Here is a 57,671-nt window from a genome sequence, read left to right as displayed (position 1 = left end):
ACTGCTCCCGCGTGTACAGGCTCGGCGTCGCGGTGAGCTCGGGGACGCTCGTGGCCTCGTCCAGCCAGAGCGCGGCGACCTGGAACGCCTGGTCCGAGGCCTGGGCGGTCGCCGGGTCGACCGGGTGTCCGCCGTCACGCGCGATCGCGGTCGCACGCTCGGACGCGACCGAGAAGTCGATGCCGTCCCCGCCCGACTGCGCCGCGCGCTGGAGCTGGCTCATCAGGTTCGCCACGAACGCCGGGTCGTTCGGCAGTCCGGCCGCGCCCGCGAGCTGCGACGGGTCGATCTGCCCCTCTCCGGAGAGCAGCTTGCGCAGCATCTCCTGGAAGTCGTCGTCCGGCCCCGGCTGCGGTTGATCAGGCATGACGACTACGCTAACCGCTGCTCACGGGGCCGCGCCCGGGATGCTCCCGAGGGGACGCCCGGACCGCTGCGCCGAGGGCGAACAGCCTGCGAGCACGCGGGCGACCGACCCGCCAGCGCGCGGGTGCACCGCCCGCACCCGCGGGCGCCCCGCCCGTGGAAGGACGTCCGTGACCCTCTTCGCCCCCGCGCCCCGTCGCCGTTCCCGTGCACGCACCGTCGGCTGGGCGTTCGTCATCGGCGCGGTCGTGCTCGGACTCCTGGCGAGCTTCCTGCCGAGCCCCTACCTGATCGAGGTGCCCGGGCCGGTCTACAACACGATCGGCACGCAGCGGCAGGGGCAGGGCAAGGACGCGAAGGACGTCGAGCTCATCCAGATCGACGGGGCGGAGACGTACCCGACGGGTGGCGCGCTCGACATGCTCACCGTGGGCATCCAGGGTGACGCCACGAACCGCCCGTCGTGGACGAGCGTGATCCGCGCGCTGTTCTCGCGCTCCGAGGCGGTCATCCCCGCGAGCGCCGTCTACCCGGAGGGCACCACCACCGAGCAGGTGAACCAGCAGGACGAGGCCGACATGCGGTCGTCGCAGCAGTCCGCCGTCGCCGCCGCGCTCATCCACCAGGGCCACGACCTGCCGACCGAGCTCCGGGTCGGGACGGTGCAGGAGGGCTCCGCTGCGGACGGCAGCATCCGCGAGGGCGACGTCATCACGGCCTTCGACGGGGAGCAGCTGACCGAGAACGTCGACGCCGCGTCGCTCCGTGCGGCGGTCGCGGAGCACGGGACCTCGTCGCCGGCGACGGTGACGCTGCTGCGCGACGGGAAGCGCGAGCAGGTCGAGGTCACCCCCCGCGAGGAGCAGGGGACCCCGCTCCTCGGGGTCGGCGTCACCGAACGGTACGACTTCCCCTTCGACGTGAAGATCGCGCTGCAGGACGTCGGCGGCCCGTCCGCCGGCATGATGTTCGCGCTCGGGATCATCGACGAGCTGACGCCGGGCGAGCTCAACGGCGGGAAGCACGTCGCGGGCACCGGCACGATCACCGCGGACGGCGAGGTCGGCCCGATCGGTGGCATCCGGCAGAAGCTCTACGGCGCGAAGGACGCCGGTGCGACCGTGTTCCTGGCGCCGGCCGACAACTGCGACGAGGTCGTCGGCCACGTGCCGGACGGACTCGACGTCTACAAGGTCGCCACGCTCGACCAGGCGGTCACCGACCTCGAGACGATCGCCGCGGGGAAGAGCACCGCCGGGCTCGCACGCTGCGGCTCCTGACCCGGCCACCCGCACGGCGCGACGTGTGCGCTCGACGCGATCCGCGCCTCCCGGCCGACCGGCCTGGAGGCTCGGCTCGCCTTCCTGAGTCCCCGTACAGTTTCACTGTCGGTCCGGACCAATAGGATCGGAGCACTGACGGCCCGGCGCGCCGGGCCCGCCGGTCCGACACGTCTGGAGCACATCAAGTGACGACAACCTCGTCCACCTCGGGCACTGCTGGGCGGCGTTCGCCGCGGGTCCCGATCGTGGTCACGATCATCGTGCTGGCCGCACTGGTGATCGGCTTCTTCATCTTCGCCAGCCTGTACACCGACTACGCGTGGTTCGCGCAGCTCGGGTTCCAGCAGGTCCTCACCACGCGCTGGATCGCGGGCACGCTCATGTTCGTGGCCGGGTTCCTCGGCATGGCGGTCCCGGTCTACGTGAGCATCGCGCTCGCCTTCCGCTTCCGCCCGGTCTACGCCAAGCTCAACTCGCAGCTCGACCGCTACCAGCAGGTCATCGAGCCCCTGCGCCGCGCGGTCATGATCGGCATCCCGGTCGTCCTCGGCCTGTTCGCCGGGCTCGCGACCGCCGGTCGCTGGAGCATGGTGCTCGAGTACTTCAACCGGACCCCGTTCGGCCAGAAGGACCCGCAGTTCGGGCTGGACATCGGGTTCTACGTGTTCGAGCTGCCGTTCTGGCGCTCGATCGTGGCGTACTCGTCGGCCGTCGTCCTCATCGCCGGCATCGCCGCGCTCGCCGCGACCTACCTCTACGGCGCGCTGCGCTTCGGCGGGCGCGAGGTCCGCATCTCGAAGGCCGCACGCGTCCAGCTCGCCGTCACCGCAGCGGTCTACGTGGCGCTGCAGGCCGTCAGCCTGTGGCTCGACCAGTACGCCGCGCTGACGAAGGACAACCCGCTCATCACGGGTGCGCAGTACACCGACGTCAACGCCGTCATCCCGGGGCGTGAGATCATGGCGGGCATCGCGGCGATCGTCGCGATCCTCTTCATCGTCACCGCCGTCATCGGCCGCTGGCGCATCTCGATCGTCGGCACCGGGCTGCTGCTCGTCGCGGCGATCGTCATCGGCGGCATCTACCCCTGGATCGTCCAGCGCATCCAGGTGAAGCCGTCGGAGCGGACCTACGAGTCGGCCTTCATCGAGCGCAACATCAAGGCCACCCGCGACGCGTACGGCGTGAGCGGGGTGCAGGAGCAGAACTACGACGCCACGACCGAGGCGAGCTCCGGCGCGCTGGCGCAGGACGCCCAGACCACGGCGAACATCCGTCTGATCGACCCGAAGATCGTCTCGGACACGTTCAGCCAGCTGCAGCAGTACCGGCAGTACTACCAGTTCCCCGACCAGCTGGACGTCGACCGCTACGACATCGACGGCCAGACCGAGGACACCGTCATCGCGGTCCGCGACATCGACCTCGACGGGCTCAGCTCGCAGGCGAACACCCAGTACAACCGGACGTTCGTCTACACCCACGGCTTCGGTGTCACCGCGGCCTACGGCAACCAGCGCGCGAGCGACGGCAAGCCGGTGTTCCTCGAGTCCGGCATCCCGTCGAACGGGCAGCTCGGCAACTACCAGGAGCGTGTCTACTTCGGTGAGACCTCGCCGCCGTACTCCATCGTGGGCGGACCCGAGGGCTCGAAGAACATCGAGCTCGACTACCCGGCCGGCTCCGACGACAGCGACGGCGGCAACGCCACGACGACGTACCAGGGCGACGGCGGACCAAGCCTCGGCGGGTTCTTCAACCGCCTCGTCTACGCGGCGAAGTTCCAGTCGGAGCAGATCCTGCTGTCGGACGCGGTGAACCGCGACTCGCAGATCCTGTACGACCGCGACCCGATCCAGCGCGTGCAGAAGGTCGCTCCGTACCTGAAGCTCGACAGTGACGCGTACCCGGCGATCGTCGACCACCGCATCCAGTGGATCGTCGACGGCTACACGACGAGCGACGCCTACCCGTACTCCCAGAGCCAGAGCCTGTCGGACACGGTCGCCGGGACCGACTCGTCGGCGTTCCGCACGGACCAGGTGAACTACATCCGCAACTCGGTGAAGGCCACCGTCGACGCGTACACCGGCAAGGTGACGCTCTACGCGTGGGACACCGAGGACCCGGTGCTCAAGACGTGGCAGAAGATCTTCCCCACGTCGACGCAGCCGGTCTCGCAGATGAGCGCGGAACTCCTCGACCACGTGCGCTACCCGACCGACCTGTTCAAGGTGCAGCGCTCGATCCTCGGCACGTACCACGTGACGAACGCGAACTCGTTCTACTCGGGTGACGACGCGTGGAACACTCCGCAGGAGACCACCACGGGCACGACCGACTCCGAGGCCAACTCGGACACGGTGTCGCAGACGACGACGAACGCCCTCGGTACCAGGACCACGGCGTCGCAGGGCAACCTGCAGGACCCGTACTACCTGACGATGAAGGTGCCGGGGCAGGACACCGCCTACTCGCTGTACACGACCTACATCCCGCAGCAGTCGGCCGGAGCGAACAACCGCAACGTGCTGACCGGGTACCTGGCGGTGGACTCCGACGCGGGTGGTGCCGGCAAGGGCGAGAAGGCGTCGAACTACGGCAAGCTCACGCTGCTGACGATGCCGAAGACGGACAACATCCCGGGTCCGGCGCAGGTGCAGAGCCTCTTCAACGGTGACACCACCGTGTCGCAGGAGCTGAACATCCTGAAGCGGGGCAACTCGACCGTGAAGCAGGGCAACCTGCTGACGCTGCCGGTCGGCGGTGGGTTCCTCTACGTCCAGCCCGTCTACGTCCAGTCGACCTCGAGTGGCTCGTACCCGCTGCTGCAGAAGGTGCTCGTGGCCTTCGGCGACAAGATCGCGTTCGAGGACACCCTCGACCAGGCGCTCAACGAGCTGTTCGACGGTGACTCCGGTGCTGCCGCCGGTGACCAGGGCGCGGCGAACGGGTCGGGTTCGACCGGTTCGTCGGACTCGGGTTCGTCGGGCTCGGGCTCGTCGGGCTCGGGCTCGTCCGACTCGGGTTCGGGATCGTCCGACTCCTCGGGTGACTCCGGTTCGTCGTCCGGAGGGTCCTCCTCCGGCGGCTCGGGCAGCTCGTCGAGCAACACCGGCAACCAGGCGCTCGACCGGGCCCTGGCCGACGCGCGCAGCGCGCTGCAGGACCGCCAGAAGGCCTACGCCGACAACGACCTGGTCGCTGCGGCCGAGGCGGACAAGCGCCTGCAGGACGCCATCGAGGCCGCGACCGAAGCCGAGAACGGCAACTGACACGCCGTGGCGGGGCACTCGATTTGTGCCCCGCCACCGGGGTGTGTAGGCTATTGGATGTGCCGCGGGGTGGAGCAGTTCGGTAGCTCGCTGGGCTCATAACCCAGAGGTCGTAGGTTCAAATCCTGCCCCCGCAACCAAGCGTCACAAGAAGGCCCCGGTCCACTCGGACCGGGGCCTTCGTCGTTCCACCCGGACGTGCGAGGGCTGCTGGTCGTGCTGGTCGTGCTGGTCGTGCTGGTCGTGCTGGTCGTGCTGGTCGTGCTCGTCGCGCCGGTCGTCCTCGCCGCTGCGTTCAGCGAGGACGTGCCGCGGCTACGCTCGGGCCATGGCAACCCTCACCGTCGCCGCCGCGCAGTTCGCTCCCGTCGACGACACGGCAGCCAACCTCCGCACCGTGCAGGCCGCTGCCGAGGACGCCGCCGCGCGCGGGGTCGACCTGCTCGTGACGCCCGAGTACACGTCGTACTTCAGCGCGGAGATCGACGACCGGTTCGTCGCCGCCGCCGAGCCGCTCGACGGGCCCTTCGTGACCGGGCTCCGGGCGATCGCGCGACAGCACGCCATCGCGCTCGTCGTGGGTGTGGCCGAGACCGCGGGGACGCCGGGACGGTTCCGGAACACCCTGGTCGCGGTGCTGCCCGACGGATCGATCGCGGCGACGTACCGCAAGGTGCACCTGTACGACGCGTTCGGGTCGAAGGAGTCCGACCGCATCGAGTCGGGTGATGCCGACCAGCTGCCGGTGTTCGAGCTCGGCGGGGTCCGCATCGGCCTCGAGACCTGCTACGACCTGCGTTTCCCCGAGGTCACCCGGCGCCTGGCCGCACCCGAGGTCGGCGCAGCCGATGCGGTGGTCCTGCCGGCCGAGTGGGTGCGCGGCCCCGGGAAGGAACACCACTGGCGCACACTGCTGACCGCCCGTGCGATCGAGAACACGGTCTGGGTCGTCGGGGTCGGTCAGACCGGGCCGATCGGTATCGGCGACTCCGTGGTGATCGACCCCGCCGGTGTCGCGGTCGCCGCCGGCGGAGCCCAGCCCGGCACCGTCGTCGCGACGATCGACACCGCGACCACCGAGGCGGTCCGTGCGGTCAACCCCTCGCTCGCGCTCCGTCGGTTCGACGTGCACCCGCGCTGAGCGCACGCCCCGCACGGGCACGGACTGTGCCCGCGCCCGCGCCGCACAGGCTGCGCCCGCCCGGGCCTCTACCGCACGGTCTGTCTCCCCGAGCGGGCGGAACCGGCATCGCGGCGCGAGCTCCGCCCTCGATTCCGCCCGCTCGCGGGCCCTGGTGCGGTCGTGTTCGTCCTCTGCTGCAACCAGACGAGCCGCGCGGACCAGCGCACGACGGCGAACGGGCGGAACCGGGAGAGCCGCGTGCGGAGGGTGCAGGAACGACCCGCTCGCGGGGACAGCCGGCGTCGGCCGGTGTCGGCACGACGAGCTGCGCTCCCCGGACGGGCGGAAACGGCGGCTCAGTGCGGCGGGACGTGCAGAGAAGGCCCGCTCGCGGTGGCTGGGGGACCGGGGCTCCCCGAACGGGCGGAAACGGCGGCTGGGAGCGGCGAGACGTGCAGAGAAGGCCCGCTCGCGGTGGCTAAGGGACCGGGTGGCCGGGTGACCGGCGCTCGTCGAACGGGCGGAAACGGCGGCTGGGTGCGCCGAGATGTGCAGAAGAGGCCCGCTCGCGATGACCCGGTGATCGGAAGCCGGGAGACCGGGTGGCCGGGTGACCGGCGCTCGTCGAACGGGCGGAAACGGTGGCTCGGTGCGCCGAGACGTGCAGAAGAGGCCCGCTCGCGGTGGCTGGGGGACCGGGTGGCCGGCGCTCGCCGGACGGGCGGAAACGGCGGCTCTGTGCGGCGAGACGTGCAGAGAAGGCCCGCTCGCGGTGACCGGGCGATCAGCGCTCGCCGATCGGGCGGAAACGGCGGCTCGGTGCGGCGAGAAGTGCAGAAGAGGCCCGCTCGGCTGGTCCGCGCGGGACGGTGGCGGACGTGCACGTCGGGTGCGGCGCACCGGAGCACGGAGTGCGCCGTGGGGGCGGTTGCGGGCCCGACTCCCGGTCAGTGGGTCGGGGCGAGGGCTGCGAGGCGGCTGACCGCCTCGGACAGGACGTCGCGGCGCTTGCAGAACGCGAAGCGCACGAGCGACCGGTAGCCCGCCGCGCGCTCCGGTCGGACGAACGCCGACACGGGGACGCCGACGACCCCGGCGAGTCCGGGGAGCCGCAGGCAGAACTCCCGGGCGTCGTCGTACCCGAGCGGTGCGGTGTCCGCGAGGACGAAGTACCCACCGTCCGGGTGCATCACCTCGAAGCCCGACGCGCGGAGTCCGCCCGCGAGCAGTTCGTGCTTCTCGGACAGCTCGCGCGCGATCCCGTGGAACACCTCGTCGGGCAGACGGAGCCCGGCTGCGACCGCGGGCTGGAAGGGAGCCCCGTTCACGAACGTCAGGTACTGCTTGACCGAGACGACGGCCTCGACGAGTGCGGGTGCCGCCGTGAGCCAGCCGATCTTCCAGCCGGTGGTGCTGAAGGTCTTGCCAGCGCTGGAGATCGTGATCGTCCGGTCCGCTGCACCGGGCAGGGTCGCGACGGGGACGTGCGGTGCGCCGAAGGTGAGGTGCTCGTACACCTCGTCGGTGACGACCAGGGCGTCGTGCCGCTCGGCGAGCTCGAGGACGGTGGCCAGGACCTCGCGGGGGAGGACCCGCCCGGTCGGGTTGTGCGGTGTGTTCACCAGCACGACCCGCGTGCGGTCGGTGAACGCGGCACGCAGGGTGTCCTCGTCCGGCAGGAAGTCCGGTGCCGTCAGGGGAACCGTGACGTGGGTGCCGCCGGCGAGACGGATCAGCGCCCCGTACGCGTCGTAGAAGGGCTCGAAGGTGACGACCTCGTCGCCCGGCTCGACGAACGCGAGCAGCGTCGCGGCGAGGGCCTCGGTCGCGCCGGCGGTGACGAGGACCTCGCGGTCCGGGTCGACCGTCAGCCCGTACCAGTGCGCCTGGTGCTCGGCGATCGCTTCCCGGAGCTCCGGCACCCCGCGGCCGGGCGGGTACTGGTTCACACCGCGGCGGATCGCGTCGACCGCGGCGTCGAGCACCTCGACCGGGCCGTCCTGGTCGGGGAAGCCCTGGCCGAGGTTGACGGCGCCGGTGGCGGCAGCGAGCGCGCTCATCTCGGCGAAGACGGTCGGCGCAGGGACACCGTCGGGACCGAGCAGCATCGCTCCCTCGGCAGCTCGGAGCCAGGGTCCGTTGCGGTGCATGGTGGTCCCTCCGGTGCGCGCGGCGCGGGTCGACGGCCTGGAGGCCCCAACCTAGTCGGACGGATCGGCAGTGCGCGTCCTGCGGGTCACCCGGCGCCGCGAGACCGGGAACGCGTCCACAGCCCACGCATAAGATCGCCATAGGTCGCTTGCAGCGCCAGCAGGAGCACCGCTCAGGTGGGTCCGGAAGACTGCACGAGCTTGAAAGGAGCACGTCCAGCATGACCGACACCACGCCACACGGCCAGGGCGACGACAACCGCCCCGAGGAAACCGACCACCGGGCCGCAGCCGAGGACGCCTCGCGCGCCACCTCCGGCGAGGGCACGTCGACGCAGGACGTCTCCGGACAGCCCGCCGACCGCCGTACGGACCACGACCACACCGACGTCATCGACGACGCCCACGGGGCCGAGACCGACGTCATCGCTGCGGGGACCGACACCACGACGGACCGCTACACCGCGCCCTACCCGACCATCGACCGCGACCGCGACGGCAGCGATGCCGGGCAGCAGGCCAGCCCCTACGGCTCCGACAACGCTCACCACGGGCGGGGCGACGGACAGAGCGCGTCCGGCCAGAGCGCCCACGGCCAGGACGACGACCGGTACGGGCACAGCCAGTACGGCCAGGGTCAGAGCCAGTACGGCCAGGGCCAGTACGGCCAGGACCAGGGCCAGTACGGCCAGGGCCAGTACGGACAGAGCCAGTACGGCCAGGGCCAGTACGGCCAGGACCAGAGCCAGTACGGCCAGAGCCAGTACGGCCAGGACCAGAACCAGTACGGCCAGAGCCAGAACCAGTACGGCCAGAGCCAGAACCAGTACGGCCAGAGCCAGAACCAGTACGACCAGAGCCAGTACGGCCAGGACGGCCAGAGCCAGTACGGCCAGACCCAGAACCCGACCCCGTACGGTCAGGACCAGTACGGCCGGTCCCAGGGCCAGCCCCGCTACGGCGAGTACGCCCAGGGCACGCCGCAGGTCGGCTCGCAGTACGGCGCACCGCAGAGCGCCTCGTACCCCGGCTCCGCCCAGGCCCCCTCGTCCGCCAGCGCCTTCGGCGACGTGGACGGCTCGAACCAGCGCAACGGCCACTACTTCGGCGGCGCTGCCGCGGGTGCGGCGACCGGGACCGCCACGGGTGCCGCAGTGGGCACGACCGCGAACGGGAAGGGCGGCCGCAACAAGCTCGTCCTGCCGATCGTCGCGGGTCTGGTGCTCGCCGGCCTGGTCGGCGGCGGCGCCGGTTGGGCGGCCGGTGCAGCCCAGGGCGGCGGCACCACCGTGATCGGCTCCGGCTCGTCGCAGAACGGCGGCAACCTCACGGTCAACGACTACAACAACGCCACCGTCGTGACCGCGGTCGCCGCGCAGGCGACGCCGTCCGTCGTCACGATCAACGTCTCCTCGGGCTCCGCGGGCGGCACCGGCTCCGGTGTCTTCTTCACGAAGGACGGGTACATCGTCACGAACACCCACGTGGTGACCCTCGACGGTGACAGCTCGAACGGCACGATCACGGTCACGACGTCCGACGGCAGGATCTACCCGGCGAAGCTCGTCGGCACCGACCCGACGGTCGACCTCGCGGTCATCAAGATCGACGCGACCGGCACCAAGCCGATCTCCTTCGCGAACTCCTCCGAGCTCAACGTCGGTGACACCGCCGTCGCGATCGGCGCGCCGCTCGGCCTGTCGAACACCGTCACCGACGGCATCGTCTCGACCCTGAACCGCAGCATCCAGGTCGCCTCGAGCGCCCCCAGCCAGGGCGGCGACTCGAACGAGGGCGGCAACGGCGACAGCCCGTTCGAGTTCCCGGGCAACGGCGGATCCTCCACCAAGACGACCGTCTCGCTGCCGGTCATCCAGACCGACGCGTCGATCAACCCCGGCAACTCGGGCGGCGCCCTGCTCGACTCGAAGGGCAAGCTGATCGGCATCAACGTCGCGATCGCGAGCGCGGGCAGCTCCCAGTCCTCCGACGCGCAGTCGGGCAGCATCGGTGTCGGCTTCGCCATCCCGGCGAACCTGGTCCAGCGCGTCGCGAACGAGATCCGTGAGAACGGGTCGGCGACGCACGGTCTGCTCGGCGCGACGGTCGGCGACGCCTCCGAGGACGCGAACGCCACCCAGATGGGTGCGCTCATCAAGTCGGTGTCGTCCGGCGGAGCGGCGGCGGACGCCGGTCTGCAGAAGGGCGACGTCGTGACGAAGATCGGCTCGGCATCGGTGGCGGACGCCACCGACCTGACCGCGCAGGTCCGCTTCTTCGCCGGCGGTGCGAAGACGACGATCACCTACGTCCGCGACGGTCAGACGCGCGAGGCCGACGTCACGCTCGGGACCTACAAGAGCTGACGCGACCAGCGACGGACGGGAGGCGCGGTGCCGGCTGGCACCGCGCCTCCCGTCCGTCGTCCGGCCACGCCGCGGCTCGTGGTGCGGTCCGCCGGTCGGCGCCCTGGCGGGTCCGACGCAGGTGGGTGCTCCGGCCGCTTGATAGGCTCATGGCTGCTCTCCGGGGCGGTACCGGTCCACGGTGCGCTCCGCGCGTCAGCCACGACCCCGAGGACCGCATGCAGACAGACGGACAGCCCCTGCCGGGGGTCTCGTACGTGATGCCGGTGCTCAACGAGGTCACCGAGGTCCGTGCGGCGGTCGGGAGCCTGCTGGAGCAGGACTACGAGGGTCCGTTCGAGGTGATCCTCGCGCTCGGACCGTCAATCGACGGGACGAACGAACTCGTCGCCGAGATGAGCGCCGCCGATCCTCGTGTCCGGGCCATCGAGAACCCCGTCGGCTCCACACCCGCCGGGCTCAACGTCGCCATCCGAGCATCGGTGCACCCGATCGTGATCCGGGTCGACGCCCACTCGGTGCTGCCGTCGGACTACACCCGGATCGCGGTCCGCGTGCTGCTCGAGTCGGGTGCGGACAACGTCGGTGGCATCATGCACGCCGAGGGCCGCACGCCGTTCGAGCGTGCTGTCGCCCTCGCCTACGGCAGCCGGGTCGGCCTCGGTGGGACACCGCACCACGTCGGTGGCAAGGCCGGTCCGGCCGAGACCGCCTACCTCGGGGTGTTCCGACGCGACCGGCTGTTCGAGGTCGGACTCTTCGACGAGGGCATCAAGCGCGGCCAGGACTGGGAACTCAACCGGCGGTTGCGCCAGACCGGTGGCACGGTGTGGTTCACCCCGGAACTCGTGGTGACCTACCGGCCGCGGCCGAGCCTCCGACGACTGGTGCGCCAGTTCGTCGCGACGGGCCTGTGGCGCGGTGAGCTCGCCCGACGCTTCCCGGCGAACAACGGCCTGCGGTACTTCGCGCCCCCGGCGATGGTCGTGGCGATGGCGCTCGGGATCGTGGCCGGACTCGTCGGCATCGTCGGTGCCGTGCTCGGGTCGCCCGTCGCCTGGGCGGCGCTGGGCTTCGTCGTCCCCGCCGTCTACCTGCTCTTCGTCGTGCTCGGCGCCGTCCTCGTGGCGCGGCGTTCCGGGCTGCCCACGATGCTCTGGCTGATCGTCGTGCTGCCCTGCATCCACGTCGGTTGGGGCATCGGTTTCATCATCGGGTTCCTGACCCGGACCTCCGAGCTGACCACGCACACGGGACGGTGACCTGACCCCTTGACCGACGACACCACCGGCCGCGGCAGCGCCCGCCCGACCTCGATCGCCGAACTCCGTGCGGTCGCCCAACCCGACGAGGTCCGCTCGCGGGCGAACGCCGAGCACTGGACGGCGTCGCTCTACCTGCGCGACGTGTCGCCGTACCTGACCTGGGTGCTGCTCAGGACGCGGGTCTCGGCGAACCAGGTGACCGGCCTGATGATCCTGGTGGGGTGGAGCGTCGCCGCCGCGCTGCTGATCCCGGGCATCTGGGGTGCACTGCTCGCACTCGTGCTCGGTCAGCTGCAGATGCTCGTGGACTGCTGTGACGGTGAGGTCGCCCGGTGGCGCGGCACCCGGTCGCCCGCCGGGGTGTTCCTCGACAAGGTCGGGCACTACACGACCGAGGGACTCATCCCGATCGCGCTCGGCGTCCGCGCCGCGACCTGGCCGGTCCACGGCGCGGACTGGATGTGGACGACGATCGGGTGCGCGCTCGGCCTGGTGATCGTGCTCAACAAGGCGCTCAACGACATGGTCCACGTCGCCCGCGCGAACGCCGGGCTCGAGAAGCTCGTCGACCGCCGGGACGCCGGCACGGCCCCGTCCGGGCGGCGCTTGGCGACGCTGCGTCGCTTCGCACGCTTCCTGCCCTTCCACCGCCTGTACCACTCGGTCGAGCTGACCATCCTGGCGTTCGTGTTCGCACTGCTCGGGCTCGTCGTCGGCAGCCCGCTGGTCGACCGGGTCCTGGTCGGGGCGCTGTTGCCGCTCGCCGTCCTCGCCACGGCCGGTCACTTCGTCGCCATCATCTCGTCGAAGCGGGTGCGGGCATGACCTCGGGAGCGACGACGGGCGCCACACCGGAGGCGTTGCCCGGGACCCACCGTCGGAACGCCGTCCCGCACCGGCAGCGCCCGCGCATCGCCGTCGTGAGCCTGTCCCAGGGCACCCGTCCGGACGACCTCCGCCGTGGGCTGACGAGCGTGCTCGCGCAGCAGGACGTCGAGCTCGACGTCGTGTGCGTCGGCAACGGCTGGGAGCCGACGGGGTTGCCCGAGGGCGTCCGTGCGCTCGCGCTGCCCGAGAACGTCGGGATCCCCGCCGGTCGCAACGCCGGAGCAGCAGTCGTCGACGGCGACTACGTGTTCTTCCTCGACGACGACGCGTCGATCCCGTCGCCGACCTTCCTGCGTGACGCCGTGGCACTGCTCGAACGCGACCCGTCGCTCGGCCTGGTGCAGCCGCGGGTGGTCGATCCGACCGGATCGGCGAACCCCCGTCGCTGGGTGCCGCGCATCCGCAAGGGCGCTGCGACCGACTCGTCGCCGGTCTTCTCGGTGTGGGAGGGGGCCGTGCTCCTGCCGATGGACGTCCACCGCGCCGTCGGCGGGTGGGGTGCACCGTACTTCTACGCGCACGAGGGCATCGAGCTGGCGTGGCGTGTGTGGGACGCCGGTCGACGCGCCTGGTACGCCGGCGACCTGGTCGCGCACCACCCGGCGATCGACCCCGCCCGGCACGCCGAGTACGTCCGGCTGAACGCCCGCAACCGCGTGTTCCTGGCACGCCGCAACCTGCCGGTGGCACTGCGACCCGTCTACGTCGGGTCGTGGGCCGCGATCCAGATCGCTCGCTGGTGGCGACACCCGGTGCGCCTGCGGACGTGGTTCGCGGGGATCCGGGAGGGCTGGACGGCGGACTGCGGACCGTCGCGGCCCATGGGGTGGCTGACCATCGCCCGGATGACGCTGGCCGGTCGGCCACCCGTCGTCTGACTCCGCCGCCCGGACGTCCCGGCGCCCCGACCGGGCGTCCGCGGTCGAGCACCCCGTCGCTGCCCGCACCACACCCTTCGTCACTGCCGTCGTCGCCGAGCACACCGCCCAGCAACCGCCCGTAGCCTGAGGACCACCATGCCGATCACCAAGGACGTCCGGACCGCGATCCGTCTCGCCCGCCGCCTGCTGCGTGCCCGTCAGAACCGGCGGGAGCTCGACCGCCGGCTCCCGGAGGTCCCGGAGCTCGCACCGCGCTCGATCGAGGTCGCGGTCTACTTCGCCGACGGCAAGGTGAACATGTACCAGCTCCGGCAGTGGTACGCGCCGTTGGCGGAACTCGCCCGCGAGCACCCCGTCGCGATCATCTCCCGCAGCCCCGGCACGATGACGACCCTGCTCGACGAGTCGCCCGTCCCGGCGGTGTACGCCCGCCAGGTCGTCGACCTCGAACGGTTCGTCGAGGAGCAGGCACCGAAGATCGTCCTGTACGTCAACCAGAACGCCCGCAACTTCCAGATGATGCGGTACGGGCGCATGTGGCACGTCTTCGTCAACCACGGCGAGAGCGACAAGATGTACATGACCACCAACCAGTTCAAGGCGTACGACTACGCCCTGATCGCGGGAGACGCCGCCCGGGACCGCCTGCGTGCCGCCCTGTGGGACTACGACGTGGACCGCCGCACCATCGCCATCGGACGCCCGCAGGCCGACCACTTCGCCGGCGCGGTGCCGTACCCCCACGACGACCGGACCGTGGTGCTCTACGCGCCCACGTGGGAGGGCGACCGCGCCGCCGCCGCGTACGGCTCGATCGCGTCGCACGGGGTCGAGCTCGCCGAGCGCCTGCTCGCGACCGGTCGACACCGGCTGGTGTACCGGCCGCACCCGCGCAGCGGCGTGCTCGACCAGGACTACCGTGCTGCCCACGAGCGCATCGTCGCCGCGATCACCGCCGCGAACGCCGCCGACCCGTCTGCGCACCACGTGTACGACGACGGCCCGCAGCTCGGGTGGCAGCTCGCGGACGCGGACGTCGCCGTGACCGACATCAGCGCGATGATCTACGACCGACTGGCCGTCGGCAAGCCGCTGCTCGTGACGCGTCCTGCGGCACCCGAGGCCGACGTGGACGAGCGCGGGTACCTCGGCGCCGCGAACTGGCTGCTCGCCGAGGACGCCGCCGACGTGGTCGCGCGGGTGGACGCCGCCGCGAACGACGCCGAGGAGCTCGCGACGCTGCAGCACTGGGTCGAGCGGTACTTCGGCGACACCACACCCGGCGTCGCGACGCGCCGGCTGCACGCTGCCGTCGACCGTCTCGTGGCGCGCTGGCACGAGGTCGCCCGGGAGCGCGGCGAGGGCTGACCCTGCGGTCGTCACGACGCGAGGCCGACCAGACGGTCGCCCACGAGTGACATCCGCCACAGGTACTCGGAACGGTCCGGGCGCCGCCACCGGACGACCACGATGCCGGTCTGCTCGGGGTCGGCGCCGAACACCGCGATCGACAGGGATCGACCCGGGTCGAGACGGTTGACCGCCAGCGGCGGGCAGTACCCGCTGCCGAGGTGCGTGAGGGAGATCGCGTGGAGCGGCTCCGGCCCGGTGTTCACCAGGTCGTAGCGACGTGGTGCCCAGGATCGGTCGACGGTGAACGGGACTGCGTAGGCCGTGGGTGGGTGGTGCATGCGGGCCACGGTAGGGGGAGGGGCCGACGTCGGGAGCCCGGGGGAGTGCGCTGGTGCCTCGGCTTGTGGACGAGGGGACGGCGGGGCCCGGGTGTGGAGGAGCGGAGCTCAGGCCCCGTGGTCGGCCGCGTACCGCGCCAGGGCTGCCTCGATCGTGTCGTCGAGCTGCAGACGCCCCTTGTCGAGGTAGAGCCCCCGGTCGCAGAAGCGACGCAGGTCCTTGTCGTTGTGCGAGACGAAGAACAGCGTCCGGCCACCGGACAGCAGCTCCTCGATGCGCTTGTAGCACTTCTCGCGGAAGCTCTTGTCACCCACCGCCAGGACCTCGTCCACCAGGATCACCGGTTCGTCCAACCGCGAGATCACCGCGAACGCGATGCGCACCTTCATGCCGCTCGACAGGTGCTTGTAGGGGGTGTCGACGAAGTCGCCGATCTCGGCGAAGTCGATGATCTCGTCGAAGGCGTCGCGGATCTCGGCCCGGGACATCCCGTGCAGACCCGCTGTCAGGTACACGTTGTCCCGGACGGTGAGGTCGCCGACGAAGCCGCCGGTGATCTCGATGAGCGGAGCGACACCCGCATCGACACGGATCCGTCCCTCGTCCGGCAGCATGACCTGCGCGACGAGCTTGAGCAGGGTGGACTTCCCCTGACCGTTGCGTCCGACGACGCCGATGGCCTCGCCCGGTCGGACGTCGAACGACACGTTGCGGAGCGCCCAGAACTCGTCCGCGCGCTTGCGGCGGTTGCTCCCGGCGAACAGGTCCTTGAAGCTCCGGCTCGCGCGGCGGTTGCGCTTGAACCGGATCCCGGCGTCGCGCACGGAGATCACGGGCGCCACGCTCGTGGACGGCGCGGTCCGGTCGGTCGCGGTCATCACAGCTCCTTCAGGACGCGGTGCTCGCTCCGGCGGAACACGACGAGACCGACGGCGAGGACCACGGCTGTGACCACCACCGACACGCCGACCTCGAGCCAGTCGAGCTGGCCGGGGAAGAACGCGGAGCGGTACAGGCCGAAGATACCGCTGAGCGGGTTCAGTGCGGCGATGTCGTGCAGCCGGTCGGGCAGGGCCTGCGTGCCGTAGATGATCGGCGATGCGTAGAACAGGAACCGCAGGACGAGCTTCACGGCGCGTTCCAGGTCACGGAAGAAGACGACCAGGGGTGCGACGATCAGCCCGATCCCGTAGACCAGGGCGCACTGCAGCACGATGGCCAGCGGGTACAGCGCCAGTTCCCAGTGCAGGTGCGCACCGGCGGCGATCGCGAAGACCGCGAGCACCGGCAGGCTCAGCAGGAACTCGATGCCCTTCGAGGCGTTCACCCGGGCGACCCAGATGCTCCGGGGGATCGTCGTCGACCGGATCAGCTTCGCCTCCTTCGTGAAGGCCCGCGTCGAGTCCGACACCGCTCCGGTGAACCACATCCACGGCAGCAACGCCGACAGCAGGAAGACGATGTACGGTTCCTCGCCCACCGATCCCCGGTGGAAGACCTGGGTGAAGACGAACCAGTAGATCGCCGACATCACCAGCGGGTCGAGGATCGACCACAGGTACCCGAGCGCGGACGTCGAGTACCGGACGCGCAGGTCCCGCACGGTCAGCAGCCAGAGTGCCTGGCGGTACCGCCGACCGGCGCTCCGGGACGACGTCGATGCAGTCGTCGCGGGCGCGGTCGGCGCACTCGCTGTGGTCACGCGGCTTCCCTCCGGGCGGAACCGCCGAGGGGGTCCTGACGGTGGTTCAGGCGAACAGGTCGTTCGCGCGCTGGAGGTCCTCGGCGAAGTCGATCTCGACCGCGTACAGGTCGGAGATGTCGATCGGCGACCAGCGTAGCCCGTCCTCGGCGATGGCAGCCTCGATGCCGCCCTCGAAGTACTCCTGGTCGTCGACGCGGCCGAGCTGGCGGATGAGTGCCTGCTTGTCGCGCGAGGAGACGTAGTTGATGCCGACGGCCTCGCCCAGTCCGCCCACGACCCGCTTCGAGAGTTCCTTGATGCAGCCGTCGGCGTCGACCGTGTACTTGACCTCCTCGTCGGAGACCTTCTCGGTGTTGACGCTGACGAACGAGCGGTCCTGGTCCATCATGTCCGCGGCACGGACGAGGGCGCGCGGGTCGAAGACGACGTCGCCGTTCATCCACAGGACGCCGCTCTTGCCGGTCGCCTTGAGCGCGCGCAGCAGGCTCTTCGACGTGTTCGTCGAGTCGTAGGACTCGTTGTAGACGAAGTTCGCCTCGGGGAACGCCTCGACGATGTACTCGGACTTGTAGCCGACGACGATCGTGACGCGGGCGCTCGAGCCGAAGGCGGCTCGGATGTTGTCGAACTGCTGCTGCATGATGGTGCGGCCGTCGCTGAGTTCGGTCAGCGGCTTCGGCAGGCTCCGACCGAGTCGGCTGCCCATCCCCGCTGCGAGGATGACGATCTGCGTGGTCATGCTGGTCCCTTCTGGTGTCCGCCCGCGCGCCGCGTGGGGCACGGGCGGGCCTCGTCGAGTGTGCCCGCTCCGGGTCCGAGTTCGCCGTGAGCGTGCGCTTCCTGCACCTTCGTGCGGGGGACGAGCGGCCACGGGCGCCCGTCCGGGCAGGTTTCCATGTGGTGAACACTCCGTCGTGCCCTGGTGAATGATACGGAACGAGTGCGCTCCGGGGTACACCCCCGCGTGCTTCGTGCTCATTTCGTGATCCTGTGACCGGTTCGGTACCGAGGCCCTCGCGGACGCGCCGCCGGTCGGGGTCGGCCGCGTCCGGCGCGTTGGTACGGTGGGGCGGTGGCTGCAGCTGATGACGACGACGTGTACGCGACGTCCGACGCCGCCTGGCTGGCGGACGCGGACGGACCGTCCGGTGACGCGGCCGACGACGACACGGGGGACGAGGATGCGCGCGACGACGCCTCCGATGATGACGAGATGACCGACGACACGACGGGTGCGGCCGTCGCGGTCGGCCACGACGAAGGTGCACCCGACCAGGGCGCCGACCCGGAGACCGCCGTCGCCGCGCGACCGGCAGCTGCTGCGACGAGCGCACCCGCCACCGCTGCTGCGGCGACCGGCGCACCGACGGCCACGGCCGCCGCGTCGGACCGCACTCCCCGCAAGGGCAAGGGCAAGGGCAAGGGGCGTGCCGCACGACCCTCGGGCCCCGCGACGCCCGCACAGCCCACCGACACGACCGCCACCGGCTCCGGCGCGGCCGGGGACGACGCGTCGAGCACGGGGACGACCCAGCGTGCGGGCACGCCGAAGACCGCTGCGGCCGGCTCCACGGCGAAGGAGAAGCGCGCTCCCGGACGCCAGCCGACCGCCACCGCCGCCGCGACGCAGACCGCACAGGCGCAGCAGCCCGTCGTGCTCCGCGCGAGCGGCCTCGTGAAGCGGTACGGCCAGACCCTCGCCGCGGACGAGGTCGACCTCGAGATCCGCCAGGGTTCGATCTTCGGCGTCGTCGGACCGAACGGCGCCGGCAAGACCACCACGCTCTCGATGGTCACCGGTCTCCTCCGGCCCGACGCGGGCACCGTGACCGTCCTCGACCACGACGTCTGGTCCGACCCGACGGCGGCCAAGCGCGCCCTCGGTGTGCTGCCCGACCGGCTCCGGCTGTTCGACCGGCTCACCGGCGCGCAGCTGCTGCACTACTCGGCCACGCTCCGTGGGCTCGACGGTGCGACCGCACGGAAGCGCAGCACCGACCTGGCCGAGGCGTTCGGTCTCGGCGAGGCGCTCGGGCGCCAGGTCGCCGACTACTCGGTCGGCATGGCGAAGAAGATCGCGCTCGCCGCGACCCTGATCCACTCGCCGCGCGTCCTCGTGCTCGACGAGCCGTTCGAGTCGGTCGACCCGGTGAGCGCGGCGACGATCACGGACATCCTGCGGCGGTACACCCGCGGCGGCGGCACCGTGGTGCTCTCCAGCCACTCCATGGAGCTCGTGCAGCGCACGTGCGACTCCGTCGCGATCATCGTCGGCGGCAAGGTCCTCGCCTCCGGCACGATGGCGCAGGTCCGCGGGCGCAAGAGCCTCGAGGACAAGTTCGTCGAACTCGCGGGCGGCCGCGTCGTGGCAGAGAGCATGGAATGGTTGCACAGCTTCTCCGACTGAGGGTCGACCTGCTCGCGGGCGAGGTCCGTGGGGGAGCCCGACGGTCGGTCCTCGTGGTGCTCGGGTCCCTGCTCGGCCTGGTCGCCGCCGTGGTGGTGGCCGGCGAGCTCCTCGCGCTGCGGCAGGCACCCGTCGAGGTCGCGCGGTCGGTCGCGGTCCCCGTCGGCACGTTCGTCGCCCTCGCACTCACGCTGGTGCCGCTCGTCGTCGGTCGCAGCGACCAGTTCGACCCGCGCCGCTTCGCCGTGTACGGGATCGACCGCCGTCACCTCGCCGTCGGTCTCGGCGTCGCCGGACTCGTGGGCGTCCCGGTGCTCGCCGTCGCGGTCGTCGCGGTCGGGCAGGTCGGCGCGTGGTCGCGCAGCGGCGGCACCGCGGTGCTGGCCGTCGTCGCCGCACTGCTCGGCACCCTGACCTGCGCCCTGCTGCTGCGGGTCGGCAGCGCCGTCGGTGCGACCTTCGTCGGACCGCACCGGTCGCGCGACGCCGGCTGGCTCGCCGCCCTCGTGATCGTCGTGCTGGGACTGCCGGTGGCGTCGCTGCTGTTCCGCAGCGACTGGCTCGACCCCGCCAGCACCGAGCTCCAGCGGATCGCCGACGTCGCCGGGTGGACGCCGTGGGGTGCCGCCTGGGCGGTGCCGGCGGACGTGGCGAGCGGTCGCGTCGGCGAGGGGCTCCTGAAGCTGCTGGTCGCCCTGGTCACCGTCGCACTGCTCGCGTGGGCCTGGTGGGCGCTGGTCGGCGTCGCACTCGAGGCCGCGGACGGACGCGCCGGCACCCGCCGCTACCGCGGGCTCGGCTGGTTCGCCGGCCTGGGCTCGACGCCGGTCGGCGCGGTCGCCGCCCGGGCGCTGACGTACTGGGGCCGTGACCCGCGCTACCGGATGTCCTACCTGGTCATCCTGTTCGTGCCGCTCGTGGTGCTCCCGCTCGGGGTCGCCGGCGTGCCGTGGCACTGGACCGCGCTGGTCCCGCTGCCGCTCATGGCACTCATCGCCGGGTTCCTGCCCCACAACGACGTCTCCTACGACAACACCGCGGTCTGGCTGCACGTGGCGTCGGGCGCTCCCGGTTGGACCGACCGGCTCGGGCGACTCGTGCCCCTGCTCGTCGTCGGACTGCCGCTCGTCGTGGCGGGCGCCGCCGTGTCCGCCGCGCTCTTCGGGGACCCCACGGCCTTCCCGGTGCTCACCGGCATCGCAGTGGGTGCACTGCTCGCCGGGCTCGGGCTGTCGAGCGTCGTCTCCGTCCTGCTGCCGTACCCGACCGTCCGCCCCGGCGACCACCCGTTCCAGCAGCCGCAGGCCGCCGGGACGACGGCCGCGGTCGCGCAGACGACGATGATCGTCGGCATCCTGGCGTCGCTCGTCCCCGCGGGCTGGCTGGCGGTGCTCACCGCGGTCGAGGGTCCGGAACCCTGGGCACTCGCGACGCTCCTCGTCGGCATCGCCGTCGGTGTCGTCGTGCTCGTGACCGGCGTGGCCGTCGGCGGTCGGCTCTTCGACCGGCGCGGTCCCGACCTGCTCGCTGCGGCGCAGCGGAACTGAGCGACTGCCGGCCGGGAGGCACGCTGTGGCCCGACGCCGTGCCTCCCGTCGGCACGCACCGTCGGACGGGAGGCGCGTGGCGGGACCGTCCCGTGCCTCCCGTCCGTCCTCGGTGCAGGTGAGCCGCGTGGCGGGGCGGACCCGTGCCTCCGGTCCGTCGCGGCGTCGGCTGCATCGTCGTACCCTGGACCCATGAGCATGACGGAACCCGGCGGCGGCCTCGACGTGATGGACCGCGAGCTCGAGAAGCTCCTCGAGGAAGAGGCGATCGAGCCCGGCGACCACGAGCGGTTCTCGCACTACGTGAAGAAGGACAAGATCCTGCAGTCCGCACTCTCCGGCAAGCCGGTCAAGGCGCTCTGCGGCAAGAAGTGGGTGCCGGGCCGCGACCCGGAGAAGTTCCCGGTGTGCCCGGACTGCAAGGCCATCTACGAGAAGATGAAGTCCGAGTAGTCCGCTAGACCACCAGGGTGGGGATCGCCGGGTCGCCGCGTCCGATGCGGGACGCGTCCACCGGGAGCTCCGCCTTGGCGCGCTCGTGGTGCGCCCGAGCCGCCTCGACGCCGGCGACCCCGAGGAACGCCGGGTCGACCTCGCCGTGGTCCACCACGGGGACGAGCAGGGGTCGCTCGTCGGGGCCGAGGCGACCGGAGGTCAGGACGACCTCGGCGGTGGCGATGCCGTTGCGGAGGCGTCGGCCGGCCTCCTTGCGGCCACCGGTCGAGGCCTTGTCCGCGGACTTCTTCGCGACGGGGACCCACTCGTCGCCCGCCGGGGTCTGGTGCGCGACGAGCTTGAACACCATGCCGGCCGCCGGGTGGCCCGAACCGGACACGACGCTCGTGCCGACACCGTAGGAGTCGACCGGCGCGGCCCGGAGCGCGGCGATCGTGTACTCGTCCAGGTCGTTCGTCACGGTGATCTTCGTCGCCGGGGCACCGAGCCGGTCGAGCTGCGCGCGGACCGCGGCGACGACGCTCGGCAGGTCACCACTGTCGATGCGGACCGCGCCGAGCCGGCCGTCGGTGAGCCGGACGGCGGTCTCCACCGCTGCCTCGATGTCGTACGTGTCGACGAGCAGCGTGGTGCCGTCGCCGAGGGCGTCGAGCTGCGAGCGGAACGCGGCCTCCTCGGAGTCGTGCAGGAGCGTGAACGCGTGCGCGGCGGTGCCCATCGTCGGGATGCCCCAGGTGCGGCCGGCCTCGAGGTTGCTCGTCGCGCCGAAGCCCGCGATGTACGCGGCGCGGGCGGCGGCGACGGCGTTCCACTCGCCGGTGCGTCGCGAGCCCATCTCGGCGAGCGGACGGCCGTCGGCGGCGGACACCATGCGGGCGGCTGCGCCGGCGATGGCGGAGTCGGCGTTGAAGATGCTGAGCGCGAGGGTCTCGAGGACCACCGACTCGGCGAACGTCCCCTCGACCTGCAGCACGGGGGAGTCGGGGAAGAAGACCTCGCCCTCGCGGTAGGCGCGGACGTCCCCGGTGAACCGGTAGTCCGCGAGCCACCGAGCCGTCCCCTCGTCGATCACGCCGCGGTCGCGGAGGAAACCGATCTCCTCGTCGCCGAAACGGAACTCCGTGAGCGCCGTGAGGAAGCGCCCGAGACCGGCGGCGACACCGTAGCGGCGGCCGTCGGGGAGGCGGCGGGCGAACACCTCGAACACGCAGCGTCGATCGGCGGTGCCGTCCTTGAGGGCGGCGTCCACCATGGTGAGTTCGTACTGGTCCGTGAGGAGCGCGCTGGTCACGCGTCCGACACTAGTGACCTCCCGGTGCCGAGGTGACGTCGGTGTGCCACGGTGACGTCGCGGAGCCGGGGCGACGTCGCGGAGCCGGGGCGACGTCGCGGTGCCGAGGCGCGGGGCGCGCGTGGTCGGGCGCCGGGCGGGTGCGGCTCGGTACGCTGGGCGCGTGACGGATGCACCGATCGGAGTCTTCGACAGCGGGGTCGGTGGACTGACGGTCGCGCGGGCGATCATCGACCAGCTGCCGCGCGAGAGCATCCGCTACGTCGGGGACACCGTGCACTCGCCCTACGGCCCGAAGCCGATCGCCGACGTCCGGCGGTACGCGCTCGAGGTGATGGACGACCTCGTCGACCAGGGCGTGAAGGCGCTGGTGATCGCGTGCAACACCGCGTCCTCCGCCGTGCTCCGCGATGCTCGGGAACGCTACGAGCAGGCGTACGGCATCCCCGTCGTCGAGGTGATCCAGCCGGCCGCCCGTGCCGCCGTGAAGCAGACCCGGACCGGTCGGGTCGGGGTGATCGGGACGGTGGGGACCATCGCCTCGCGGGCGTACGAGGACGCGTTCGCCGTGGCTGCCGACGTCACCCTGTCCCTCGCGGCGTGCCCGCGCTTCGTCGAGTTCGTCGAGGCCGGGGACACCTCGTCGCCGGCGCTCCGTGAGGTGGCGGCGCAGTACCTCGCGCCGATCCGCGCCGCCGACGTCGACACGCTCGTGCTCGGGTGCACCCACTACCCGCTGATGTCCGCGGCGATCCAGTACGTGATGGGCCCGGACGTCACGCTCGTGTCGAGCGCCGAGGAGACCGCGAACGACGTCTACCGTCGGCTCGTCGAGCACGGGCTCGAACGCACCACCCCGGAACCGCCGACCTACGCGTTCGAGGCCACCGGCGACGACAAGAACGGCTTCATCCGGCTCGCCCGGCGCTTCCTCGGTCCCGAGGTCTCGAGCGTCGGACACCTCCAGACCGGGGCCATCACGCTGCCCCGAACCGAAAGGACCCCATGAGCACCCGCATCGACGGCCGCAGTGCCACCGACCACCGTCCGGTCAGCATCGAGCGGGGGTGGAGTTCGCAGGCCGAGGGCAGCGCACTCATCTCGTTCGGCAACACGAAGGTGCTGTGCACGGCGTCCTTCACGAACGGTGTGCCGCGCTGGATGGCCGGCAAGGGCACCGGCTGGGTCACCGCCGAGTACTCGATGCTGCCGCGGTCGACGAACGAGCGCATGCAGCGCGAGTCGATCAAGGGCAAGGTCGGTGGACGGACGCACGAGATCTCGCGGCTCATCGGGCGGTCGCTCCGAGCGGTCGTGGACATGAAGGGCCTCGGCGAGAACACCCTCGTCCTCGACTGCGACGTGCTCCAGGCCGACGGCGGGACCCGCACCGCGTCGATCACCGGCGCCTACGTGGCGATGGTGGACGCGATCGAGTGGGGCCGCGACAAGGGCTTCATCGCCAAGAAGGCGACGCCGCTGACCGACAGCGTGCAGGCGATCTCGGTCGGCATCGTCGGGGGGGAGCCGATGCTCGACCTCGCCTACACCGAGGACTCCGCAGCCGACACCGACATGAACATCGTGACGACCGGCTCCGGCAAGTTCATCGAGGTGCAGGGCACGGCGGAGCACGCGCCGTTCGACCGCGACGAGCTGGACACGCTGCTCGACCTCGGCCTCGCGGGCAACCGGTCGCTGGCGGCGATCCAGCGCGACGTGCTGGGCCTCGCGTGACCGGCCACACCGTCGTCCTGGCGACGCACAACCAGGGCAAGGTCGTCGAGCTGCGCGGGATCCTCGGCGAGGCCCTCGGCGCGGGCGTCGAGCTCGTCGGGTACGACGGTCCGGAGCCCGTCGAGGACGGCGACACGTACGCGGCGAACGCGCTCATCAAGGCGCGTGCGGCGGTGGCGCACACCGGGCTGCCGGCGCTCGCCGACGACTCCGGGATCGCCGTCGACGCGCTCGGCGGGGCACCCGGCATCCACTCCGCCCGGTACGCCGGGACGCGCGTGGACGCGGACAACATCGCGCTGTTGCTCCGGAACCTCGAGGGGGTCGTGGAGCGGACCGCTGCGTTCGTGTGTGCCGCCGCCTTCGTCACCCCGGACGGCACGGAGCACCTGTTCGAGGCGGTGTGGAACGGCGAGGTCCTGACCGAGCCGGTCGGGGACGGCGGACACGGGTACGACCCGGTGTTCCAGCCGGACGACGCCGACCGTTCGGCAGCACAGCTGACGCGCGACGAGAAGAACGCACTGTCGCACCGGTCGAAGGCGTTCCGGGGGATCGCACCGATCGTCCGCGAGTACTTCGGGGTCTGACCACACCGGTCGGAGGGCTCCGCGGGACGCCGGCGTCAGGGCGGCGTTCCGTGCCCAGGCACAACGAGCGACACCTCGCGCCACGGGTTCCCGTGGCGCGAGGTGTCTTCAGTTGTGCGACGCCGCCGCTGCAGCGCCGACGGCCCGCCGACTACTGCTCGGCCGGGCGACCCGCGCCGTCGGCGGTACCCCGCTCGGCGCCACCGCGCTGCGCTGCCTCCTCGGCCTCGGCGGCGTGCTTCGCCTTGCGCGCGGTCCGCCAGTAGTGCAGCCCCGCGGGGACGACCGTGACGAGCACCGCCAGGATGAGGATCACGTCGATGTAGTTCCGCACGACGTACGCGATCGGCGGGATGTACCCGAGGAAGTACCCGAGGAAGGTCACGCCGACACCCCAGACGACCGCACCGACGGCGTTGTACAACGAGTACTTCTTGTAGTTCATGCGCCCGACCCCGGCCGCGATCGGCAGGAAGGTCCGGACCACGGGGACGAAGCGGGCGAGGATGACCGCGAGCGGGCCGAAGCGGTGGAAGAACGCGTTCGTGCGGTCGACGTTCTCCTTCGAGAAGAGTCCGCTCTCCTTGCGCTCGAAGATCGGGGGCCCGGCCTTCTTGCCGATGTAGTACCCGAGCTCACCGCCCAGGAACGCCGCCGCGCCGATCATCAGCGCCGCCGCCCAGATGGGGATGCCGCCGATCTGGCCGCCGCGGTCGAAGGCGAAGAGCCCCGTGATGACGAGCAGGCTGTCGCCGGGGAAGACGAAGCCGATCAGCAGGCCCGTCTCGGCGAAGACGATGGCGCAGACGATGAGCACGGCGATGGCCCCGAAGTGGTCGAGGATGTACTGCGGGTCGAGCCACGGGATCAGGGCGAGTGCGACGGAGTGCATGGTTGTTCCGGTCGTGTCGGGGCGGGGCACGGGGAAGCTCCCGCCTGACGAGGGTACCGCCCGGCGGTGACCGCCCCATCCTCCTGTGGTGTGACTCCACCCGGCGAGCCGACCATCGTGCGGAAGGAGGGACTCGAACCCTCACGCCTGGGGCACAGGAACCTAAATCCTGCGTGTCTACCGATTCCACCACTCCCGCGAGCAGCGGCAGTCTACCGAGGCGTGGACGCGGGGCGGGCGGGAGCCGCGCCTCCAGGCCGTCCGCTCAGCGCAGCCGACGAGGCAGGTACCGCGGCACGTACCGCAGCAGCACCCCCGCACCGACCAGGCCGAGCACCCCCATCACCCCGCTCGCCAACGCCAGCGAGGCGACCGCGGTGACGCCCGAGATCAGCAGTGGCGCCGCAGCCGACCCGAAGTCCCCCGTGAAGCGCCACGCACCGAGGAACGGTGCCGGGTTCCCCCGCGGCGCGAGGTCCGCACCGAGCGTCATGAGGATGCCGCTGCCGACCCCGTTGGCGAGTGACATGCCGATCGCGATGCCGACGAACCACCCGACCCTCGCGTCGAGGTGCCCGCTCCAGGCGAGCAGGAAGTAGCTCACGGCGAGCCCGAGCATGCACGGCAGGGCGCTCGCGAGTCGGCCCCAGCGGTCCATGATCTGCCCGCTCGTGTAGAAGAGCGCGAAGTCGACGGCGCCGGCGATGCCGATGACGAGCGCGGCCGAGGCGTCGTCGAGACCGACGCTGACCGCCCAGAGCGGCAGGATCACCTGCCGTCCGGCGCGGAGCGCGCCGATGAGCGCCGCTCCGCTGCCGAGCCGTGCCAGGACGGCGCGGTTCTCGCGGATGGTGCGGAAGAGGCCGTGTGCCTCGCGTTCGACGAACTGCGCGCCCGTGTCGGTGGGCGGCTCGTCGGGGTGCCGCGCGGGTGCCGTGCGCCGTGCCGCGTCGGCCGCGTCCGGTCCGCGGGTCGCGTCCGTCCCGTCGGTCGCGCTCGTCGTGTCCGGCCTGGAGGCCCTGCTCGGCAACCGCAGACCGCGTGCGCCCGTCGCGGGGTCGCGCAGGACGAGGAGCACGACCGCCGCCGCGAGGCAGCACACCACGTGGATCCAGAAGGCGCTCTGCGTCGTGCCGGTCAGGTGGACGACGCCGGCCGAGAGGAAGGGACCGACGAAGTAGCCGAAGCGGAACACGCCGCCGAGGCTCGACAGGGCGCGGGCCCGGATCCGCAGGGGGATCGCGGTCGTCATGTAGGCGTGCCGGGCGAGGGCGAAGACGGCGGTCGAGACACCGACCAGGAACACCCCGACGGCGAGCACCCAGGGGCTCGGTGAGACGACGCAGACGAGCAGCCCGACGACGGACACCACCGCGGCGCCGATCATCGCGTTCCGTTCACCGATCCGCCCGACCACGACGCCGGAGGGCACGTCACCGATGAGCTCGCCGACCAGGATGAGCGCGGCGACGAACCCGGCGAACGCGAGGCTCGCGCCGAGGGAGTCGGCGGCGATCGGGATGATCGGGATGATCGCTCCCTCGCCGATCGCGAAGAGCGCCGCGGGCAGGAAGCCGGACAGCAGGACGCCGCGGCGGTCGAAGGCGTCGTTCGTGGTGCTGGTCATCGTCGAGCAACGGTACGCCTGGACTCGTCGGGAGATGCGCTTACCCTGGATGCATGCGTGTACTTGCGGCGATGAGCGGTGGGGTCGACTCGGCGGTGGCCGCGGCGCGGGCCGTCGACGCCGGGCACGACGTGGTCGGTGTGCACCTGGCGCTGAGCCGGATGCCGGGCACGCTCCGCACGGGGAGCCGTGGCTGCTGCACGATCGAGGACTCGATGGACGCGCAGCGGGCAGCCTCGGCGCTCGGGATCCCGTACTACGTGTGGGACTTCTCGGCGCGCTTCAAGGAGGACGTCGTCGACGACTTCGTCGCGGAGTACCAGGCCGGCCGCACCCCGAACCCCTGCATGCGGTGCAACGAGCGCATCAAGTTCGCCGCCCTGCTCGAGAAGGCGCTCGCCCTGGGCTTCGACGCCGTGTGCACCGGCCACTACGCCTCGGTCGTCACCGGGTCGGACGGCGCCCGTGAGCTCCACCGTTCGGCGGCGTGGGCGAAGGACCAGTCGTACGTGCTCGGCGTGCTGACGGCCGAGCAGCTGGAGCACGCGATGTTCCCGCTCGGTGCGACACCGTCGAAGGACGAGGTCCGTGCCGAGGCGGCGGCGCGCGGGCTGACCGTCGCGCAGAAGCCCGACTCCTACGACATCTGCTTCATCCCGGAGGGGGACACCCGCGGGTGGCTGGCCGACCGCGTGGGGACCGCGCCGGGCTCGGTCGTGGAGCGCGACGGCACCGTGGTCGGCGAGCACGAGGGTGCCACGGGCTACACCGTCGGGCAGCGCCGCGGACTGCACCTCGGACGACCGGCACCGGACGGCAAGCCACGCTTCGTGCTCGAGATCCGGCCGAAGGACAACACCGTCGTCGTCGGTCCGAAGGAGGCGCTCGACGTCCGGTCGATGGCCGGCTCGCGGTTCACCTGGGCCGGGACCGCTCCGGCCGACCCGGCGACGCCGTTCGCGTGCGACGTGCAGATCCGGGCGCACGCCGATCCGGTCCCGGCGACGGCGCGGGTGACGGACGGCGAGCTCGTGATCGACGTCGACGAGCCGCTGTCCGGTGTGGCTCCCGGTCAGACGGCCGTGGTCTACGTCGGCACCCGGGTGCTCGGGCAGTGCACGATCGACCGCACCGTCTCGGCGGTGCCCGCGACCGTCTGAGCTTGCCACCGGGGGTCGGGCAGCCGGCTGCGGCCTCGGGCGGCCGGGTGCTGCCGGGGGTCGGGCGGCTGGGGCCGGGGAGCCGGCTGCGGCCGGGGTCGGCGGTGCACGGTAGAACTGAGGCATGAGCGACACGACCCCCGACTCGGCCGACTCGACGTTCGAGACGCTGGCCCCGGCCGACCTCGACGCCGCGCAGGCCCAGCGGGAGGTCGACCGTCTCCGGGTGCGCATCGGCGAGCTGCGCGACCAGTACTACGAGGGCAACGGCTCGACGGTGTCGGACGGCGACTACGATGCGATGGTCCGTCGCCTCGATGCGATCGAGCAGCGCTTCCCGGACCTGCGCACCCCGGACAGCCCGACCCAGACCGTCGGCGGCCAGGCGCAGACGGTGCAGTTCGCGCCGGTCGAGCACGCCGAGCGCATGCTGAGCCTCGACAACGTGTTCAGCCCCGAGGAGCTGACCGAGTGGGCCGACAAGGTGCAGCGCGACGCCGGCTCCGAACGGGTCCGGTTCCTCACCGAGCTGAAGATCGACGGGCTCGCGATCAACCTGCGGTACGAGCACGGTCGCCTCGTGTCGGCGGCGACCCGTGGTGACGGCGTGGTGGGCGAGGACGTCACCGGCAACGTGCGCACCATGGGCACGATCCCCGACCGGTTGTCCGGCGAGGGACACCCGGCCATCGTCGAGGTCCGCGGCGAGATCTTCTTCCCCGTCGCGCAGTTCGACGAGCTGAACGCCCGGCAGCGCGAGGCGGGGGAGCGGGTGTTCGCGAACCCGCGCAACGCGGCTGCCGGATCGCTCCGCCAGAAGGAGGAGGGCAAGTCCGAGGCGAAGCGCGCGCTCATGGTCGACCGCCTGCGACGCCTCCGCATGCTCGTGCACGGCATCGGCGCGTGGCCGGTGCGCGAGCTCGAGCGCGACACCGAGGTGCACTCCCAGTCCGAGGTCTACGAGCTGCTGCAGACCTGGGGCCTGCCGACGAGTTCGCACTACCGGGTGTTCGACACCGTGGACGAGGTCATCGGCTTCGTGCGGACGACCGGCGAGCGTCGTGCGTCGGTCGAGCACCAGATCGACGGCGTCGTGGTGAAGGTCGACGACCTGGCCCTGCACGAGGAACTCGGCTCGACCTCCCGTGCACCGCGCTGGGCCATCGCGTACAAGTACCCGCCGGAGGAGGTCCACACGAAGCTCCTCGACGTCGTGGTCAGCGTCGGGCGGACCGGACGTGCGACGCCCTTCGCGGTGATGCAGCCGGCCGAGGTCGCGGGGTCCGTGGTGCGGCAGGCGACCCTGCACAACCAGGACGTCGTGAAGGCGAAGGGCGTCCTGATCGGCGACACCGTCGTGCTCCGCAAGGCCGGCGACGTCATCCCCGAGGTGCTCGGCCCGGTCGTCGAGCTGCGCGACGGCACCGAGCGCGAGTTCGTCATGCCCGCCGCCTGCCCGGAGTGCGGGACGCCCCTCGCACCGGCGAAGGAGGGCGACAAGGACCTCCGCTGCCCGAACGCCCGGAGCTGCCCCGCCCAGGTCCGTGGCCGGGTCGAGCACATCGCCTCGCGCGGCTCGCTCGACATCGAGGGCCTGGGCGAGGTCGCCGCCGCGGCGCTCACGCAGCCGCTGCACCCCGAGCAGCCGCCGCTCGTCACCGAGGCCGGCCTGTTCGACCTGACGATGGAGGACATCGTCCCCATCGAGGTGATCGTCCGCGACGCCGAGACCGGCATGGAGAAGTCCGACGACGACGGCACGCCGAAGCGCGTCACGCCGTTCAGCCGTGCCCGCAAGAAGACCGATCCGCCGTTCGACCCCGACGCGCGCGGAGCCGACCACACGGGCGAGCCGAGCCGCTACCCGTCGAAGAACGCCTTCGAGATGCTGGCGAACATCGAGGCCGCGAAGACCAAGCCGCTCTGGCGCATCATGGTCGGGCTCAGCATCCGGCACGTCGGCCCGGTCGCCGCACGGGCACTCGCGAACCACTTCGGGTCGCTCGACCGCATCCGGGAGGCGTCGCGCGAGGAGCTCGCGGCGGTCGACGGGGTCGGCGGGATCATCGCGGACGCCCTGCTCGACTGGTTCGCCGTGGACTGGCACCGCGAGATCATCGACCGCTGGACGGCCGCGGGGGTGCAGTTCACCACGCCGGACCACCCCGGTCCCGGCGCTGCCGTCGAGGGGGGCGTCCTCAGCGGGGTCACCGTCGTCGCGACGGGCTCGCTCGAGGGGTACACCCGTGAGGGCGCGCAGGAGGCCATCATCGCCGCCGGCGGCAAGGCTGCGTCGAGCGTCAGCAAGAAGACGGACTTCGTCGCCGCCGGTCCCGGTGCCGGGTCGAAGCTCACGAAGGCCGAGCAGCTCGGGCTCCGCATCATCGACGCGGAGCAGTTCCGCCTGCTCGTGACCGAGGGGCCCGGCGCCCTGGAGCCGGACCGGGCGGACGGACAGGAGCCGTCCGACGGCGCCGACGGCCAGGCGACCGACGACGCGGACGCAGGGAGCTGAGCAGCACGGCGGAGCGCGGCTCGCCGTGAGCGACGCGCCGTCGTCCGCGGGGGACCGTCGACGATCCGCACCCAGTTCGAGGGGCAAGTTGCACCGCGCACCCCCTCGTGAGCGCATTCTCCTTACACTCGAGAGGGCATCAATCGTCGGCTGAGGGGGTCGACGACACGGCCTTCCCGGGGAGACCTGATTGCTGCTCATCGCCGCGGCCCTGCTACTCACCGCCTCGATGCACTCGCTGGGAGTGGTCGAGGCTCCTGCCGTGCCCGTCCCGGGAGCGTCCGGCGTGGGCGTCCCGGCCGTGGCCGAGGCGCCCGTCGCGGAGGTGTCCGGGGTCCGGGACCCCGTGGCACGCGATGCTCCGCCCGGCGCCTCGACGACCGCTGCCGGCGGTCACGTCGGCCTCGAGCGGTTGGCGCGGGCGCGCGGCACGGCGTTCCTCGACGCACTCGTCGCGGTCGGTCCCGGCGACCTGGCACGCGCCGACGAGGACGATCGGGTGCTCGCGACCGCCCAGGACCGGCCACCCACCGCGGTCGCCGTCGCACGGTGGTGGGACGCGCTCGGCACCGGCGCACAGGAGCGCCTGGTCGCCCTCGCCCCCGCGGTCGTCGGCAACCTGGACGGGGTGCCGTACGATGTCCGTGACCGCGCCAACCGGACCACCCTCGCCGACGGGGTCGGCACCGACGACCAGGACTCCGACGACCAGGACTCCGATGCCCAGGACTCCGGCGCCGGGTCCGACCGTGCCGCCGCCCGCACCGCGCTGCTCGCGCAGGTCCGGGACTCCCTGCACCGCGAGTCTGGCCAGGCCCCCCGGCGCCTGATCGTCCTCGACACCCGGGGCTCGGGCCGCGCGGCGATCGCGGTGGGGGACCTCGCGACCGCCCGGGACGTGACGGTGGTCGTCCCGGGGATGTTCTTCACCGTGACCGGGCAGATGCACGACTTCACCGACACCGCGAGCGACCTGTACGACGAGCAGACCACCGTGTCGGCGCTCGCCACGACGCAGACCGCCCGAGGCGTCGCGGACCACGCGTCGAGCGGCACCGCCGTGCTCGCGTGGATGGGCTACCGGACGCCCGACATGTCCAACATCCTGTCGCTCGGACTCGCCCGCACCGGTGCCGAGCGGCTCGAACGGGTGGTCGACGGTCTCGACGCCGTCCGCGGCGACGACCGGCCCCGGTTGAACGTCGTCGCGCACTCCTACGGGTCGACGACGGCGCTGATGGCACTGTCGTCCGGCCGCATGCAGGCGGACTCGCTCACCGTGCTCGGCTCGCCGGGCAGTGCGGTGCAGACCGCCTCCGAGCTCGCGGTGGGACCCGGGCAGGTCTACGTCGGCGACGCGCACAGCGACCCGATCGCCGGCTCCGGGTACTTCGGGACCGACCCGGGTTCGGCGGGGTTCGGGTCGACGCTCCTCGACCTCTCCACGGACACCGTCGAACCGGACGCGGGCGTGTTCCGCCGACCTGTGGGTCACAACGACTACCTCAAGCCGGGGACGGCATCGCTGCACGACGTCGCCCTCATCGGGGTCGGCCGCGGTGACCTCGTCCGGCACCAGGCCCGGCGCGGCCAGGGTGGCGGCGGGACCGCGCAACCGGTGCCCGACATGTACCTCCTGCGACCCCAGGACCTGCAGCCCCGCGACTGAGCGGACCCGCCCCGTGGGCGATGCACGACCCTCCCTGTGGGTGATCCTGTGCGCCGCCGCAGCCCCTGACCTCAGCACGGCAGAAGCACCCCAGTCCGGGCCCGTACCGTGCCGCCATGCGTGCGATGCGGTGGTCCGGTGCCCTCACGACCTTCCTCGCCATGTCCGGCCTCGCAGGACTGCTGGTGGCGGTCGCGGTGACCCCGGCCGTGGCGGTGGCGGGCGAGGCGACGTCCGGAGCGGTGTCGTTCTTCGAGGACCTGCCGAGCTACCTCGACATCCAGACCCCGCAGCAGGTGTCGTCGGTCTACGCCACGAAGGACGGCCAGCAGGTCAAGATCGCGTCGTTCTACGCCGAGAACCGGACCGACGTCGCCTCGGACGCCATGGCGGAGTCGCTCAAGCGCGCGGCGATCGACACCGAGGACCCCCGCTTCGAGGACGAGGGCGGCATCGACGTGCTCGGGACCGTCCGCGGCGTCGCGGCGACCGTCGTCGGGGGCGACGTGCAGGGCGGTTCGAGCATCACGCAGCAGTACGTGAAGAACGTCCTCGTGCAGCAGTGCGAGCAGCTCACCGGCGCGACCGCGGCCGCCACCCAGGCCAAGGTCGCGGCGTGCTACCAGGACGCCGCCGGGGTGACACCGCAACGCAAGCTGCAGGAGATGCGCTACGCCATCGCGGTCGACAAGAAGTACACGAAGGACCAGATCCTCACCGGCTACCTGAACCTCGTCGGGCTCGGCGGCCGCGTCTACGGCGCCGAGGCGGGTGCCGAGTACTACTTCGGCGTGCACGCGAAGGACCTGTCGCTCCCGCAGTCCGCGACGCTCGTCGCCATCCTCAACAACCCGGCGAACCTGCGCATCGACGAGCCGGACGACGAGGACAACGGCGCGGCGAACGGCTACGCGGCGACGAAGACGCGGCGCGACTACGTCCTGCAGCGGATGTACGTGCACCACGACATCTCGAAGGCGCAGCTCGACCAGGCGGAGGCCACCCCGGTCACGCCGCGGATCACCGACACCGCGAACGGCTGCTCGGCCGCGGCGAGTGCGTACGACGCGGGGTACTTCTGCGACTACGTCCGCGACCAGGTGCTGCAGGACCCGGCGTTCGGCAAGACCGCCGCGGAGCGCATCGAGACCCTCGACACGAAGGGCCTCGAGATCCACACGTCGCTCGACCTCGACCTGCAGGCCCAGGCCCAGTCCGCACTCTCGTCCTACGTGCCCGCGACGATGACCGGTGTCGACCTCGGCGGCACGAACGTCACCGTCCAGCCCGGCACCGGACGCGTGCTGTCGATGGTGCAGAACACGACGTACACGCAGCGCGACAACGCCGGCCCCGGTGCGACGGCCATCGACTACAACGCGGACACGGCCTACGGCAACTCCGGGGGGTTCCAGACCGGCTCGACCTACAAGGTCTTCACCCTGGCCGAGTGGCTGGCGTCCGGGCACACGCTGTCGGAGTCGGTGCCGACTGGCGAGCACCTGTTCCAGCAGTCCGAGTTCACGAACTCGTGCGAGGCACTCGGCGGGTCCCCCTGGCCCGTCTCGAACGCCGAGACCGTCCCGGCGAGCATGAGCGTCCAGGCGGCGACCTCGGAGTCGATCAACACCGCGTTCGGCGCGATGGCGAAGCAGCTCGACCTCTGCAAGATCAAGGACCTCGCGCAGGCCATGGGCATCCACCAGGCGGACGGCTCGGCCCCGGCGTCGAACCCGGCGTCCGTGCTCGGCACGAACCCGCTCTCGCCGATCGACCTGGCCGAGGCGTACGCCGGCTTCGCGAACGGCGGCGTCGTGTGCACGCCGACCGTCATCGACTCGGTGCGCGAGGCCGACGGCACGACGGTCACGCCCACGCCGTCCAGCTGCACCCGGGGCGTCTCCGCCGAGGTCGCCGGGACGGTCGACCACGCACTGCAGGGCGTCCTGACCGGCAGCGGCACCGCGGCCTCGGCGAACCCCGGTGACAGCACCCCGAAGTTCGCCAAGACCGGCACGACCGACGCCGACACGCAGAACTGGCTCGTCACGTCGAGCACGAAGTACACCAACGCGACGTGGATCGGCAACGTCAGGGGGCTCGTCGGTCTCGCGAACACGTCCTTCCCGCAGGGCACGACCGGGTACAGCGCGAAGTTCGGCGTCGGCCGCTCGATGATGTCGTGGCTCGACCAGCGCTACGGCGGGGGAGCGCTGCCCGAGCCCGACCCGGCGATGATCGGCTCGACGCCGCGGTCCGTCGACGGTTCGGCCTCGGACGCGGCGACGGGCGGGGACCAGGCGACGCCGGGGACCAGCGCCCAGGCGCCCGCCGCGCCGGGATCGTCCACCGCGGACACGACCGGCGGCACGACGACGGGCGCGCCCGCACCGGGCGGGGCAGCCGGGGCCGGCTCGCAGCCGGGCGCGGGTGCCGACGCGACGTCGACCGGGACGGGCACCGGCGGCGGCGCGCAGGGCACCGGAACGGGCGAGGCGACCCAGCAGCCACCGTCGCACGGGTAGGCGGCGACGGCGAGCACGCGACGGTCTGGAGGCCCGGTGCCGGTCCGCCGGACCGGCACCGGGCCTGGCGTACCGGTTCTCCACAGCCCCGGTGACCGTGGTGCCGCCGCCGGACGCGGCCAATAGACTGGTGCGCATTCCACGAACCGATCGACGGAGCACCATGCCTGACATCACGAGCGAGCAGGTCGCCCACCTGGCGAACCTCGCACGTATCGCACTCACGCCCGACGAGATCGAGAAGCTGACCGGGGAGCTGTCGCACATCGTCGAGAGCGTCGCCAAGGTCGCCGAGGTCGCGACCGACGACGTCCCGGCGACGAGCCACCCGGTGCCGCTCGGGAACGTCACCCGACCCGACGTGGTGGGGCAGACGCTGACCCAGGAGCAGGCGCTCTCCGGCGCGCCCGACTCCGACGGCGAACGGTTCCGCGTGACGGCAATCCTGGGAGAAGAGCAGTGACCGACGACCTGACCCGCCTCAGCGCGGCCGCCCTCGCCGACGCCCTCGTGGCGCGCGACGTCTCGAGCGTCGAGGCCACGCAGGCCCACCTCGACCGGATCGCAGCGGTCGACGGCGACGTGCACGCGTTCCTGCACGTCAACGAGAACGCCCTGGCGGCAGCGCGGTCGATCGACTCGCGTCGCGCCGCGGGCGACGACCTCGGCGCGCTCGCCGGTGTGCCGATCGCGATCAAGGACGTCCTGTGCACGCAGGACATGCCGACCACCTCGGGGTCGAAGATCCTCGAGGGCTGGCGGCCGCCCTACGACGCCACCCCGGTCGCGAAGCTCCGCGGCGCCGGCCTCGTGCCGCTCGGCAAGACCAACATGGACGAGTTCGCGATGGGCTCGACGACCGAGTTCTCGGCGTACGGTCCCACGCACAACCCGTGGGACCTCGACCGGATCCCCGGCGGCTCCGGCGGGGGATCGGCGGCAGCGGTCGCCGCGCACGAGGCCCCCTTCGCCCTCGGCTCCGACACCGGTGGCTCGATCCGCCAGCCGGGTGCCGTCACGGGCACGGTCGGTGTGAAGCCGACCTACGGCGGGGTCAGCCGGTACGGCGCGATCGCACTCGCGTCGTCGCTCGACCAGATCGGTCCGGTGTCCCGCACGGTCCTCGACGCCGCGCTGCTGCACGACGTCATCGGCGGGCACGACCCGAAGGACTCGACGTCGATCCCTGACGCCTGGCCGTCCATGGCCGCCGCTGCGCGCGAGGGCCTGCAGGCCGACACGCTCCGCGGGCTCAAGGTCGGCGTCGTCAAGGAGCTCGCGGGGGGCGAGGGCTTCCAGGCCGGCGTCACGCAGCGCTTCCAGGAGACGGTCGCGATCCTCGAGCAGGCGGGCGCCGAGGTCGTCGAGATCGACGCGCCGTCGTTCGCGTACGCGATCAGCGCGTACTACCTGATCCTGCCGGCCGAGGCGTCGTCGAACCTCGCCAAGTTCGACTCGGTGCGCTTCGGCCTGCGCGTCACGCCCGAGAACGGTGCGACCGTCGAGGACGTCATGGCCGCGACGCGTGAAGCCGGCTTCGGCCCCGAGGTCAAGCGCCGCATCATCCTCGGCACCTACGCGCTCAGCGCCGGCTACTACGACGCCTACTACGGGTCCGCGCAGAAGGTCCGCACCCTGGTGCAGCGCGACTTCGCGGCGGCGTTCGACCAGGTCGACCTGCTCATCAGCCCGTCGGCGCCGACGACCGCCTTCCCGCTGGGGGAGCGCCTCGACGACCCGCTGTCGATGTACCTCAACGACCTCACAACGATCCCGGCGAACCTCGCCGGCGTGCCCGGCATGAGCATCCCGAACGGCCTCGCGCCCGAGGACTCGCTGCCGACCGGTGTGCAGCTCATGGCGCCGCAGCGCGAGGACGCCCGCCTCTACCGGTACGGCGCCGCGCTCGAGCGTCTGCTCGAGCAGCAGTGGGGTCGCCCGCTCATCGACAGCATCCCGGACCTCGACCAGTCTCAGCAGTCCGCTGCGCAGGAAGGTGTGATCTGATGGCGCAGAAGGACGCGCTGATGGACTTCGACGAGGCGCTCGAGCGCTTCGAGCCGGTGCTCGGCTTCGAGGTCCACGTCGAACTCGCGACGAAGACCAAGATGTTCTCGGACGCCCCGAACTTCTTCGGTGGCGAGCCCAACACGAACGTGACCCCGGTCGACCTCGGGCTGCCCGGGTCGCTGCCGGTCGTGAACGAGCAGGCCGTGCGCTACTCGATCCAGCTCGGGCTCGCGCTCGGCTGCTCGATCGCGGAGTCCTCGCGGTTCGCCCGGAAGAACTACTACTACCCGGACAACCCGAAGAACTACCAGATCTCGCAGTACGACGAGCCGATCGCGTTCGAGGGTGAGGTCGAGGTCGAGCTCGCCGACGGCACCATCTTCCAGGTGCCGATCGAGCGCGCCCACATGGAGGAGGACGCGGGCAAGCTGACGCACGTCGGTGGTGCCACCGGTCGCATCCAGGGCGCCGAGTACTCGCTCGTCGACTACAACCGCGCCGGCGTCCCGCTCGTCGAGATCGTCACCAAGCCGATCTTCGGCGCGAAGGACCGTGCTCCCGAGCTCGGCGCCGCGTACGTCCAGGTCATCCGTGACCTGGTCCGCGCGCTCGGCGTCTCCGAGGCCCGCATGGAGCGCGGCAACCTGCGCTGCGACGCGAACATCTCGCTGCGCCCCTGGGGTCAGGAGAAGCTGGGTACCCGCACCGAGACGAAGAACGTCAACTCGTTCCGCGCCGTCGAGCGCGCCATCCGCTACGAGATCCAGCGCCAGGCCGCGATCCTCGCCGCGGGTGGCACGATCACGCAGGAGACGCGGCACTGGCACGAGGACACCGGGCGCACCTCGGCCGGCCGCCCGAAGTCGGACGCCGACGACTACCGCTACTTCCCGGAGCCCGACCTGCTGCCGGTCGTGCCGGACCCCGCGGTCATCGAGGAACTCCGGGCATCCCTGCCCGAGGCGCCCGTCGCACGTCGCCGCCGTCTCAAGGGGGACTGGGGCTTCAGCGACCTCGAGTTCCAGGACGTCGTCAACGGCGGGCTGCTCGACGAGGTCGAGGCGACGGTCGCCGCCGGTGCCTCCCCGCAGGCCGCGCGCAAGTGGTGGACGGGCGAGATCAGCCGCGTCGCGAACGCGCAGGACGCCGCAGCGGGTGACCTCGTGTCGCCGCAGCACGTCGCCGAGACGATCGCGCTCGTCGAGTCCGGTGACCTGACCGACCGTCTGGCGCGCCAGGTGCTCGAGGGGGTCATCGCGGGCGAGGGGTCGCCGGCGCAGGTCGTCGAGGCCCGTGGGCTCAAGGTCGTCTCCGACGACTCGGCCCTCACCGCAGCGGTCGACCAGGCGCTCGCCGCCCAGCCGGACGTCCTCGCCAAGATCCAGGACGGCAAGGTCCAGGCAGCCGGCGCGATCATCGGCGCGGTCATGAAGGCGATGCAGGGACAGGCCGACGCGGCCCGCGTCCGCGAGCTGGTCCTGGAGCGCGCGCAGCAGTCGTAGCGTCCGGCCGCGACGGACGGGAGGCACGGGGCCGGCTGGCACCGTGCCTCCCGTCCGTCGCGGCACCGACCGGACCGGACCAACCTGGGGACGTGTCAGCGACCCGGTGACAGGATGGGTCGTGACCGCAACGATCCGCGCCATCGGGACCGCCGTCCCCGACACCACCCTCGACCAGGGTTCGGTGCGTGACCTGTTCGCCGGGCAGCCCGGCCTCGGCCGCCTCGGCGCACGGATCGTGCCCGCGGCGTTCGACGCATCCGCCGTGGAGCACCGGCACACGGTGATCGAGGAGCTCGACGCCTCGCGGCCCGGCGGCCTCTTCCGACAGGACTCCGGAACGCTCGTCTCACCGTCCACCGGCACACGCAACGACCGCTACCGGGACCTCGCTCCGGCGCTCTTCGTCGCGGCCGCCCGTGACGCCGTCGAGCGCGCCGGGGTGGCACCGGACCACGTCACCCACCTGGTGACCGTCTCGTGCACGGGGTTCACGCAGCCCGGACCGGACATCGACGTCGTCGACCAGCTCGGACTGCCCGCCGGGGTGTTCCGACACCACATCGGCTTCATGGGGTGCTGCGCCGCCTTCCCGGCGCTGCGGATCGCGGCGGCCTTCGCCGAGGCGGACCCCGACGCGGTCGTGCTCGTCGTCTGCGCGGAACTCTGCACCCTGCACGTCCGCGCGTCGGACGACCCGGACCAGATCGTCGCGAACAGCGTCTTCGGCGACGGCGCGGCGGCAGCGGTCGTCGCGGCGGGCGGGCCGGGCCTGCGCATCGAGCGGTTCGCGACGGCGACGGTGCCCGAGGGTGCGTCCGAGATGGCGTGGAACATCGGTGACGAGGGCTTCGAGATGGTGCTCTCCACCGCCGTCCCGAAGCTCGTCGGTGTGCACGTGCCGGCTGCCGTCACCGCGCTGCTCGGCGAGGGCGAGACCTTTGCCGACGTGCCGGTGTGGGCGGTGCACCCCGGTGGACGGGCGATCCTGGACCGGGCGCAGGACGCCCTCGAGCTGCCCGACGGCGCGGTCGCGTCGAGCCGCGCCGTGCTCCGCGACCACGGCAACATGTCGAGCGCGACGGTGCTGTTCGTGCTCCGCGACGCCGTCGAGCAGGGCCTCGCGCCCGGATCGCCGGTCGCGGCCGTCGCGTTCGGTCCCGGGCTGACGGTGGAGAGCGCGAGGCTCACGGCGGTCGAGGCGTGACGGACCGGCCACGGACCGTGCGCGGCACGGACGGCGGACGTGAGCCCGGCGCCCGAGCGGTCGACCTCCGACAGCGGGACACGGTCCTGCAGGAGCTGATGGACGACCCCGGGTGCGACCCGCGGGTGCTCGACCGGACGTTCCGGCGGTTCGCCGTGGTGAACGCGCTGGTCAGCGGGTGGCGGGCGGTCTGGCGGACGCACGTCGTCCCCGCGCTGCCACCGAGCGGTCGTGCGCGGGTGCTCGACCTCGGCTGCGGTGGCGGCGACCTGGCGCGCTCGCTCGTGCGGTGGGCGGGCAGTGACGGGCTCTCGCTCGAGGTCGTCGGGGTCGACCCGGACGACCGCGCCATCGCTGCAGCCCGACGGTCGACAGCGCGCGGGGTGACCTTCCGGCAGGCGTCGAGCACGGACCTCGTCGCCGCGGGGGAGCGGTTCGACGTCGTCGTGTCGAACCACGTGCTGCACCACCTGGACGACGACGCCCGAGCGGCCTTCCTGTCGGACTCCGAGCAGCTGGCCACCGGTCGGAGCCTCCACTCGGACATCCGTCGGTCGCGGCAGGCCTACCGCGCGTACGCGCTGGCATCCCCGCTCGTGTCCGCCGGGACGTTCGTCCGGGTGGACGGACTCCGCTCCATCCGCCGGTCGTTCACCGTGCCGGAGCTGCAGGAGGCGCTCCCCGCGGGGTGGAGGGCCGAGCGGGCGGCGCCGCACCGTGTGCTCGCGGTCCGCGACGCGTAACGCTCGCGAAACAGCCGCTGCGGGACGCTCGACCCGTGACTCCCTCGCTGTTCCGCCGCGCTGCGCGCGACGCCGTCCTGCTGACCTCGATCATCGCGGCGTCGGCCGCACTGACCGCGTGTGCGGGCACTGCCCCGCCGCCGGACGATCGCGCGACCGCCGGGGCCGGTGAACGGTGGTCCGCCTGCATGCGCGGGAAGGGCTACGACGTCGAGGACGTCACCGACCGTCAGGCCGAGTCCGGTCTGTCGAAGGTACCCTCGGGAGCCGACGAAGCGGCGTTCTCGGAGGCAGCGGGAGCCTGCTCGACGGCAGTGGGGATCCCGCGTGCGGACGAGGCGCAGCTGCGGGAGTGGGATCGCCAGTACGAGGCCGCGGACGCCTGCATCCGCGAGCGCGGCTACCCGGACTTCCCCGGACAGCACGGCAGCGGCCGGTTCGACCGTGAGGACGAGCCGGAGTTCACGGAGGTGGCATCGGCGTGCCTCCGGGAGTTCGCGCCGGACGTCCAGCAGATCACGGTCCCGCCGCCCGGCGACTGAGCACCGAGCGGCGGGACCGGACCTGCGACGCGGCCGGTGCTACGGACGCAGCAGCACCTTGATCGCGCGCCGCTCGTCCATCGCCGCGTACGCCTCGGCGGCCTGGTCGAGGGGCAGCTCGAGGTCGAACACCCGGCCCGGCTCGATCGTCCGCGAGAGCACGTCGGGCAGCAGCTCCTCGATGTACGCGCGGGCGGGGGCCATCCCGCCACCCACGGTGATGTTCTTCGCGAACAGGAAGGGCATCGGCAGCTCGGGTGCACCCGCGGGGACCCCGACGTAGCCGACGTTGCCGCCGGGGCGGACGACCCGCAGCGCCTGGTCCATGCTCTCCGCGGTACCGACGGCCTCGAGGGCGCAGTCGGCGAGCTCCCCGCCGAGCAGTTCGCGCACGGCGGCGATGCCCTCCTCGCCGCGGGTCTCGACGACGTCGGTCGCCCCGAACTCCCGCGCCAGTGCCTGGCGGTCCGCGTGCCGGCTCATCGCGATGATGCGCTCGGCGCCCAGGCGCGCGGCGGCGAGCACCGCGGACAGGCCGACCGCGCCGTCGCCGACGACCACGACGGTCTTCCCCGGGCCGACCTCGGCCGACACGGCGGCGTGGTGTCCCGTCGAGAAGACGTCGGAGAGCGTGAGGAGCGACGGCACGAGGTCGTCGTCCACCGGGCCCGGGACCTTCACGAGCGTCGCCGCGGCGTCGGGCACCCGGACGTACTCCGACTGGGCGCCGCCGATCGGGTGGCCGTAGGCGTCGGTCGTGCCGCCGAAGATCGAGCTGTGCTCGCAGCCGCTCGTCATGCCGTGCGTGCACGCCTGGCAGGTGCCGTCGTTCGTCGTGAACGGCGCGATGACGAAGTCGCCGGCGGACAGGCCCGTGACGTCGGCGCCGACGGACTCGACGACGCCCACGAACTCGTGCCCGATGGTGTGGGCCTGCTCGGTCCCGCGGACGCCGCGGTACGGCCAGAGGTCCGATCCGCAGACGCAGGACGCGGTCACCTTGACGACGGCGTCGGTGGGCTCGATGAGGACGGGGGTGTCGCGCTCCTCGACGCGGATGTCGCGAGGGGCGTGGATGACGGTTGCGCGCACGGTGTGGCCTTCCGATCGGGGGTGGACGCGGCGCGTACCGTGACGCGCCAGGGTGCCGGCGCCGTTGCGGGACCCGTCGACACTACGCTTCCCGGGTGGACGACGACCGGTACGGCAGTGACGTGCTCTCGGGCGACTGGCGCTCGAAGGGCGTCAAGAAGGTGCGGCAGGTGCCGCTCGAACGCGACATGGTGCTCGAGGACCCCGACTCCGGGTGGGCGGGCGCCGTCGTCGGGCTCGAGGCGGGCAACGTCGCCCTGGAGGACTGGAAGGGTCGCACCCGCGCCTTCCCCTTCACCGGGCAGTTCCTGCTCGAGGGCGAACTCGTCACCCTCGGTCGTCCGCAGGCGCCGGTCGGTCGTTCCGCCGCGGCTGCACCCCCGGCTCGCGCCGCCGGTGCGGACGGGAGGCCCGGGGCCGCGCCCGCCGTGCGGCACACGACCGACGGTGGTCGCCTCCGGACCGCGTCGGGTTCGTTCGCCGTCGAGCAGCAGCGGGCACGAGTGGCGCTGCCCTCGCGGATCATGGTCGAGGGCAGGCACGACGCCGAGCTCGTGGAGAAGGTCTGGGGCGCCGACCTCCGTGTCGAGGGCGTCGTCGTCGAGTACCTGGAGGGCGTCGACAACCTGGCCGACGTGCTCGACGAGTTCCGGCCCACCCGAGAGCGTCGCGTCGGGGTGCTCGTCGACCACCTCGTCCCGGGGTCGAAGGAGTCCCGGTTCGCCGACGCGGTGATGCGCGGGAAGTGGGGCGCGCACGTCCTCGTCGTCGGGCACCCGTTCGTCGACGTCTGGCAGTCGGTGAAGCCGGCGCGCCTCGGGCTCGAGGCGTGGCCGACGATCCCGCGCTCGATCGAGTGGAAGAAGGGCATCCTGCAGCACCTCGGGTGGCCCGCGGCGGAGCAGGCCGACGTCGCCCGTGCATGGCAGCGGATCCTCGGGCAGGTCCGGACCTTCAACGACCTGGAGCCACAGCTGCTCGGGCGCGTCGAGGAGCTCATCGACTTCGTGACCGAGCCGCGGGCCTGAGCACGGCACCACCCGGGGCCGGATCGACCGAGGCGGGGCCGACCCGTGCCTCCCGTCCGTCCCGTTCGCCGAGCGGGCGGAACCGGCGGGGGCGGACCACCTCTGCTGCCGTTCCTTCCCGCTCGCCGGCCCCCGCGTCCGGCGACCATCGCGAGCGGGCGGATCGCGTACTCCCGCGCCCGGCCCGGTCGCCGGTTCCGCCCGTTCGCCGGCCCCCGCGTCTGGCGGCCATCGCGAGCGGGCGGATCGCGTACTCCCGCGCCCGGTCCGGTCGCCGGTTCCGCCCGCTCGCCGGCCCCCGCGTCCGGCGACCATCGCGAGCGGGCGGAACGCGTACTCCCGCGCCCGGTCCGGTCGCCGGTTCCGCCCGCTCGCGCGACGTGTCCGCTCGCGCGTCCGGTACCGAGCGCGAGAGGGCGGAACGCGCAGGTCCGCGCAGGGCTGCTCGGCCGTTCCGCCCGCTCGCCGGGTGGTGCCGGACGCTCACCCGAGCGGGCGGAACTCGCACCTGCGCGACCGGTCCGGCAGGCGTTTCCGCCCGCTCGCGGCACACCTGGCCGCTCGCCGCACCGCGCCGGGCCGACGAGGGGGCGGAACGTGCGGGCCGCTCGGCGAGCGCGGCGCGTTTCCGCCCGCTCGGGCGCGCTCCGGGGGCAACCGCGCCGCGCGGCCTACTGTTGAGGGATGGACGGCATCGACGGTCGCGTGCGGAGCGCGGTCGACGTGTGGTTGCGCTGGCTGCCGCGCTGGCAGATCGGGACCGCCCGCCCGCGGACGCGGATCTGCCGGAAGTGCACCGGTTCTCCGATCGCCTCGGCAGCGGGCTTCGGCCCGGACGTGCCGCACGCCGTCCAGCACGCGTTGATCGGTCGGATCTCGACCATCGTCGAGGACGCCGTCGACGAGTACACCGCGAAGAACCTCCCGCTGCTGCACCGTGAGCTCGAACGGGCCGCCGCGCGGAAGCGGCACGCGGGCTACCAGCCGACCGAGGGCCTGTCGCCGGAGTTCCAGGGACTCGACGTGGACCCGGAGCCGTCGCCCGGGGAGCCGTTCCTGTTCACCCTCGACGAGATGACCGGCACGGGGGCGGGGGAACAGACGCCGCGCGAACCGCTGTCCGACGAGGCGAAGGCCGCACTGCGGCACGAGATCGCCCTGTCCGACGAGTGTGCGCGCGCCACGGGGACGGCCGTGTGCCTGGCCCTCGTCGAGCACCGTCCGCGGATCGCCGAGGCCGTCGAACGCCTGGTCGAACCGCAGATCGCGGCGCTCGTGTCCGACATGTTCCGCGGGTTCGACCTGCCGGAGGAGAACGGTCGCCCCGGGCTGTTCTGAGCGCGGGCCCCGGCAGGACTGGGTCACGACGGGCAGCGTCACGACGGACTGGGTCACGACGGGCAGGGCAACGACGGCGCAGGGTCACGACGGGGTGGGTGCGACGACCGGGCGGGGGTCACGAGCAGCGCTCCGACCGCGCGAGAATGGTCGGGTGACTCGCACCTGGGGCTGGCTCGCAGCCGTCGTCGACATCGTCCTCATCGTCGCCTTCGCGCTCATCGGGCGGTCCTCCCACGCCGAGGCCTCGTCGCTCACCGGACTGTGGACGACGGCGTACCCGTTCCTGGCCGGCTGGCTCGTCGGGTACCTGGTCGTGCGCGGTTGGCGGCGTCCGCTCAGGGTGTGGCCGACCGGTGTGGTGGTGTGGGTGGCGACGGTCGCGATCGGGATGCTGCTCCGCGTGCTGACCGGGCAGGGCGACGTCGCGGGGGATCCGCTGCCCCTGTCGTTCGTCATCGTCGCGACGATCTCGCTCGCGGTCTTCCTGCTGGGGTGGCGGCTGCTCGCCGGGCTCGTCCTCCGCACCGGGCGGCGGGGTCGCGGGCGCGCCTGAGCAGTCGCCGGCGCTCGTCGCCGTGGAGGGAGCCCCGTCCTCGTCGCCCGCCCGAGTCCCGCCGACGAACGCTCCAGTGCCGGGTCGACGGCACTCGGCGCGCGCCGACACCGCTCTCGGCCAGTTCTGTGCGGTCGCACAGTCAGCGGTCGCCGGCGCTCCCTAGGGTGGCACCGACGGACCCTCCCGACCGGGGCGGACCGCACCGAAGGAGCAACGACATGGGATTCCTCGACCGACTGCTCGGCCGTCCCGAGCGCGACCGCGACCAGCAGGGCGGGTGGGGCCAGCCGCAGCAGCAGCCGCAGCAGCAGCAGGGCTACCGGTACGGACAGCAGTCGTACCAGGTGCCGCCCGTCCAGCAGGGACAGCAGGACGGCGACCAGCAGTACGGAGCCCAGCAGTACGGGACCCAGCAGGGCCAGCAGTACGGCGGCCAGCAGTACGGGACCCCGCAGTGGGGCGGTCCCGCTCAGCCCAGCGGACAGCAGTACGGCGGCCAGCAGTACGGCGGACAGCAGCCGGGCGGACCGCAGGGTGCAGCGTCCACCGACGACGAGCGCGCCGTCGAGCGCTACCGCTACCTGCTCCGCACGGCGCCGCCGGAGCGCATCGAGGAGGTCCACGCCGAGGCCTTCGCGACCCTGACGCCCGAGCAGCGTCGGATGGTCTACGACGAGTTCACCCGCAGCGCCCCGGACGGCGAGGCCCCCCGCGGGGACGACCCGCGGTCCCTCGCCCAGGCGGCGACCCGCTCGGAGATCCGGCAGCCCGGCTTCATGGAGCGCTCGCTCGGTGGCATGAACGGCGGCGCGGGAGCGATGGGTCAGCGCGGTGGTCCGTCGTTCGGCCGGATGATCGGCGCCTCGATCCTCGGCACGGTCGCCGGGTACGTCATCGGCTCGGCGATCATGAGCGCCTTCCTGCCCGACGCCGGATCGTTCGACGGCGGTACCGATGCTGCGGGCGACGGCGGTTCGGAGGACACTGGTGCCGACTCCGGTGACGGCGGGGCGTCCGATGCGGGCGCGTTCGACGGCGGCGGGTACGAGAACGCGGGCTGGGACGACGGCGGCGGAGACTTCGGCGGCGGCGGCTTCGGCGACTTCGGTGGTGACTTCGACGTCTGAGTGACGTCGTCGCTCCCTCCGACCCCACACCACACCGACGTGGCCGACGAGGGAGCGACATGGCCATCATCGAAGCCTCCGGGCTGACCAAGACCTACCGATCGCGCTCGGGTCCGGTGCACGCACTGGCCGGGCTCGACCTGTCCGTCCCCGAGGGCACCGTCACGGCGCTGCTCGGACCGAACGGCGCGGGCAAGACCACCACCGTGAAGGTCCTCACGACGCTCGTCACCCCGGATTCCGGCCGGGCGACGATCGACGGCATCGACGTGGTCGCCGACCCGCAGGCCACCCGCCGGTCCATCGGTGTCTCGGGGCAGTACGCCGCTGTCGATGAGAACCTCACCGGGGCCGAGAACCTCGAGATGATCGGCCGGCTGTACCACCTCGGTCGACGGGCAGCGCGGCAGCGGGCGCGCGAACTCATCGAGGTGTTCGACCTGTCCGAGGCCGGAGACCGACCCGTGAAGGGCTTCTCCGGCGGCATGCGTCGGCGCATCGACCTCGCCGGTGCGCTCGTCACGAACCCGCGCGTGCTGTTCCTCGACGAGCCGACCACCGGACTGGATCCCCGGAGTCGCCTGGCCCTCTGGGCGATCATCGAGGGCCTGGTCGGCGACGGCGCCACCGTGCTGCTCACGACGCAGTACCTCGAGGAGGCCGACCAGCTCGCCGACGACATCGCCGTGATCGACGACGGACGGGTGATCGCCGAGGGCACCGCCGACCAGCTCAAGGCACAGGTCGGTGGACACCGCGTGGTGGTCACCCTGGTGGACGAGGACGACCGGGAGGCCGTGGTCACCGCCCTGCGCCGCCACGGCGTCGGGGACGTGGAGACGTCGGCCGACGGGCGCACCTCCGGCATCGCGGTCGAGGCCGGACCGCAGGCGCTCCAGCGGGTCCTCGCCGACCTGGGCGAGGCGGGCATCCGGCTGCACGACGCCGGCATGCGACGCCCGACGCTGGACGACGTCTTCCTGCGCCTCACGGGACACGCCGCCACGGCGGACGAGGAGGACGCGCCGGACGGTGGCGGCGGGGCGGGCGCGGGACGTTCCTCCCGGCCGGGGCGACGCGACACGGTGGGAGCCACGGGGGAGACGAACGACAGCACCCCGGAGCGTGTCCGGTGACCGCCGTCGGCGCGTCGCGGCAGCAGCTGCCGGTGGTCGTGACCTCGCCCGTCGCGATCTGGTTCGAGGACGGCTGGACCGTCACGCGACGGAACCTGACGAAGATCAAGCGGTCCCCGGACATGCTCGTCTTCGCGGTGCTGCAGCCGATCATGTTCGTGCTGCTCTTCAGCCAGGTCTACGGCGGGGCGATCCAGGTGCGGGGGACCGACTACACGCAGTTCCTGATGGCGGGGATCTTCGCGCAGACCGTCGTGTTCGGGGCGACCTTCTCGGGGTCGGCGATGGCGCAGGACCTCAAGGAGGGCCTGATCGACCGCTTCCGGACCCTGCCGATGTCGGCGTCGGCGGTGCTCGTCGGGCGCACGAACTCGGACCTGGTGCTCAACGCGATCTCGATGGTGATCATGATGCTGACCGGGCTGGCGGTCGGGTGGCGGGTCGGGTCCGCACCGCACGAGTTCCTCGCCGGGGTCGGGCTGCTCCTGCTCTTCAGCTACGCGTTCAGCTGGGTGATGGCGCTGCTCGGAATGAGCGTCCGGACGCCGGAGGTCATCAACAACGCGTCCTTCATGGTGCTGTTCCCGCTGACGTTCATCTCGAACGCCTTCGTGCCGAGCGAGACGATGCCGCTCGTGCTGCGGGTGTTCGCCGAGTGGAACCCCGTGTCGTCGCTCGTGCAGGCCGCACGGGAGCTGTTCGGCAACGTCGGCACGGCTCCCGTCCCCGACGTCTGGACGATGCAGCACCCGGTCGTGACGGTGCTGATCGGGATCGTGGTGCTGCTCGTGGTGTTCGTGCCGCTGTCGGTGCGGAAGTACACCAGGATCAGCGCGGGCTGAGGCGCCGTCCACAGACCCGGTCGTGGGGTGCCCGAGGGTCGTCGGGACCGCTTACCATCGACTCTCGTGACCGCGACCGAAGCCGAGCGTGCCGCCCAGGGCGGCGCCACCGGGCGACCCTCCGACCGCAGCGTGCGGCTGCGCCGCTGGATGCTGCACGGAGCCGACCAGGGTGCCTCGCACCAGGGCCCTCACCAGGTCGAGGTCGAGAAGACCCACTCGTGGTGGCGGGTCATGTGCCTGACCGGGGTCGACTACTTCTCGACGCTCGGATACCAGCCCGCCATCGCGGCGCTCGCCGCCGGGCTGCTGTCGCCCATCGCGACGATCGTGCTCGTGCTCGTGACCCTGTTCGGCGCCCTGCCCGTGTACCGACGGGTCGCGTCGGACAGCTTCAAGGGTGCCGGCTCGATCATGATGCTCGAGAAGCTGCTGCCGTGGTGGGCCGGGAAGCTCTTCGTGCTCGTGCTGCTCGGGTTCGCCGTGACCGACTTCATGATCACGATGACGCTCTCGGCCGCCGACGCCACCGCGCACATCGCCGAGAACCCCTTCACGCCGCACTGGTTCACCGAGATCCCGGTGCCGATCACGCTCGTGCTGCTGCTCCTGCTCGGCGTCGTGTTCCTCCGCGGGTTCAAGGAGGCCATCGGCATCGCCGTCGGGCTCGTCGCGGTGTTCCTCCTGCTCAACGCGGTCGTCGTCGTCGTGGCGCTGTGGCACGTGTTCGAGCGTCCCGTCGTCGCGAGCGACTGGTGGTCGAACCTCACCGCGCAGCACAGCAACCCGCTCGTGATGATCGGGATCGCGCTGGTCGTGTTCCCGAAGCTGGCGCTCGGCCTCTCCGGCTTCGAGACGGGCGTGGCGGTGATGCCGCAGGTGCGCGGCGGGGCCGGTGACGACCCGGACGGCCGCCCCGAGGGACGGATCCGCGGCACGAAGCGCCTGCTGACGACCGCCGCGATCATCATGAGCACGTTCCTCATCACGTCCTCGATCGCCACGACCTTCCTCATCCCGCAGCAGGAGTTCCAGCCGGGCGGCGGCGCGAACGGTCGCGCCCTGGCGTTCCTGGCGCACGAGTACCTCGGCAACGTCTTCGGGTCGGTCTACGACGTGTCGACGGTGGCGATCCTGTGGTTCGCGGGCGCGAGCGCGATGGCCGGTCTGCTCAACCTCGTGCCGCGCTTCCTGCCCCGCTACGGCATGGCGCCGCAGTGGGCGCGTGCGACCCGGCCGCTCGTGATCATCTTCACGCTCATCGCCTTCGCGATCACGATCATCTTCGAGGCGAACGTCGACGCGCAGGGCGGCGCCTACGCCACGGGTGTCCTCGTGCTCATCACCAGCGCGGCCGTCGCGGTGACGCTGTCGGCTCGGCGGCGGCAGCAGAAGAAGCGGACGATCGGCTTCGGGGTCATCGCGGTGGTGTTCGTCTACACCACGGTCGCGAACGTCATCGAACGTCCGGACGGTGTCCGCATCGCCGCGGTCTTCATCATCGCCATCGTCGTCGTGTCGCTGGTGTCCCGTGTGCGGCGGTCGTTCGAGCTCCGGGCGTCGTCGATCGAGCTGGACGCGACCGCCCGGCAGTTCATCGAGGCCGACGCCGACCAGTTCAGCTCCGTCTGCATCATCGCCAACGAGCCAGGCGCCGGGACCGCCGAGGCCTACCGGTCGAAGGGGCGCGAGGAACGCCGCGACTCGGGCATCCCCGCGCGCGTGCCGACGATGTTCCTCGAGGTGCTGCCAGCCGACTCGTCCGACTTCGAGGAGGACCTGGTCGTCGAGGGACACGTCGTGCAGGGCCACCGTGTCCTGCGCGTCCGGTCCGGCAACGTGCCGAACACCATCGCGTCGACGCTGCTCGCCGTGCGGGACATCGCCGGCGTCGTGCCGAGCATCTACTTCGAGTGGAACGAGGGCAGTCCGATCCAGAACGCCCTGCGCTTCGTGTTCACCGGGGTCGGCGACGTCGCCCCGGTGACGCGCGAGGTCCTGCGCGAGGCGGAGCCGGACGTGCACCGGCGGCCGACCGTCCACGTGTCGTGACCGACCCGGCGGCGGCCGACGGTCCACGTGTCGTGACCGACCCGGCGGCGGTGGGTCGTGCCTCCCGTCCGGTGGGCGGCCCCGTGGCGGTCCTCGTCGCCGCCGCCGTGTGGGGGACGACGGGGACCGCGACCCACTTCGCGCCCGGCGTTCCCGCGTTCGTCTTCGGTGCGGTCACGTTCGGTCTCGGCGGGCTCGTCCTCGCCGCGACGACGGGTCGCTCCGCGCTGCGCGCGGTCGTCCGACCCGGTGCACGGAGCTGGGTGCTGCTCGGCGCGGTCTCGCTCGTCGTGTACGCGGTCGCGTTCTACGCAGCGCTCGCGGACGCGGGGGTCGCGCTCGGCACGACGGTGGCCATCGGGTCGTCGCCGCTCTTCGCGGGCATCGTGGAGTGGGCGGCGGACGGGAGGCGCGTCACCGGTCGCTGGGTCGTCGCCACCCTGGTGAGCGTGGTCGGCATGGTCGTCGTGACGCTCGCCAGGTCGGCGGCGCCGGGCGACGGGTCCCTGCTGCTCGGGCTCGGCAGCGCACTGCTCGCCGGACTGACGTACGCCACCTACTCGTGGGCGGTCGCGCGGGGGATGCACGCGGCGACCCGGCCGGCCCCGGTGCCGCCGGCACTGCCGACCGCCGTGTCGGGCAGTGCGGCCGGTGCCGGCGGGCGCGGGGTGGTCGGCGCCGTGTTCGGGCTGGCTGCCGTCCCGCTCGTCGTGCTCGCGGCGGTCGCGGGACGTGACGCGCTCGTCGTCGGGACGAACTGGCCCGTGTTCGTGTACCTCGCGCTCGTGCCGACGGTGCTCGGACACTCGCTGTACGCGGTCGGGCTGCGGCGGGTCAGCGCCTCGGTCGCGACACTGCTGTCGCTGTTCGAGCCCGTGGTCGCCGCGGTGCTCGCCGTGCTCGTGGTCGGCGAACACCTCGGCGGTGCCGGGTGGCTCGGGATCGCGCTCGTCGTCGCCGGCCTCGCGCTGCTCGCGGTCCCGCGACGGAGCGGCCCGCCTACTTCGCGGTGATCTGGTCCCGCACCTTGCGGCGGAGCACCTTGCCGATCATCGAGCGCGGCAGGTCCTCCACCACGACGATGCGCCGCGGCACCTTGTAGGCCGCGAGCTGCTCGCGCGACCACGCACGGAGCGCCTCGGCGTCGAACGACGCCCGGTCCTTCGGCACGACCGCCGCGACGACCTGCTCGTTGCCGCCCTGCGTGATGCCGACGACGGCGACCTCGCGCACGCTGGGGTGCTTGAGCAGGGCGTCCTCGACCTCGGACGGCGAGACGTTGAAGCCGCCGGTGATGATGAGCTCCTTGAGCCGGTCGACGATGCTGACGAAGCCGTCCGCGTCGATCGACACGACGTCACCGGTGCGGAACCAGCCGTCGGGCGTGAAGACCTCGTCGGTGGCCTCGGCCTTGCCCCAGTAGCCGCGGAACACCTGCGGGCCCCTGACCTGCAGCTCGCCGGCCTCGCCCGTGCCGAGCACCTTCGTCTGGTCGTCCGGGTCGACCACGCGGGCCTCGGTGGACGACAGCGGCAGTCCGATCGCGCCGAGGCGACGCTCCGGGGAGACCGGGTTCGCCATGAGGACGGGGGAGCACTCGGACAGGCCGTAGCCCTCGACGAGGTAGCCGCCCGTCCGGGCCTCCCACGGCTCGACGACGCTCTGCGACAACGGCATGGCGCCCGAGATGCCGATCTCGATGCCCTGCAGCGACACCTTCGCCGAGTCCGCCGCGTGCTGCAGTCGGGTGTAGATCGGCGGCACGGCCGGCAGGAACGTCGGCGGGTGCTTCTTCATCGCCTTGAGGACGAGTGCCGGGTCGAACGCCGGGAAGAGCACCAGCCGCGAGGCCATGCTCATCGCGAAGGTCAGGCACAGCGTCAGGCCGTAGGCGTGGAACATCGGCAGCACCGCGTACACCGTGTTGTCGCCCCGGCGGATCGTCGGGACCCACGCCCGTGCCTGCGCGGCGTTGGCGAGCAGGTTCCGGTGGCTCAGCACCGCACCCTTCGGCACCCCGGTGGTGCCGGACGTGTACTGGATGAGCGCGACGTCGGTGGTGGCCGGGCGCGGGTGACGCTTCGACAGCTTGCGCGTCGAGACGAGGTCGTCCCACTTCGTCGTGCCACGCACGCTCGTGGTGAGCTTCGCGCGCGACTCGCGGGCCTTGGCCACCGGCAGCGACAGGGCGATGCGGGTCGCACGGGGCATCGCGCGCGTCAGGTCGACGGAGACGATCGCGTCGAGGCGCAGGTCCGCGGGGAAGTCTTGGAGCGTGGAGACGGACTTGTCCCACGCGATCGCGACCTTCGCGCCGTGGTCCTCGAACTGGTGCCGGAGCTCGCGCGCCGTGTAGAGCGGGTTGTGCTCGACGACGATCGCCCCGAGCCGGAGCACCGCGTAGAACGCCACCACGTGCTGCGGGCAGTTCGGCAGCACGATCGCCACCCGGTCGCCGGCGCCGACGCCGAGCTTCCGCAGGCCGTTCGCGGCCCGCAGGATCTGCTCCTGCAGGTCGGCGTACGACGTCGTCCTGCCGAAGAACTCGAGCGCCACCTTCCCCGGGAAGCGGTCCGCGGACTGCTCCACGATGTCGGAGAGCGAGCCCGTGGGCTCGTCGATGTCGTGCGGGACCCCCGGGGCGTACGAGGCAAGCCAGGGACGAGGCGTGTCGATGCTCACCCGGCCAACCTACCGGCGGAGCCGTGCTCGTTGTCAGGGGCACGACGGACGATGGGTGCATGGCTTCCGTGTCCGACGCGTTCCGCTCCCGCCTCAACGACACCTTCACCAACGGCGCGACCGAGCGTCCCGCCTGGATCGACGAGCTCGAACAGGGCTCCGACGCGGGCTTCTTCGGCCCGGGCTCCGCGACCTGGGCCGTGCACGGCGGCAACCACACCGTGCTCGCGGGGGTCCGGGCGCTGCTCGTGCAGGCGCTGCACCCGGGGGCCCTCGCCGGGGTGGCCGACCACTCGCGCTACCGCGAGGACCCGTTCGGCCGCCTCGCCGGCACCATCCGGTGGATCTACACGGTCTCGCACGGCGACACGCAGCAGGCCACGCACGCCAGCCAGTGGGTGCGGAAGCTCCACGAGCGGGTGGTCGGCGAGTACGTGGACGGCCACGGCGTGACGAAGCCGTACGCCGCGAACGACCCCGACCTGGCGCGGTGGGTGCACCTCGCCTTCACCGATGCCTTCCTGCGGAGCGCCCAGGTGTGGGGCAAGCCCATCCCGGGTGGTGCCGACGCCTACGTGCGCGAGTGGGCGGTCGCCGGGCGACTGATGGGGGTGGAGGACGCTCCGGAGTCGGACGCCGAACTCCGAGCACAGATGAACGGGTACCTCGACCGCGGCGAGCTCAAGGCCGACGCCCGGACGCACGACGTGGTCCGGTTCATCAAGGACCCCCCGCTCGCCAGGCTCCTCCGACCGGGCTACCGGGCGTTGTTCGACGGAGCGGTCGCGTCGCTCGACCCGCGACACCGGTCGATGCTCGCGCTGCGGACGCCCGGGGTCGGGCCCGTGCAGCTGCCGGTGCGGCAGGTCGCCGGCGTGGTGCTCGACGGCATCGGCGCGGTGCTGGGGACGACCCCGGGCACCGAGCGCGCGGCGCTCGTCCGGATCGCCCGGTTGGAGCAGGAGTCGCGTCAGGACGCGACCGCCTGAGCGGTGCGCCGTCCGTGCGGCGTTCCCGGACTGACTGACCTGACGGACGGGAGGCGCGGTGCCACCTGGCACCGCGCCTCCCGTCCGTCGTCGGGTCGCGTCAGAAACCGGACGGCACCCGCGGGGTGTAGGCGGACTCGAGTCGCGACACCTCATCGGGCGTCAGCTCCATCGCGGCCGCCGCCACCGCGTCGTCGATGTGGTGCTCCTTCGTCGCGCCGATGATCGGCGCGGTGACGGCGGGCTTGCCGGCCACCCACGCCAGGGCGACCTGCGCCATGCTCGCGCCGCGGGCCTCGGCGACCTGCTGGACCGCGTCGACGACGGCACGGTTCGCGTCCTCGTCCTGGCGGTACAGCGTCTTGCCGAACTCGTCCGTGTCCGAGCGGCTGCCCGAACCCTGGGCGTCCCACGGGCGGGTCACCTTGCCGCGGGCCAGTGGGCTCCACGGGATGACGCCGACGCCGGTCGCCTGCGCGAACGGGTGCATCTCGCGCTCCTCCTCACGCTCGAGGAGGTTGTACTGGTCCTGCATGCTGACGAACTTCGTCCACCCGTGCAGCTCGGCGGTGTGCTGCATCTGCGCGAACTGCCACGCCCACATGCTGCTCGCGCCGATGTAGCGCGCCTTGCCGGCCTTGACGACGTCGTGGAGCGCCTCCATGGTCTCCTCGATCGGCGTGTGCGGGTCGAACCGGTGGATCTGGTACAGGTCCACGTAGTCCGTGCCGAGCCGGGTCAGCGAGGCGTCGATCTCGTGCATGATCGCGGCTCGGGAGAGCCCGGCGCCGTTCGGACCGGGGCGCATGCGGTTGAAGACCTTGGTGAAGACCTGGACCTCCTCCCGCGGGGCGATCTCCTTGAGGAGCTGCCCGGTGATCTCCTCGCTCGAGCCGGCCGAGTAGACGTTGGCGGTGTCGAACGAGGTGATGCCGGCCTCGTAGGCACGGCGGACGAACGGGCGGGCGTCGTCGATGTCGACGCTCCACGGGTGGGCACCCTGGTCCGGCTTGCCGTAGGACATCATGCCGAGGACGATGCGGCTGATCTCGAGGCCCGTGCGCCCGAGGCGGGTCGTGCGCACCGAGGACCCGGCGGCGTCGGGGGCGTCGGTCGAGGCGGTGGTTCCGGCGGTTCCGGGGGTTCCGGTCGTTCCGGGGGTTGCGGTCTCTTCGGCGGCTCCGTGGCGTCCGTGGGCGTCGGTCGAGGCGGTCGAGCGGGCGTTGTCTGCTGCGTTCGTGATGGCTCCTTCGTCGATTCCGCCCGCCGGGTGTCCGGCGGGCGGTTCCTGTTGGATGAGTGCTGTCATCGTCATCGTCGTCGTGTCGGGCCGTCAGCAGTCAGGCGTCCGGCCTGCCGAACGACGAACGGGCGGATATTCCTCGCGTGCGCTCACGCTGCCGCTGGTTCCGCCCACTGGCGTGCTGCCGCCGATTCCGTCCCTCGGTGTCGAACGGGCGGAAAGACGCGTCAGGCGTTCACCCTGGCATCGCGACCTGTGACCGCGAGCAGGCGGACCTGCAGCGGCGCATCGTCGTCGACCTCGACCGGCGCGGCGTACAGCCCGGTCGCCGCGAGGTCCTGGATCTGCGGCTCGAAGTACTCCCACACAGCGCGGACGAGTTCGTCGGGCAACGCTTCGTCGGTCCCCGTCGCGCGCGCGAGGTCCCACGTGTGGATGGTGATGTCGCTGGTCTGCTCGGTCAGGTACTCGTCTGCACGGACCACGTCGGTGCTGAGGTGCACGGGAGTGTCAGCGGGCGCGTTCTGCCATGCGCTCGAAGCTGCCGCCGCGAACTTCGCCCACTCGTCGACGAGGTCCTGCCCGATGGGTTCGAGGTCCGCCTCGGCCTGCGCGTAGTCGCACCCCGTCAGGAGCTTGGGGATCCATCGCTGTTCGTCGATGACGTGCGTCACCAGGTCGCGCGTGGTCCACTCCGAGTCGGGAGTGGACGCTTCCCAGTCGGTCACTGCAGCGACGCGGCGTCCGAACTCGGCTGCGGCGAGGGACTGCAGCGCGATCCAGTCGGTGGCCATGGTGGTGCTCCTCTTCGGTCGGGGCGGGTGCGAGGTGCAACGGGACCGACGGACGGGCGATTCCCGCGCTGAACAGGCGACACGCTACGCCCGCTCGCTAGTTCTGTGCGCGTGCGCGGCAGTGCTCGGTGTCGTCTGCGGGCCGAGGGCGGTCGGTCATCGCGACGGTCGGGCGGATCCGGCGTCGAGGTCGAGCCGGCAGCGACGGAAACACCCGCTCGTGCTCGGGCGGGCGGAATCGGTACGCGGCGGCGGGGACGGCTGCGGGAACGGCCCGCGCGTGCCCGAGCGGACGGGATCGGCGCATGCAGGGCAACGGCTGCCACGGGAATGGCCCGCTCGAGCTCACGGGCGGGCGTCGGGCCGGCTCACCGATCACGGCTCACGGACCGGGCCATCGGGAACGCGGAACGGCCCGGCTCCGTGGGGGAGGAGCCGGGCCGTTCGCCGGGTACTGCAGGTACTTCGTTCGGTGTCCGCGGCCGTCGTCCCCGCGCTCGGGCGGGGCGACAGCCGTGGTTCAGTGACCCGGAGGTCAGGCCGCCTGGAGGACGAACTGCACGTCGAGGTTGATGGTGACGTCGTTGCCGAGCGTGAAGCCGCCGGCCTCGAGCGCCGCGTTCCAGTTCACGCCGAACTCGGTGCGGTCGATCTTCGTGGTCGCCTCGGCGCCGAGCTTGACCTGGCCGTAGCCGTCGGTCGTCACGCCACCGAACTCGGTCTTCAGCGTGACGTTCTTGGTCACGCCGCGGAGCGAGAGCTCACCGTCGATGAGCATGTCGTCGCCGTCCTCGCGGATGCCGGTCGACTTGAAGGTCATCTGCGGGTGCTCCTCGGTGAGGAAGAAGTCACCGGTGGCGAGGTGCTGATCGCGCTGCGCCTGGTTCGTGTTGATGCTCGCGACATCGATCGAGGCCTCGAGGGTCGTGTCGAGCGGGTTCTCGGCGGTGACGAGCGTCGCGTCGAAGCGCTCGAAGGAGCCCTTGACCTTGCTGATCGCGAGGTGGCGAACGGAGAAGGTGACCTCGGAGTGGGTCGGGTCGATCTTCCAGGTACCGGTCTGGTAGCCCGGGATGGCGGAGGCGTTGAGCGTCATGGTGACTCCTTACGAGAGCGTTGGTCTGCGGTTCCCGACCAGGCGAGCATCTTCATGCGCCTGCATCGATTCGAACTGTAGCCCATTGTGCACCTGTTTGGTTGAAGCGTCAACCAATGTTCACGTGAACGTCGCAACGGGATGTCGGGACCGCGTGTCGTGCCTCCCGGCCGTGCCCGTCGTGAGCAGCCGCCGGATGCGCTCCACGAAGTCGTCGGCGAGCGGACCGACGTCATCCGCTGTGGCCCGGACCAGCCACCAGTCGACGTCCTTCAGTCG

48 protein-coding genes and 2 tRNA genes (2 of these 50 running past the window's edge) are annotated in these 57,671 nt (G+C 71.9%); 34 read left to right on the top strand and 16 right to left on the bottom strand.

The window, feature by feature from the left end:
- Positions 1–367: the beginning of a zinc-dependent metalloprotease gene (locus tag Q9R28_RS09235; protein WP_066652890.1), read on the bottom strand. The gene continues 1,055 nt to the left of window position 1, outside the view; 367 of the gene's 1,422 nt are visible here — the first part of the coding sequence; its start codon is at positions 365–367; its stop codon lies beyond the left edge, outside the window.
- A 169-nt stretch (positions 368–536) separates the two neighbouring features.
- Between Q9R28_RS09235 and Q9R28_RS09230 the strand changes: the two genes are divergently transcribed.
- The 4 genes from Q9R28_RS09230 (at position 537) to Q9R28_RS09215 (ending at position 6,065) form a co-directional block, all read left to right on the top strand.
- Positions 537–1,646 carry a S16 family serine protease gene (locus tag Q9R28_RS09230; RefSeq protein WP_311205939.1) on the top strand — a complete coding sequence of 370 codons (1,110 nt, stop codon included), beginning with the start codon at positions 537–539 and terminating at the stop codon, positions 1,644–1,646.
- A 248-nt stretch (positions 1,647–1,894) separates the two neighbouring features.
- Positions 1,895–4,924: a UPF0182 family protein gene (locus tag Q9R28_RS09225; protein ID WP_311205938.1), complete on the top strand. Its 3,030-nt coding sequence runs from the start codon at positions 1,895–1,897 to the stop codon at positions 4,922–4,924.
- A gap of 63 nt (positions 4,925–4,987) precedes the next feature.
- Positions 4,988–5,064 (top strand) — tRNA-Met (locus Q9R28_RS09220).
- A 188-nt stretch (positions 5,065–5,252) separates the two neighbouring features.
- Positions 5,253–6,065 carry a carbon-nitrogen hydrolase family protein gene (locus Q9R28_RS09215; RefSeq protein ID WP_066652896.1) on the top strand — a complete coding sequence of 271 codons (813 nt, stop codon included), beginning with the start codon at positions 5,253–5,255 and terminating at the stop codon, positions 6,063–6,065.
- 929 nt (positions 6,066–6,994) lie between these two features.
- Here the strand turns inward: Q9R28_RS09215 and Q9R28_RS09210 are convergent.
- Positions 6,995–8,197, bottom strand: coding sequence for an aminotransferase class I/II-fold pyridoxal phosphate-dependent enzyme (locus Q9R28_RS09210; protein ID WP_311205937.1), 1,203 nt, complete (start codon positions 8,195–8,197; stop codon positions 6,995–6,997).
- A 221-nt stretch (positions 8,198–8,418) separates the two neighbouring features.
- Here Q9R28_RS09210 and Q9R28_RS09205 point away from each other — a divergent pair, with 221 nt between their 5' ends.
- The 5 genes from Q9R28_RS09205 to Q9R28_RS09185 all read left to right on the top strand — a co-directional run bounded on the left by Q9R28_RS09205 (position 8,419) and on the right by Q9R28_RS09185 (position 14,965).
- Entirely contained in the window at positions 8,419–10,563 is a 2,145-nt protein-coding gene (locus Q9R28_RS09205; RefSeq protein ID WP_311205936.1) for a trypsin-like peptidase domain-containing protein, read from the top strand.
- A gap of 218 nt (positions 10,564–10,781) precedes the next feature.
- Positions 10,782–11,825 (top strand): glycosyltransferase family 2 protein, encoded by a 1,044-nt coding sequence (locus tag Q9R28_RS09200; RefSeq protein ID WP_251154726.1) that lies wholly within the window; start codon positions 10,782–10,784, stop codon positions 11,823–11,825.
- 9 nt (positions 11,826–11,834) lie between these two features.
- Entirely contained in the window at positions 11,835–12,653 is an 819-nt protein-coding gene (locus Q9R28_RS09195; protein ID WP_209683599.1) for a CDP-alcohol phosphatidyltransferase family protein, read from the top strand.
- Positions 12,650–13,594 carry a glycosyltransferase gene (locus tag Q9R28_RS09190; RefSeq protein WP_311205935.1) on the top strand — a complete coding sequence of 315 codons (945 nt, stop codon included), beginning with the start codon at positions 12,650–12,652 and terminating at the stop codon, positions 13,592–13,594. The genes Q9R28_RS09195 and Q9R28_RS09190 overlap by 4 nt, the downstream gene beginning before the upstream one ends.
- A 138-nt stretch (positions 13,595–13,732) precedes the next feature.
- Positions 13,733–14,965 (top strand): CDP-glycerol glycerophosphotransferase family protein, encoded by a 1,233-nt coding sequence (locus Q9R28_RS09185; RefSeq protein ID WP_311205934.1) that lies wholly within the window; start codon positions 13,733–13,735, stop codon positions 14,963–14,965.
- Positions 14,966–14,976: 11 nt separating this feature from the next.
- On the opposite strand, the gene Q9R28_RS09180 is transcribed toward Q9R28_RS09185, so the two are convergent.
- The 4 genes from Q9R28_RS09180 to Q9R28_RS09165 form a co-directional block, all read right to left on the bottom strand.
- Positions 14,977–15,288, bottom strand: a complete 312-nt coding sequence (locus tag Q9R28_RS09180; protein ID WP_251154728.1) for a hypothetical protein — start codon at positions 15,286–15,288, stop codon at positions 14,977–14,979.
- Between the two features lie 108 nt (positions 15,289–15,396).
- Positions 15,397–16,167, bottom strand: coding sequence for an ABC transporter ATP-binding protein (locus tag Q9R28_RS09175; RefSeq protein WP_271825987.1), 771 nt, complete (start codon positions 16,165–16,167; stop codon positions 15,397–15,399).
- A complete protein-coding gene (locus Q9R28_RS09170) occupies positions 16,167–16,991 on the bottom strand; it encodes an ABC transporter permease (protein WP_251154730.1) in 825 nt (274 codons plus the stop codon). Before Q9R28_RS09170 ends, Q9R28_RS09175 begins: the two co-directional genes overlap by 1 nt.
- Before the next feature lie 46 nt (positions 16,992–17,037).
- Positions 17,038–17,733, bottom strand: coding sequence for an NTP transferase domain-containing protein (locus Q9R28_RS09165; protein WP_066652912.1), 696 nt, complete (start codon positions 17,731–17,733; stop codon positions 17,038–17,040).
- Between the two features lie 333 nt (positions 17,734–18,066).
- Here Q9R28_RS09165 and Q9R28_RS09160 point away from each other — a divergent pair, with 333 nt between their 5' ends.
- The 3 genes from Q9R28_RS09160 to Q9R28_RS09150 all read left to right on the top strand — a co-directional run bounded on the left by Q9R28_RS09160 (position 18,067) and on the right by Q9R28_RS09150 (position 21,401).
- Positions 18,067–19,401 (top strand): ABC transporter ATP-binding protein, encoded by a 1,335-nt coding sequence (locus Q9R28_RS09160; RefSeq protein ID WP_311205933.1) that lies wholly within the window; start codon positions 18,067–18,069, stop codon positions 19,399–19,401.
- Positions 19,377–20,948: an ABC transporter permease gene (locus Q9R28_RS09155; protein ID WP_311205932.1), complete on the top strand. Its 1,572-nt coding sequence runs from the start codon at positions 19,377–19,379 to the stop codon at positions 20,946–20,948. Before Q9R28_RS09160 ends, Q9R28_RS09155 begins: the two co-directional genes overlap by 25 nt.
- Before the next feature lie 192 nt (positions 20,949–21,140).
- Positions 21,141–21,401, top strand: coding sequence for a DUF3039 domain-containing protein (locus Q9R28_RS09150; protein ID WP_144411249.1), 261 nt, complete (start codon positions 21,141–21,143; stop codon positions 21,399–21,401).
- A 4-nt stretch (positions 21,402–21,405) separates the two neighbouring features.
- Here the strand turns inward: Q9R28_RS09150 and Q9R28_RS09145 are convergent, their stop codons facing one another.
- Positions 21,406–22,875 carry a nicotinate phosphoribosyltransferase gene (locus Q9R28_RS09145; RefSeq protein WP_396137157.1) on the bottom strand — a complete coding sequence of 490 codons (1,470 nt, stop codon included), beginning with the start codon at positions 22,873–22,875 and terminating at the stop codon, positions 21,406–21,408.
- Between Q9R28_RS09145 and murI the strand changes: the two genes are divergently transcribed.
- The 3 genes from murI to rdgB are packed head-to-tail and all read left to right on the top strand — an operon-like array spanning position 22,859 to position 25,022.
- On the top strand, positions 22,859–23,704 hold the full coding sequence (gene murI, locus Q9R28_RS09140; protein WP_066652917.1) for a glutamate racemase: 846 nt from the start codon (positions 22,859–22,861) through the stop codon (positions 23,702–23,704). The two genes, Q9R28_RS09145 and murI, sit on opposite strands and share 17 nt — an antisense overlap.
- Positions 23,701–24,432 (top strand): ribonuclease PH, encoded by a 732-nt coding sequence (rph, locus tag Q9R28_RS09135; protein ID WP_066652919.1) that lies wholly within the window; start codon positions 23,701–23,703, stop codon positions 24,430–24,432. The genes murI and rph overlap by 4 nt, the downstream gene beginning before the upstream one ends.
- Positions 24,429–25,022: an RdgB/HAM1 family non-canonical purine NTP pyrophosphatase gene (gene rdgB / locus Q9R28_RS09130; RefSeq protein WP_066652922.1), complete on the top strand. Its 594-nt coding sequence runs from the start codon at positions 24,429–24,431 to the stop codon at positions 25,020–25,022. Before rph ends, rdgB begins: the two co-directional genes overlap by 4 nt.
- Positions 25,023–25,173: 151 nt before the next feature.
- Here rdgB and Q9R28_RS09125 read toward each other — a convergent pair whose 3' ends face one another.
- From Q9R28_RS09125 to Q9R28_RS09115, 3 genes are all read right to left on the bottom strand, one after another.
- The gene (locus Q9R28_RS09125; protein ID WP_209683580.1) at positions 25,174–25,914 is read right to left on the bottom strand and encodes a DedA family protein; all 741 of its coding nucleotides are present in this window, start codon (positions 25,912–25,914) and stop codon (positions 25,174–25,176) included.
- Positions 25,915–26,032: 118 nt separating this feature from the next.
- Positions 26,033–26,113: transfer RNA gene (locus tag Q9R28_RS09120), tRNA-Leu, on the bottom strand.
- 66 nt (positions 26,114–26,179) lie between these two features.
- Positions 26,180–27,541 carry an MFS transporter gene (locus Q9R28_RS09115; RefSeq protein WP_066652930.1) on the bottom strand — a complete coding sequence of 454 codons (1,362 nt, stop codon included), beginning with the start codon at positions 27,539–27,541 and terminating at the stop codon, positions 26,180–26,182.
- Positions 27,542–27,594: 53 nt separating this feature from the next.
- Here Q9R28_RS09115 and mnmA point away from each other — a divergent pair, with 53 nt between their 5' ends.
- From mnmA to Q9R28_RS09065, 10 genes are all read left to right on the top strand, one after another.
- Positions 27,595–28,701, top strand: coding sequence for a tRNA 2-thiouridine(34) synthase MnmA (gene mnmA, locus Q9R28_RS09110; RefSeq protein WP_311205931.1), 1,107 nt, complete (start codon positions 27,595–27,597; stop codon positions 28,699–28,701).
- Between the two features lie 124 nt (positions 28,702–28,825).
- On the top strand, positions 28,826–31,216 hold the full coding sequence (ligA, locus tag Q9R28_RS09105; protein ID WP_311205930.1) for an NAD-dependent DNA ligase LigA: 2,391 nt from the start codon (positions 28,826–28,828) through the stop codon (positions 31,214–31,216).
- 262 nt (positions 31,217–31,478) lie between these two features.
- On the top strand, positions 31,479–32,885 hold the full coding sequence (locus Q9R28_RS09100) for an alpha/beta hydrolase (protein WP_311205929.1): 1,407 nt from the start codon (positions 31,479–31,481) through the stop codon (positions 32,883–32,885).
- 116 nt (positions 32,886–33,001) lie between these two features.
- Entirely contained in the window at positions 33,002–35,410 is a 2,409-nt protein-coding gene (locus tag Q9R28_RS09095; protein ID WP_311205928.1) for a transglycosylase domain-containing protein, read from the top strand.
- 163 nt (positions 35,411–35,573) lie between these two features.
- Positions 35,574–35,873, top strand: coding sequence for an Asp-tRNA(Asn)/Glu-tRNA(Gln) amidotransferase subunit GatC (gene gatC, locus Q9R28_RS09090; RefSeq protein WP_058728900.1), 300 nt, complete (start codon positions 35,574–35,576; stop codon positions 35,871–35,873).
- The gene (gene gatA / locus Q9R28_RS09085; protein ID WP_311205927.1) at positions 35,870–37,417 is read left to right on the top strand and encodes an Asp-tRNA(Asn)/Glu-tRNA(Gln) amidotransferase subunit GatA; all 1,548 of its coding nucleotides are present in this window, start codon (positions 35,870–35,872) and stop codon (positions 37,415–37,417) included. Before gatC ends, gatA begins: the two co-directional genes overlap by 4 nt.
- On the top strand, positions 37,417–38,922 hold the full coding sequence (gene gatB, locus Q9R28_RS09080; RefSeq protein ID WP_066652943.1) for an Asp-tRNA(Asn)/Glu-tRNA(Gln) amidotransferase subunit GatB: 1,506 nt from the start codon (positions 37,417–37,419) through the stop codon (positions 38,920–38,922). The genes gatA and gatB overlap by 1 nt, the downstream gene beginning before the upstream one ends.
- A 121-nt stretch (positions 38,923–39,043) precedes the next feature.
- Positions 39,044–40,129 carry a type III polyketide synthase gene (locus Q9R28_RS09075; protein ID WP_066652945.1) on the top strand — a complete coding sequence of 362 codons (1,086 nt, stop codon included), beginning with the start codon at positions 39,044–39,046 and terminating at the stop codon, positions 40,127–40,129.
- Positions 40,126–40,872 carry a methyltransferase domain-containing protein gene (locus Q9R28_RS09070; RefSeq protein ID WP_268746770.1) on the top strand — a complete coding sequence of 249 codons (747 nt, stop codon included), beginning with the start codon at positions 40,126–40,128 and terminating at the stop codon, positions 40,870–40,872. The genes Q9R28_RS09075 and Q9R28_RS09070 overlap by 4 nt, the downstream gene beginning before the upstream one ends.
- 35 nt (positions 40,873–40,907) lie before the next feature.
- The gene (locus tag Q9R28_RS09065) at positions 40,908–41,414 is read left to right on the top strand and encodes a hypothetical protein (protein WP_066652955.1); all 507 of its coding nucleotides are present in this window, start codon (positions 40,908–40,910) and stop codon (positions 41,412–41,414) included.
- Positions 41,415–41,453: 39 nt separating this feature from the next.
- Here Q9R28_RS09065 and Q9R28_RS09060 read toward each other — a convergent pair whose 3' ends face one another.
- Positions 41,454–42,506, bottom strand: a complete 1,053-nt coding sequence (locus tag Q9R28_RS09060; protein ID WP_066652958.1) for a zinc-dependent alcohol dehydrogenase family protein — start codon at positions 42,504–42,506, stop codon at positions 41,454–41,456.
- Positions 42,507–42,601: 95 nt separating this feature from the next.
- On the opposite strand from Q9R28_RS09060, the gene Q9R28_RS09055 reads away from it, so the two are divergent.
- The 8 genes from Q9R28_RS09055 (at position 42,602) to Q9R28_RS09020 (ending at position 51,601) form a co-directional block, all read left to right on the top strand.
- Positions 42,602–43,534 (top strand): DUF3097 domain-containing protein, encoded by a 933-nt coding sequence (locus tag Q9R28_RS09055; protein ID WP_251154738.1) that lies wholly within the window; start codon positions 42,602–42,604, stop codon positions 43,532–43,534.
- Between the two features lie 684 nt (positions 43,535–44,218).
- Positions 44,219–44,872, top strand: coding sequence for a spermidine/putrescine ABC transporter substrate-binding protein (locus tag Q9R28_RS09050; RefSeq protein WP_066652971.1), 654 nt, complete (start codon positions 44,219–44,221; stop codon positions 44,870–44,872).
- A 154-nt stretch (positions 44,873–45,026) separates the two neighbouring features.
- Positions 45,027–45,428, top strand: a complete 402-nt coding sequence (locus Q9R28_RS09045) for a DUF3054 domain-containing protein (protein WP_066652973.1) — start codon at positions 45,027–45,029, stop codon at positions 45,426–45,428.
- Positions 45,429–45,649: 221 nt separating this feature from the next.
- The gene (locus Q9R28_RS09040) at positions 45,650–46,558 is read left to right on the top strand and encodes a hypothetical protein (RefSeq protein ID WP_311205926.1); all 909 of its coding nucleotides are present in this window, start codon (positions 45,650–45,652) and stop codon (positions 46,556–46,558) included.
- Positions 46,559–46,617: 59 nt separating this feature from the next.
- Complete coding sequence (locus tag Q9R28_RS09035; protein WP_311205925.1) at positions 46,618–47,694, top strand: ATP-binding cassette domain-containing protein; 1,077 nt, start codon at positions 46,618–46,620, stop codon at positions 47,692–47,694.
- Complete coding sequence (locus Q9R28_RS09030; RefSeq protein ID WP_066652975.1) at positions 47,691–48,536, top strand: ABC transporter permease; 846 nt, start codon at positions 47,691–47,693, stop codon at positions 48,534–48,536. The genes Q9R28_RS09035 and Q9R28_RS09030 overlap by 4 nt, the downstream gene beginning before the upstream one ends.
- Positions 48,537–48,602: 66 nt before the next feature.
- Positions 48,603–50,588: an amino acid transporter gene (locus Q9R28_RS09025; RefSeq protein WP_209683555.1), complete on the top strand. Its 1,986-nt coding sequence runs from the start codon at positions 48,603–48,605 to the stop codon at positions 50,586–50,588.
- 32 nt (positions 50,589–50,620) lie between these two features.
- Positions 50,621–51,601, top strand: coding sequence for an EamA family transporter (locus Q9R28_RS09020; protein WP_209683552.1), 981 nt, complete (start codon positions 50,621–50,623; stop codon positions 51,599–51,601).
- Here the strand turns inward: Q9R28_RS09020 and Q9R28_RS09015 are convergent.
- Positions 51,588–53,270, bottom strand: coding sequence for a long-chain-fatty-acid--CoA ligase (locus Q9R28_RS09015; RefSeq protein WP_209683549.1), 1,683 nt, complete (start codon positions 53,268–53,270; stop codon positions 51,588–51,590). The genes Q9R28_RS09020 and Q9R28_RS09015 overlap by 14 nt on opposite strands.
- 59 nt (positions 53,271–53,329) lie before the next feature.
- Between Q9R28_RS09015 and Q9R28_RS09010 the strand changes: the two genes are divergently transcribed.
- Positions 53,330–54,259: an oxygenase MpaB family protein gene (locus Q9R28_RS09010; protein ID WP_066652984.1), complete on the top strand. Its 930-nt coding sequence runs from the start codon at positions 53,330–53,332 to the stop codon at positions 54,257–54,259.
- A gap of 100 nt (positions 54,260–54,359) precedes the next feature.
- Here Q9R28_RS09010 and Q9R28_RS09005 read toward each other — a convergent pair whose 3' ends face one another.
- From Q9R28_RS09005 to Q9R28_RS08990, 4 genes are all read right to left on the bottom strand, one after another.
- Entirely contained in the window at positions 54,360–55,343 is a 984-nt protein-coding gene (locus Q9R28_RS09005) for an aldo/keto reductase (RefSeq protein ID WP_209683547.1), read from the bottom strand.
- A 386-nt stretch (positions 55,344–55,729) separates the two neighbouring features.
- A complete protein-coding gene (locus Q9R28_RS09000; protein WP_066652986.1) occupies positions 55,730–56,296 on the bottom strand; it encodes a TIGR03086 family metal-binding protein in 567 nt (188 codons plus the stop codon).
- Positions 56,297–56,831: 535 nt separating this feature from the next.
- Positions 56,832–57,392: a YceI family protein gene (locus Q9R28_RS08995; protein WP_066652989.1), complete on the bottom strand. Its 561-nt coding sequence runs from the start codon at positions 57,390–57,392 to the stop codon at positions 56,832–56,834.
- Between the two features lie 120 nt (positions 57,393–57,512).
- Positions 57,513–57,671 carry the 3' end of a hypothetical protein gene (locus Q9R28_RS08990; RefSeq protein ID WP_311205924.1) on the bottom strand. 507 nt of this gene lie beyond the right edge of the window, so the window shows 159 of its 666 coding nt (coding positions 508–666); its start codon lies beyond the right edge, outside the window; it ends in the stop codon at positions 57,513–57,515.

Source organism: Curtobacterium sp. BRD11 (genome assembly GCF_031844345.1).
Classification (GTDB): Bacteria; Actinomycetota; Actinomycetes; order Actinomycetales; family Microbacteriaceae; genus Curtobacterium.
Note: the sequence above shows the minus strand (reverse complement) of the source record. Positions and strands in the feature narration are given on the sequence as shown.

Excerpts from the sequence above, each read along its gene's own strand:
- Q9R28_RS09215 (WP_066652896.1), top strand. The coding sequence starts at position 5,253 with ATGGCAACCCTCACCGTCGCCGCCGCGCAGTTCGCTCCCGTCGACGAC.
- Q9R28_RS09210 (WP_311205937.1), bottom strand. The coding sequence starts at position 8,197 with ATGCACCGCAACGGACCCTGGCTCCGAGCTGCCGAGGGAGCGATGCTG.
- Q9R28_RS09205 (WP_311205936.1), top strand. The coding sequence starts at position 8,419 with ATGACCGACACCACGCCACACGGCCAGGGCGACGACAACCGCCCCGAG.
- Q9R28_RS09200 (WP_251154726.1), top strand. The coding sequence starts at position 10,782 with ATGCAGACAGACGGACAGCCCCTGCCGGGGGTCTCGTACGTGATGCCG.
- Q9R28_RS09190 (WP_311205935.1), top strand. The coding sequence starts at position 12,650 with ATGACCTCGGGAGCGACGACGGGCGCCACACCGGAGGCGTTGCCCGGG.
- Q9R28_RS09185 (WP_311205934.1), top strand. The coding sequence starts at position 13,733 with ATGCCGATCACCAAGGACGTCCGGACCGCGATCCGTCTCGCCCGCCGC.
- Q9R28_RS09180 (WP_251154728.1), bottom strand. The coding sequence starts at position 15,288 with ATGCACCACCCACCCACGGCCTACGCAGTCCCGTTCACCGTCGACCGA.
- Q9R28_RS09175 (WP_271825987.1), bottom strand. The coding sequence starts at position 16,167 with ATGACCGCGACCGACCGGACCGCGCCGTCCACGAGCGTGGCGCCCGTG.
- Q9R28_RS09165 (WP_066652912.1), bottom strand. The coding sequence starts at position 17,733 with ATGACCACGCAGATCGTCATCCTCGCAGCGGGGATGGGCAGCCGACTC.
- Q9R28_RS09155 (WP_311205932.1), top strand. The coding sequence starts at position 19,377 with ATGGTTGCACAGCTTCTCCGACTGAGGGTCGACCTGCTCGCGGGCGAG.
- Q9R28_RS09150 (WP_144411249.1), top strand. The coding sequence starts at position 21,141 with ATGAGCATGACGGAACCCGGCGGCGGCCTCGACGTGATGGACCGCGAG.
- rph (WP_066652919.1), top strand. The coding sequence starts at position 23,701 with ATGAGCACCCGCATCGACGGCCGCAGTGCCACCGACCACCGTCCGGTC.
- Q9R28_RS09125 (WP_209683580.1), bottom strand. The coding sequence starts at position 25,914 with ATGCACTCCGTCGCACTCGCCCTGATCCCGTGGCTCGACCCGCAGTAC.
- Q9R28_RS09115 (WP_066652930.1), bottom strand. The coding sequence starts at position 27,541 with ATGACCAGCACCACGAACGACGCCTTCGACCGCCGCGGCGTCCTGCTG.
- mnmA (WP_311205931.1), top strand. The coding sequence starts at position 27,595 with ATGCGTGTACTTGCGGCGATGAGCGGTGGGGTCGACTCGGCGGTGGCC.
- ligA (WP_311205930.1), top strand. The coding sequence starts at position 28,826 with ATGAGCGACACGACCCCCGACTCGGCCGACTCGACGTTCGAGACGCTG.
- Q9R28_RS09095 (WP_311205928.1), top strand. The coding sequence starts at position 33,002 with ATGCGTGCGATGCGGTGGTCCGGTGCCCTCACGACCTTCCTCGCCATG.
- gatC (WP_058728900.1), top strand. The coding sequence starts at position 35,574 with ATGCCTGACATCACGAGCGAGCAGGTCGCCCACCTGGCGAACCTCGCA.
- gatB (WP_066652943.1), top strand. The coding sequence starts at position 37,417 with ATGGCGCAGAAGGACGCGCTGATGGACTTCGACGAGGCGCTCGAGCGC.
- Q9R28_RS09050 (WP_066652971.1), top strand. The coding sequence starts at position 44,219 with ATGGACGGCATCGACGGTCGCGTGCGGAGCGCGGTCGACGTGTGGTTG.
- Q9R28_RS09040 (WP_311205926.1), top strand. The coding sequence starts at position 45,650 with ATGGGATTCCTCGACCGACTGCTCGGCCGTCCCGAGCGCGACCGCGAC.
- Q9R28_RS09035 (WP_311205925.1), top strand. The coding sequence starts at position 46,618 with ATGGCCATCATCGAAGCCTCCGGGCTGACCAAGACCTACCGATCGCGC.
- Q9R28_RS09010 (WP_066652984.1), top strand. The coding sequence starts at position 53,330 with ATGGCTTCCGTGTCCGACGCGTTCCGCTCCCGCCTCAACGACACCTTC.
- Q9R28_RS09000 (WP_066652986.1), bottom strand. The coding sequence starts at position 56,296 with ATGGCCACCGACTGGATCGCGCTGCAGTCCCTCGCCGCAGCCGAGTTC.
- Q9R28_RS08995 (WP_066652989.1), bottom strand. The coding sequence starts at position 57,392 with ATGACGCTCAACGCCTCCGCCATCCCGGGCTACCAGACCGGTACCTGG.